47 protein-coding genes and 2 pseudogenes (1 of these 49 running past the window's edge) are annotated in these 57671 nt (G+C 54.1%); 25 read left to right on the top strand and 24 right to left on the bottom strand.

Features of this window, described 5'->3' with window-relative positions; genetic code table 11:
• The first annotated feature begins 126 nt into the window (after positions 1–126).
• Genes N909_RS26065 through N909_RS26075 form a run of 3 tightly spaced genes read left to right on the top strand, consistent with a single transcriptional unit; the run spans position 127 to position 1115 of the window.
• A complete protein-coding gene (locus tag N909_RS26065) occupies positions 127–315 on the top strand; it encodes a LacI family DNA-binding transcriptional regulator (RefSeq protein WP_211253990.1) in 189 nt (62 codons plus the stop codon).
• A gap of 11 nt (positions 316–326) precedes the next feature.
• Positions 327–758: a type 1 periplasmic-binding domain-containing protein gene (locus N909_RS26070; protein ID WP_245613648.1), complete on the top strand. Its 432-nt coding sequence runs from the start codon at positions 327–329 to the stop codon at positions 756–758.
• 3 nt (positions 759–761) lie between these two features.
• Positions 762–1115 carry a substrate-binding domain-containing protein gene (locus N909_RS26075; protein ID WP_211253991.1) on the top strand — a complete coding sequence of 118 codons (354 nt, stop codon included), beginning with the start codon at positions 762–764 and terminating at the stop codon, positions 1113–1115.
• Here the strand turns inward: N909_RS26075 and N909_RS25785 are convergent.
• The 3 genes from N909_RS25785 to N909_RS24835 all read right to left on the bottom strand — a co-directional run bounded on the left by N909_RS25785 (position 1112) and on the right by N909_RS24835 (position 6353).
• Positions 1112–1261: a hypothetical protein gene (locus N909_RS25785; protein ID WP_155005994.1), complete on the bottom strand. Its 150-nt coding sequence runs from the start codon at positions 1259–1261 to the stop codon at positions 1112–1114. The two genes, N909_RS26075 and N909_RS25785, sit on opposite strands and share 4 nt — an antisense overlap.
• A gap of 19 nt (positions 1262–1280) precedes the next feature.
• Positions 1281–3794: a hybrid sensor histidine kinase/response regulator gene (locus N909_RS0116965; protein WP_029917329.1), complete on the bottom strand. Its 2514-nt coding sequence runs from the start codon at positions 3792–3794 to the stop codon at positions 1281–1283.
• Positions 3795–4133: 339 nt separating this feature from the next.
• Complete coding sequence (locus N909_RS24835) at positions 4134–6353, bottom strand: methyl-accepting chemotaxis protein (protein WP_051689907.1); 2220 nt, start codon at positions 6351–6353, stop codon at positions 4134–4136.
• Between the two features lie 623 nt (positions 6354–6976).
• Here N909_RS24835 and N909_RS0116980 point away from each other — a divergent pair.
• From N909_RS0116980 to N909_RS0117020, 9 genes and pseudogenes are all read left to right on the top strand, one after another.
• Positions 6977–8914 (top strand): coiled-coil domain-containing protein, encoded by a 1938-nt coding sequence (locus N909_RS0116980; RefSeq protein ID WP_029917331.1) that lies wholly within the window; start codon positions 6977–6979, stop codon positions 8912–8914.
• Positions 8915–8942: 28 nt separating this feature from the next.
• Positions 8943–9305 carry a response regulator gene (locus N909_RS0116985; protein WP_029917332.1) on the top strand — a complete coding sequence of 121 codons (363 nt, stop codon included), beginning with the start codon at positions 8943–8945 and terminating at the stop codon, positions 9303–9305.
• A 37-nt stretch (positions 9306–9342) separates the two neighbouring features.
• Positions 9343–9687 carry an STAS domain-containing protein gene (locus N909_RS24010; RefSeq protein ID WP_029917333.1) on the top strand — a complete coding sequence of 115 codons (345 nt, stop codon included), beginning with the start codon at positions 9343–9345 and terminating at the stop codon, positions 9685–9687.
• Positions 9688–9724: 37 nt separating this feature from the next.
• A complete protein-coding gene (locus N909_RS0116995; RefSeq protein ID WP_281174867.1) occupies positions 9725–11845 on the top strand; it encodes a chemotaxis protein CheA in 2121 nt (706 codons plus the stop codon).
• 60 nt (positions 11846–11905) lie between these two features.
• Positions 11906–12385: a chemotaxis protein CheW gene (locus tag N909_RS0117000; protein WP_029917335.1), complete on the top strand. Its 480-nt coding sequence runs from the start codon at positions 11906–11908 to the stop codon at positions 12383–12385.
• A gap of 1205 nt (positions 12386–13590) precedes the next feature.
• Positions 13591–14172 (top strand): annotated as a pseudogene (locus tag N909_RS26585) (methyl-accepting chemotaxis protein); the annotation flags it as partial.
• A gap of 366 nt (positions 14173–14538) precedes the next feature.
• Positions 14539–15381: a CheR family methyltransferase gene (locus N909_RS0117010; protein WP_036684090.1), complete on the top strand. Its 843-nt coding sequence runs from the start codon at positions 14539–14541 to the stop codon at positions 15379–15381.
• Positions 15378–15827 (top strand): chemotaxis protein CheD, encoded by a 450-nt coding sequence (locus N909_RS0117015; protein WP_036684093.1) that lies wholly within the window; start codon positions 15378–15380, stop codon positions 15825–15827. Before N909_RS0117010 ends, N909_RS0117015 begins: the two co-directional genes overlap by 4 nt.
• Complete coding sequence (locus tag N909_RS0117020; RefSeq protein ID WP_281174868.1) at positions 15824–16894, top strand: protein-glutamate methylesterase/protein-glutamine glutaminase; 1071 nt, start codon at positions 15824–15826, stop codon at positions 16892–16894. The genes N909_RS0117015 and N909_RS0117020 overlap by 4 nt, the downstream gene beginning before the upstream one ends.
• Positions 16895–17293: 399 nt before the next feature.
• Here the strand turns inward: N909_RS0117020 and N909_RS0117025 are convergent, their stop codons facing one another.
• The 3 genes from N909_RS0117025 to N909_RS0117035 form a co-directional block, all read right to left on the bottom strand.
• The gene (locus N909_RS0117025; protein ID WP_029917340.1) at positions 17294–18376 is read right to left on the bottom strand and encodes an SO_0444 family Cu/Zn efflux transporter; all 1083 of its coding nucleotides are present in this window, start codon (positions 18374–18376) and stop codon (positions 17294–17296) included.
• Between the two features lie 99 nt (positions 18377–18475).
• Positions 18476–18832: an ArsR/SmtB family transcription factor gene (locus N909_RS0117030; RefSeq protein WP_029917341.1), complete on the bottom strand. Its 357-nt coding sequence runs from the start codon at positions 18830–18832 to the stop codon at positions 18476–18478.
• Positions 18833–18908: 76 nt separating this feature from the next.
• Positions 18909–21071: a diguanylate cyclase gene (locus N909_RS0117035; RefSeq protein ID WP_051689908.1), complete on the bottom strand. Its 2163-nt coding sequence runs from the start codon at positions 21069–21071 to the stop codon at positions 18909–18911.
• 341 nt (positions 21072–21412) lie between these two features.
• Between N909_RS0117035 and N909_RS24845 the strand changes: the two genes are divergently transcribed.
• Positions 21413–21658: a thioredoxin domain-containing protein gene (locus N909_RS24845; RefSeq protein WP_051689909.1), complete on the top strand. Its 246-nt coding sequence runs from the start codon at positions 21413–21415 to the stop codon at positions 21656–21658.
• Positions 21659–21670: 12 nt separating this feature from the next.
• Positions 21671–22057: pseudogene (locus N909_RS24850) on the top strand (redoxin domain-containing protein); the annotation flags it as partial.
• A 68-nt stretch (positions 22058–22125) separates the two neighbouring features.
• Here the strand turns inward: N909_RS24850 and N909_RS0117045 are convergent.
• The 4 genes from N909_RS0117045 to N909_RS0117060 all read right to left on the bottom strand — a co-directional run bounded on the left by N909_RS0117045 (position 22126) and on the right by N909_RS0117060 (position 26924).
• The gene (locus N909_RS0117045; protein ID WP_051689911.1) at positions 22126–23997 is read right to left on the bottom strand and encodes a substrate-binding domain-containing protein; all 1872 of its coding nucleotides are present in this window, start codon (positions 23995–23997) and stop codon (positions 22126–22128) included.
• A gap of 9 nt (positions 23998–24006) precedes the next feature.
• Positions 24007–24690 (bottom strand): DUF4388 domain-containing protein, encoded by a 684-nt coding sequence (locus N909_RS0117050; protein WP_084167797.1) that lies wholly within the window; start codon positions 24688–24690, stop codon positions 24007–24009.
• A 555-nt stretch (positions 24691–25245) separates the two neighbouring features.
• Positions 25246–26175, bottom strand: coding sequence for a homocysteine S-methyltransferase (mmuM, locus tag N909_RS0117055; protein WP_029917345.1), 930 nt, complete (start codon positions 26173–26175; stop codon positions 25246–25248).
• Between the two features lie 56 nt (positions 26176–26231).
• Complete coding sequence (locus N909_RS0117060; RefSeq protein ID WP_029917346.1) at positions 26232–26924, bottom strand: class I SAM-dependent methyltransferase; 693 nt, start codon at positions 26922–26924, stop codon at positions 26232–26234.
• A gap of 432 nt (positions 26925–27356) precedes the next feature.
• Between N909_RS0117060 and N909_RS0117065 the strand changes: the two genes are divergently transcribed.
• Positions 27357–28376 (top strand): DctP family TRAP transporter solute-binding subunit, encoded by a 1020-nt coding sequence (locus N909_RS0117065; protein WP_029917347.1) that lies wholly within the window; start codon positions 27357–27359, stop codon positions 28374–28376.
• 187 nt (positions 28377–28563) lie between these two features.
• On the opposite strand, the gene N909_RS0117070 is transcribed toward N909_RS0117065, so the two are convergent.
• Positions 28564–29208 carry a DUF2284 domain-containing protein gene (locus N909_RS0117070; RefSeq protein ID WP_029917348.1) on the bottom strand — a complete coding sequence of 215 codons (645 nt, stop codon included), beginning with the start codon at positions 29206–29208 and terminating at the stop codon, positions 28564–28566.
• 242 nt (positions 29209–29450) lie between these two features.
• Between N909_RS0117070 and N909_RS0117075 the strand changes: the two genes are divergently transcribed.
• Positions 29451–30053, top strand: coding sequence for a DUF1326 domain-containing protein (locus N909_RS0117075; protein ID WP_029917349.1), 603 nt, complete (start codon positions 29451–29453; stop codon positions 30051–30053).
• A complete protein-coding gene (locus N909_RS0117080) occupies positions 30050–30817 on the top strand; it encodes a DUF2182 domain-containing protein (protein WP_029917350.1) in 768 nt (255 codons plus the stop codon). The genes N909_RS0117075 and N909_RS0117080 overlap by 4 nt, the downstream gene beginning before the upstream one ends.
• 55 nt (positions 30818–30872) lie before the next feature.
• On the opposite strand, the gene N909_RS0117085 is transcribed toward N909_RS0117080, so the two are convergent.
• The 7 genes from N909_RS0117085 to N909_RS0117125 all read right to left on the bottom strand — a co-directional run bounded on the left by N909_RS0117085 (position 30873) and on the right by N909_RS0117125 (position 39290).
• Positions 30873–31553: a M15 family metallopeptidase gene (locus N909_RS0117085; protein ID WP_155005996.1), complete on the bottom strand. Its 681-nt coding sequence runs from the start codon at positions 31551–31553 to the stop codon at positions 30873–30875.
• A 130-nt stretch (positions 31554–31683) separates the two neighbouring features.
• Entirely contained in the window at positions 31684–33762 is a 2079-nt protein-coding gene (locus tag N909_RS0117095) for a sensor domain-containing protein (RefSeq protein WP_281174869.1), read from the bottom strand.
• A 202-nt stretch (positions 33763–33964) separates the two neighbouring features.
• Entirely contained in the window at positions 33965–34246 is a 282-nt protein-coding gene (locus tag N909_RS0117100) for a YciI family protein (protein ID WP_029917353.1), read from the bottom strand.
• 480 nt (positions 34247–34726) lie between these two features.
• Positions 34727–36625 carry a rhomboid family intramembrane serine protease gene (locus N909_RS24855; protein WP_051689913.1) on the bottom strand — a complete coding sequence of 633 codons (1899 nt, stop codon included), beginning with the start codon at positions 36623–36625 and terminating at the stop codon, positions 34727–34729.
• Between the two features lie 791 nt (positions 36626–37416).
• Positions 37417–38055 (bottom strand): SDR family oxidoreductase, encoded by a 639-nt coding sequence (locus N909_RS0117115; protein ID WP_029917355.1) that lies wholly within the window; start codon positions 38053–38055, stop codon positions 37417–37419.
• Between the two features lie 331 nt (positions 38056–38386).
• Complete coding sequence (locus tag N909_RS0117120) at positions 38387–38779, bottom strand: Hsp20/alpha crystallin family protein (protein WP_029917356.1); 393 nt, start codon at positions 38777–38779, stop codon at positions 38387–38389.
• A 67-nt stretch (positions 38780–38846) separates the two neighbouring features.
• Complete coding sequence (locus N909_RS0117125; RefSeq protein WP_029917357.1) at positions 38847–39290, bottom strand: Hsp20/alpha crystallin family protein; 444 nt, start codon at positions 39288–39290, stop codon at positions 38847–38849.
• 378 nt (positions 39291–39668) lie between these two features.
• Here N909_RS0117125 and dnaK point away from each other — a divergent pair, with 378 nt between their 5' ends.
• Positions 39669–41594: a molecular chaperone DnaK gene (dnaK, locus tag N909_RS0117130; RefSeq protein WP_029917358.1), complete on the top strand. Its 1926-nt coding sequence runs from the start codon at positions 39669–39671 to the stop codon at positions 41592–41594.
• 128 nt (positions 41595–41722) lie between these two features.
• Positions 41723–42706, top strand: coding sequence for a zinc metalloprotease HtpX (locus N909_RS0117135; protein WP_063336437.1), 984 nt, complete (start codon positions 41723–41725; stop codon positions 42704–42706).
• 31 nt (positions 42707–42737) lie between these two features.
• On the opposite strand, the gene N909_RS24860 is transcribed toward N909_RS0117135, so the two are convergent.
• Positions 42738–44318 carry a sensor domain-containing diguanylate cyclase gene (locus tag N909_RS24860; protein WP_051689914.1) on the bottom strand — a complete coding sequence of 527 codons (1581 nt, stop codon included), beginning with the start codon at positions 44316–44318 and terminating at the stop codon, positions 42738–42740.
• A 356-nt stretch (positions 44319–44674) separates the two neighbouring features.
• Between N909_RS24860 and N909_RS0117150 the strand changes: the two genes are divergently transcribed.
• Complete coding sequence (locus N909_RS0117150; RefSeq protein WP_155005998.1) at positions 44675–45322, top strand: deoxynucleotide monophosphate kinase family protein; 648 nt, start codon at positions 44675–44677, stop codon at positions 45320–45322.
• Here the strand turns inward: N909_RS0117150 and N909_RS0117155 are convergent, their stop codons facing one another.
• Complete coding sequence (locus tag N909_RS0117155) at positions 45323–46078, bottom strand: SagB/ThcOx family dehydrogenase (RefSeq protein ID WP_029917362.1); 756 nt, start codon at positions 46076–46078, stop codon at positions 45323–45325.
• A gap of 291 nt (positions 46079–46369) precedes the next feature.
• Between N909_RS0117155 and N909_RS0117160 the strand changes: the two genes are divergently transcribed.
• Together N909_RS0117160 and rocF are read left to right on the top strand one after the other, a co-directional pair.
• Positions 46370–47467: a putative NPN-dependent ornithine cyclodeaminase gene (locus N909_RS0117160; protein WP_029917363.1), complete on the top strand. Its 1098-nt coding sequence runs from the start codon at positions 46370–46372 to the stop codon at positions 47465–47467.
• 16 nt (positions 47468–47483) lie between these two features.
• Complete coding sequence (gene rocF, locus N909_RS0117165; protein ID WP_029917364.1) at positions 47484–48374, top strand: arginase; 891 nt, start codon at positions 47484–47486, stop codon at positions 48372–48374.
• A gap of 22 nt (positions 48375–48396) precedes the next feature.
• Here rocF and N909_RS0117170 read toward each other — a convergent pair whose 3' ends face one another.
• From N909_RS0117170 to N909_RS0117180, 3 genes are all read right to left on the bottom strand, one after another.
• A complete protein-coding gene (locus tag N909_RS0117170; RefSeq protein ID WP_029917365.1) occupies positions 48397–48798 on the bottom strand; it encodes a response regulator in 402 nt (133 codons plus the stop codon).
• A gap of 239 nt (positions 48799–49037) precedes the next feature.
• Complete coding sequence (locus N909_RS0117175; RefSeq protein ID WP_029917366.1) at positions 49038–52325, bottom strand: AfsR/SARP family transcriptional regulator; 3288 nt, start codon at positions 52323–52325, stop codon at positions 49038–49040.
• A 160-nt stretch (positions 52326–52485) separates the two neighbouring features.
• Positions 52486–52962, bottom strand: coding sequence for an Lrp/AsnC family transcriptional regulator (locus tag N909_RS0117180; protein ID WP_029917367.1), 477 nt, complete (start codon positions 52960–52962; stop codon positions 52486–52488).
• Between the two features lie 144 nt (positions 52963–53106).
• Between N909_RS0117180 and ald the strand changes: the two genes are divergently transcribed.
• Positions 53107–54228: an alanine dehydrogenase gene (gene ald / locus N909_RS0117185; protein ID WP_029917368.1), complete on the top strand. Its 1122-nt coding sequence runs from the start codon at positions 53107–53109 to the stop codon at positions 54226–54228.
• Positions 54229–54381: 153 nt separating this feature from the next.
• On the opposite strand, the gene N909_RS0117190 is transcribed toward ald, so the two are convergent.
• A complete protein-coding gene (locus tag N909_RS0117190; protein WP_029917369.1) occupies positions 54382–56016 on the bottom strand; it encodes a fatty acid--CoA ligase in 1635 nt (544 codons plus the stop codon).
• Between the two features lie 157 nt (positions 56017–56173).
• Here N909_RS0117190 and sfsA point away from each other — a divergent pair, with 157 nt between their 5' ends.
• Together sfsA and N909_RS0117200 are read left to right on the top strand one after the other, a co-directional pair.
• Positions 56174–56866, top strand: a complete 693-nt coding sequence (sfsA, locus tag N909_RS0117195) for a DNA/RNA nuclease SfsA (RefSeq protein ID WP_029917370.1) — start codon at positions 56174–56176, stop codon at positions 56864–56866.
• A 15-nt stretch (positions 56867–56881) separates the two neighbouring features.
• Positions 56882–57671, top strand: the 5' portion of a protein-coding gene (locus tag N909_RS0117200; protein WP_029917371.1) for a tRNA(Met) cytidine acetate ligase. The gene runs 476 nt beyond the window's last position; the window shows 790 of its 1266 coding nt (coding positions 1–790); its start codon is at positions 56882–56884; its stop codon lies off the right edge, out of view.

The raw sequence follows: 57671 nt of genomic DNA on the forward strand, positions 1-57671 counted from the left end.
CACCGAACCTTAGCAGCATGAGAGAATTGGGGTGACAACGCCTTCCGCCACCGGGAGCTGCTGCGATGATGGGTTGAAATTATCAGTTCCTTCGGTTACATAGGGGAAAGCTTATGGGAGAGTGAGATGAGAATCAAAGATATCGCGGCAGCAGCCGGTGTTTCGACGGCAACGGTTTCCAGGGTTTTGAGTGGCAAACAACATGTGCGCCCGGAGGTCCAGGAAAAGGTGCTGGACGTCATTAAGGAAATGAATTATTCCCCGAACCGGGCGGCCGCAGCCTGCGTTCGAAAAAATCCAGTTCGATCGGGCTGATCGTCGCTGATATTCAGAACCCGTTTTTCGCGTCCCTCTGCCGGGCGGTCGAGGATGTCGCTCAGGACAACAATTTCAGCGTCATTTTGTGCAATACGGATGAAAATCCGGAGAAAGAGCGCAATTATCTCGAACTGATGCAGAATGAAAACGCGGCTGGAATCATTCTTGCCCCCACTGGCCAGTTAGCGGATCATTTTCCCCAGCAGCTGGCTGATGTCTGCCCCATGGTGATCATCGACCGGAAAATAACCGGCGCGGCCGTGGACAGCGTCGTGATTGATAATGTGACCGCCGCCCAGCAATTGACCAGTCATATGCTCCAGCATGGGTATCGCCGGATCGCCGGTTTGTTCGGTGTCCACAGTGTCACCGCCGGGATCGCCGGCGCGGCTTCAATCTGGCTTTTGCGGATGCCGGGATCGTCCCGGAGGAGGAGTTGATCATTGATCTGCCGGCCAGGGGAAGCGGACGGGCATGCCGCGGTCAGCCGGCTTCTTGAACGCAGTGATCCGCCCGATGCCATTCTCACCAGTAGCGGTTTGTTGGCCGGGGGAGCGTTTCGGGCCATTCGCGATAAAGAAATCGCCGTTCCCGAGCAACTGGCCTTTGCGACTTTTGACGAGTCGCCATGGACGGCCATGACCCGCCCGGCCATCACGGTGATTGAACAACCGACCTACGCCATCGGCCAGACGGCCGGAGAGATGTTGTTCAAACGCATTCTTGACCCGACCCGGCCGACCCGCCAGGTGGTATTGTCAAGCCGGCTCTTGGTTCGCCACTCCTGCGGCTGTTAGCCCGCCTGATCCCTGGAATCCAGAACCTGTCTGATTACATTCAGCAGCTCCGAAACTTCCAGCGGTTTGGCACAGAACGCGGCAATATTGAGTTCGCGGGCGGCTTCCGGAGGAATTCCGGAGCTGTAGCCGCTGCAGATGACCACCGGCAGCTGCGGGTTTATTTTATGGGCTTCCCCGGGTCAATTCGAGCCCGGTTAGTCCCGGCATACTCTGATCGCTCAAGATCAGGTCAAACTGCCGGGGGTTCTGTCTGATCCTTTCCAGGGCCTGGAGACTGTCGATCTCCACCGTGACTGCATAGCCTTTATCCTCAAAAATTGTGCGATTGAGTTCGGCCAGCATCTGATCATCTTCAACGATGAGGATGGCTTCCTGGCCGCGCATCACCGGCATGGCTTCTTGGTCCGGTTGGGTTTCGCAGGAATCATTGGTGGCGGGAAAGAAGAGCGAAAAAGTCGAGCCCTTTCCGGGCTCACTCTCGACCCGGATCAACCCGTCGTGCTGTTCAACAATCCCTTTGACCGTGGACAACCCCATGCCGGTCCCTTCATCGACCCCCTTGGTCGTAAAAAACGGGTCGAATATCCGTTCAATGGTCTCGGCCGTCATTCCGCAGCCATTATCAGAGACCGCCACGCAGGCATATCTGCCCGGAGTCAGGTTTGACTTGAGCGGCAGGTCCTGGAGCTTCAGTTCCGCGCTGCGCAGGGACAGTTGCAGGTCGCCGTGTTCATTCATGGCATGGACCGCATTGGTGCAGAGATTGATCAGGGCTTCCTGAATCCGGGTCGGATCGGCGAGAATCGTCAGGGGGGGATTCTGCTCGGTCAGGGAGAAGTTGAAATTAACGGTAGACGGCATGGTTGATTGCAGCAGACTGAGTGTTTCCTGGATGATCGCCGCCGGTTGTACGGGTCTTTTTTGTTGGGGATCCTGGCGGCTGTAGGTGGCAATCTGGCGGACCAGTTCCCGGGCGCGATGAACTCCGGTGCGGGCGTTTTCCAGGTATTGCAGCACGTTGGGATGATTGCCGAGCTTGGCTGTGGCCAGTTGCAGGTTGCCGAGAATAATGGCCAGATTGTTGTTGAAGTTATGGGCCATGCCTCCGGCCAGCAGGCCGATGGCTTCCATCTTATATTTCTGCTGCAGCTGACTTTCCAACTGTCGGTTGGTCTGTTCGGCCTGCTTACGTTCTGAAATATCGCGGGCCGTCGCCAGCAGGAATTTTTCGCCATTCAAATCGACCACCGAGGTATTGATTTCAACCGGGAAGGACTCACCCGATTTTTTGACGTGAATCGTTTCAAAGATCATCTGCTTGTGTTCAAGCAGGTGGCGTCTGATTTGCGCGGCTCCGTATTTGCGGGCCTCTTCGGCCGCTGAAATATCCTGCGGGGAAAGCTTGAGCAGTTCTTCCCTGGTATAGCCGTAGCGTTTCAGGGCCATGTCGTTGACTTCGACAAAATGGTTGAATCCTTCGTTCCGGTAGCGGTGCAGGAAGACCGCATCGTTCTGATTGTTGAGGAGGGCGCGGTATTTAGCCTCTTTTTCGCGCAGAATGTCTTCGTTTTGCTTCTGCTGCGAGATATCCTGAATGGCCCCAAAGATGATCTCGCGTCCTTCCAGGGCAAATCTGTGGGCTTTCAGCCAGACCGGGAAGGTCTTTCCGTGACGGGTGACAAAAGTATCCTCACGCAGGGTCGCGGAGCGATCGCTCTGTTCCTTGAGTCGGCTGTTGGCCTGCGGTGATGAATCCGGTCGGGCATGATGAAGTATACTTTGCGGCCGGCCTCTGAGCTCCTCCGGGGTCCATCCGGTCATCTCGGCCAGCGCCTGGTTGCATTCAAGGATCTCTTTGCTGGCGGCATCGACCAGGGCGAAACCGATAGTGGCCTGGTCGAACAGCATGCGGTATTTATGCTCGGATGTTTCGGCCCGCTGGCGGGCCATCAGTTCGAGGTCAAAGCGCTTTTTCAGAAACAGGTAGGAGAATAACAGCAGTAAGGATCCCGCCAGCCAGATAATGATGCGGCCGGTCAGATGGGTTCCGCTCATCTTGGCATAAGCCTGCTGGTAGGGCTGCATGGGAATGCTGACACTGATCCCGCCGCGAATATCTCCAGGCTGATAACCCTGTCGAGCATGGCATTTCAGACAGCTGTCCTCGGTGATCATCGGATACATCAGGCGCAGGTATTGCTGGTTGCGGATGGTCGTGACCGTGCTGACTTCGTGTTCCCCCTGATGAAAGCGGTGCAGGGCCTGCTCCTCCCACGGATCCGGAGCGTTCCCCGGGCGCAGTGGTTTGAGGCTGGTGATATGGCCTTTGGCGCCGAACTGCACCTCGGCTAAATCATAGACTTGGCGGGTCATATAGGCAGGGTTGACCAGGGTCAGAACCGTCCCGTCGGCCAGGGCCAGATCTCGGTCGGGAAGATGGGAAAGATAGGGGTTGGCTGGGGTGTAGTCGGATGTTTTGACATAAACGCCACCCTGTTTGGCGACCCAACGTCGGTAAACGAGGTCCTTGTTGTAACTGCCTTTGGCTTCGGCTTTGGCCAGGTTGTTGACCGTCAACAGCTCCGATTGACGATCCTGCCAGCCCAAAAGGACGATCAACAGACTCCACAGGAAAAATCCCGCAATCCAGAGCAGTCTCAGTCGTCGAGAAGTCATGTCCCATCCTTCCTACCGATATTGGTAATAATCTGGAGGAGTGAATAAGTCTTTGGCATTTGGGGCTTCCTGAAAGACATCCCAGGCAGCAGTCGCTTTTTTGATTCTTCTAATTTTTACAGTATATTGTTGCAATTAGGATGAGAAATCAATAAAAATTTAAAATAAACTAATGGTTGAGAGAGAGGGCCGCTTTCAAGGCGGCTCGCGAGAAGGTTCTTTGTTCGCTACAAATGGCGTGCTTGCCGGCTTGCCCAGTCCTGGGCGGGGACTACAAACGCCCGCAACGAAATGCTGAGCTGCGGGCGTCTGCAATTGGGCAATTTTAAAACGGTACGATTAGCCGGGCTGATAATCGAGGGTTGGGCCGGTGTTCCGAAGGGAGAAGCGTTGCAACATCTCCCGCAGCTGGGCCGCCTGCCCGGATAGCTGTTCGGCGGCAGCGGCGCTTTCTTCGGCACTGGCCGTATTCTGCTGGGTGACCTGATCGATCTGGGTCAGTCCGGTGGTTACTTCATTGATCCCCTGGGCCTGTTCATTGGCGGCGGCCGCGATCTCCTCGAGCAGAACGGAGACCTCGGTCGTTCCATTCATGATCTCTTTCAGCGCCTCCGCGGTTTGTCTGGCGATCAGGGTGCCCTGGCCGGTCAGCGACACGGAGCCCTTGATGAGTGCGGTTGTTTCCTCGGCCGCTTTGGCGCTACGTGCCGCCAGATTGCGCACTTCTTCGGCGACTACGGCAAACCCCTTGCCATGCTGACCGGCACGGGCTGCCTCGACAGCCGCGTTCAGGGCCAGCAAATTGGTCTGGAAGGCAATTTCTTCGATCACCTTGATGATTTTGCTGATGTCCTGGCCGGACCGTTCGATCTCTTCCATGGCCGCGAGCATCTCCACCATCTGCTGATTGCCTTTTTCGGCAGCCTGCTGTGCAGCACTCGACAGCTGATTGGCCGAACCCGCGTTTTCCGCACTGTTGCGGACCTGACTGGTCATTTCATTCATCGATGCCGTGACCTCTTCCAGGGAAGCAGCTGACTCTGTCGCTCCCTGCGAGAGGGACTGACTGGCATCGGCGACCTGGCTCGACCCGGAGGCGATCTGTTCGCCGGCCACCTGGATGCCGCTGACCATTTCGCGCAGTCCGTTAACCATCAGTTTCAAGGCGTTGCCAAGCTGGTCCCTGGCCGAAGCAACCTTCACATCCTGAGTCAGGTCGCCTTCGGCAATGACTTCAGCCAAGCGGGCTTTCTCTTCCAGGTTGGCGGCCATGCGGTCGAGGGCGTTCCCCAGCCGACCGATTTCATCCTTACGGGCAAGGTTGAGGCGTTGCGAAAAATCGCCCAGGGCGATGTCGTCGGCCAGGGCAACGCCCTGTCTGATCGGTCGGCTCAGACTCCGGGTGATGACGAAACCGAGTAGAGCACCAATGACCATGGAACCGGCTACGACAATAATCTGCCAGAAGATGGCGCTGCTACTTGACTGTCGGCCGGTGATTTTGGCCAGGGTCATCTCGCCACCGGCAAGCTCTTCAATTTTGCTGAGAATTCCGGCGGCTTCTTCTCCTGCCAGGTCAAGGCGGCTCATAGTGGCTGCGGTCTCGGCGGTTTGCGTGATCAACTGGCGGCGGGCCTGCATCAGGTTGGTTGCGGCCGCTTCAAGTTTGCGATGATTGTTCTGCAACTCGACAACCATGGCTTTAACTTCGGGGCTGTCGGTGGCAATGACTTTCACCCCGTCGATTGTGCCACCGGTGGTGACGGCCGTTGCCATGGTATCGAATTCTGTCAGCAACGTTTGGTAGAATTGTTCCAATTGATCCAGTTCCGCGAGATTATTGGTCTGGGCGTATTCTTCGAGCAGAATCCTGGTTTTGGCAATGACGTATTTCATTTCCATGGCCATATCGGCAACGGGAATCTCTTCCCGCAGGATCGCTTGTCCGGCAAGGTCGAGATTTTCCTCCTTGATGCGGCGATTGACTTTTTCCGTGATCTTGGATTCGACCTCTTCCGCCGCTGAGCCGATCAGCTTGACCATGTCTTCGACGTTGCCCATGGCCTCTGTTTCGCTTGTTTTGATGGCCAGCAGGCGACGACCGTCTTCCATCAGTTCCTTGGCCGTTGTCTCATATTTTGCATCATGGATTTCAGCGGCTTTGCGGACCTGCTCCGCAAGCAATGGGTTATCGGTTTTTATAACCGCGACATCACCCATATGGCCGCCGTTGAGGATCGCCTCGACACCCTGATCAAAGGTCCGGGCGGCTTGCAGGTAGGCCTTTTCGAGGGTAGCCAGCTTGCTTTCATCCATGGTGGCCATAACCGCAGTGGCGGCATGGAATTCATCCATTGACGCCATTGCCTCCATCAGAGAGATTTTCATCTCCATTGATGCATCAACCACCGGGGCCTCTTCGTCGCTGATGACCGTCATGGAATGGCCGACGCTCTTTAACCCCGAATAGCCAACGATGCCTCCTGCCAGAATAAGGATCAGCATAATACCGAAACCGATGGTGAGCTTAAGGCCGATATTTAAGTCCTGCCATTTCATAAGCTTTCCCTCTCATTTTAATTAACGTTGATAGCCCTGATCTTGAGCACTCTAATTGAATCGGCATTGCTATATTAAATAGGAGGCTGGTTGGGTATTTTAATTATCTATAATATAAAAATCATTAATATTCAACGTTAAAGTTAGTTTTTGTTAATTTTTGGATGCTTTTCCCTTTCCCCCCAGTTTGATCTCCCTCGATTCTTGGCTTGATAATTATTTGCTCAATCATGGCTGAATCACCATCAGATCTGGGCTGAACGCAGGCGCTTACCCGGATGTGCAGAAGCTCGTCAGGCACTATGTGGTTTTTTCGGGAAGGAGAGATATGTATTTTTTTCTTGCATTTGATATTACTAATGTGTAGTTTTTGGTGAGTGCTCGCCAATGGAATTTTCTTCTTTCCCTGCTTCTGGAATTTCGGCAACTAACTATAATTATTATGAAATAATTATAGGACAGCATGACCCTGCTATATGAAAATGAAAACATGGAGATTTTTTAATGGAGTTTGCGCCTGAGATCAGCAGGTTTGCAAGCTGATATTAAAAATTTTAGCTTGCGGTTTTGAAGCTGTTTTTATTTCACGCCAAATGGATCGCTTTAGGGGGGAATAACCTGGCATGCTGAATATTCATTCAGAAGGAAATGGCGGATCGGCTGATCCTCTTTCTTCCATAATTCACTCTTTAACCGAACTCGTCCATCGCGCCGAAGATGATTTCCTGGCGCTGGGTGGACATCTGCAACAGGTCCAACTCCAGTCCGCCCGTCAGCGGCAACAGATTGCCGAATCCCTGACCCTATTTGAGAACCAGGAAAATAGTGGCGCATTGCAACGAGTGTCCACTTTTGTTGCCGACTGCCGCCGAAGTACCCGTTCTGCTCAGGAGAGCGCGGTTGCTCAACGCGATAATTTTGCCAAGATGATGAGCCTGGTCGAGCGTATTGCAGGGCAGGGTGATTCCCTTGACCGAGTCGGCTTGTTTCTGCATGTCATTGGTGTCAATGCCGGTATCGAGTGCGCGAGAAGTCAGCGCATGGAAGCGATGTTCAGGGTGGTATCAAAAGACACCATGGCTCTGGCAGCACAGATTCGTCAGTCGACAGCGACCTTAGTTGATAATGCCACGAGCGCTGGGGTGGAACAGAAACAGACCTTGGCCAAAGTGCAGAATAATATCGAGTCTCTTAACGAACTGGGGCAGCGTTCTGAAGAAACCACTCTGACCGCGTTTGCGAAGGCCCGTGAAATCATTGACCAAGCTCTGCTCATGGCAAATCAAGCGGAGCAAGCAGCAGCAAATATTACTGCCCAGGTTAACAATGTGATTATCGGCGTACAGTTTCATGACAACCTCAGACAGCGGGTTGAACATATCGCAAAGGCGTTACTGGAACGGCAGCCCGATTCAGGCGAATCCGCAGAAGAACGGCGGGGAAAAGAGTACCTGTTAATCGAGTTGCAAAAAGCACAACTGGATCAACTGATCGACGATCTCGGCCAACTGTATACAACCCAAACACAAGCTCTGGAAACAATCATTGCGGAAATCGCCGAATTGGAGCATGGGCTGGAACGGATGACCGAACAGCAATTGGCTGAAGCAACCCGGAATGACCCGTTAAGCGCCTTGCAGCACGGGTTAGCGGTTATGGCTCAGTTGAATGAGGATAGTCATCTGCTGGGAGAATCGATCGCACAGAGCGCACAGCGCGTCGGCGGTATAGCAGAAACAATTCAAGGTGCTATCGAAAACACCATTGCGTTGGCGACCCACGTCAAAATTAATGCCTTGAATGCCATCATCAAGGCCGCCAAGTTCGGTCGAAACGGGCTCGCTCTGCAAGTTTTGGCTGAAGGGATGGTTGGCGCGGCAAAGGATGCCCACGCCGCGAGCAATGCCTTTTACGACATTCTCGGGCAATTGGGCACGTTGACGCAGACCACCCGGGAGGGTGGAACTGCGGCCGCTGGTCCAGCGACTGGACAACCACAGCAATGTTTATTGGAACAGGCTGTTCATGATTTTAACGGGCGCATGTTTTCGGTCCGGAGCGAATGCAGGCAGTTGACGGAAAAACTGCAACGCGAGTTGCAGGCGCTGACTTTTATTCAGCGTTTGAAAGAAATGTTTGCGGAACATGGCAATTTGATTGCCGCCCATGCCGAAGCTCTGCACCCCGGAGATGAAGAGCTGGTGGCGCGCCTGCGGCAACAGTTTGGGCGCCAGTTGGAAGAGCGTTATACGATGGAGCAGGAGCGCAGCGTGCACCACGGAGTGATTCATCATGCACGGCTGAGTCAGGCCGTGGCTCCTTTCAGTACGCTGCCGCCGCAGCCAACTGAAAGCCCTGTCGAGATTGATTTGTGGGGGCTTGATGATTCGAGCGCACTCGATTCAGGGGGGCAGGAGAACGACAGTGAAACCGCAACAGAGCCTGGGCTCACCGGTTCCGTTGCCGTAGAACTGTTTTGCGACAACGACGAAAAGATCTCGGAATTGGATGAAAATAATAATGATAGCGAAGAGTTCGGGGCCAACGTCGAACTTTTTTGAACTTAGGAAATAAGGAGAAAAAACAATCATGGCAGCAACGATTTTAACCGTAGATGATTCAAAAAGTATCCGCCAAATGGTGTCTTTTACCCTTCAGCAAGCTGGATATCAGGTCCTTGAAGCCGGCGATGGTAAGGAAGCCATGGCGTTGTTGAATTCGCAGGTCAAGCTGGTTTTGTCAGATTTGAATATGCCGAATATGGACGGAATCGCCCTGATAAAAGAAATCCGCAGTACGCCGGGGTTTAAATTTTTACCGGTAATCATGCTGACGACGGAAAGCCAGGATTCCAGAAAGCAGGAAGGCCGTGCTGCCGGCGCAACCGGATGGATTGTCAAACCTTTTAATCCCGAGCAATTGCTCGCCGTGGTGAAAAAGGTTCTTGGCTAGGGGTCGGCTCAGCAGGTGATGCAAAACGGAGGGTACTATGCTTGCACTCAATGAGGAAGTCGCTTCCGACGGTGCTTTGGTCGTGAGCCTGGAGGGAGAAGCAACGGTGGAAAATCTCGACCAGGTAAAAGAGGCACTGTTGGCGGCACTCCTCAACCATGATCAGGTCCTGGTGAATTGCGACCGGCTTGAATCAATCGACATATTTTTCATCCAGCTGCTTTGCTCCGCTCATCGCACCGCAGTTGCCCAGGAAAAAAAATTCGCTCTTCTTGATTCTCTTCCGTCTTCCTTGCGTGACACCGTCAAAGTGGCTGGGTTTATTCGTCAACACGGCTGTCGTTCTGGTAGCGGCGGCGATCGGTATTGCTTGTGGATTTGATAAGCAGAACCGGCTTATTGGGTAAGGATATTTCATCATGATGGACCAGTACAGCCAAGCGTTTAAAGAGGAAGCTGAAGAACTCCTTGGAGAACTGGAAAGTTCCCTGCTCGAACTTGAGGAGACCCCGGACGACATGGACCTGGTGGCCAAGGTCTTCCGGGCTATGCATACCATTAAAGGCTCCGGGGCCATGTTCGGATTTGATGAAATTTCTCGTTTTACCCATGAAGTCGAAACCGTTTATGACCTGGTTCGCAACGGGAAGCTCCAGGTTTCCAAAGAGTTGATCAATCTTTCGCTCACCGCTCGCGATCATATTTGCAGCCTGCTGACCGATGGCGAAGGGAGGTCTGGCTCTGCAGGGAACGGAGAGGCGCTGATCGCATCTTTCCAAAACCTCATCCCCGGCAAGCCTGCAGCCCGACAGGAAGCCGTTGCTGCGCCGCCGGAACCGGAGGAGGCCGAAGGGGTGACCTATCGCATTCGTCTGACCCTTCCGGAAAATATTATCCTCAGCGGGACGCGTCCGGACAGTTTACTGCGTGAACTCAACGACCTGGGTTCCTGTCGGGTGATCGCTCAGGGAGATCGGATTCCATTGCTGGATGAACTCGCTCCGGAGAGCTGTCATGTGCACTGGGATCTCATTTTGACAACGGAGCGGGGCGTCAATGCGATCAAAGACGTCTTTATCTTTGTTGAAGAGGATATCGACCTGAAGATTGATGAGATTGACGATAGCTTGCTGCTGGATGAGGACCCTGACTATAAGCGTTTGGGTGAGATCCTGGTCGATCGTGGTGACCTGTCCCAGGACGATCTGAACGCCCTGCTGGCAGAAGCAAAACCCTTTGGCCAAAAACTCATTGATACCAGCAAGGTCCCGGCGGACAAGATCGAAGCTGCTTTGCAGGAACAGCAACTGGTTCGGACCGCCCGTAACCGAAGGCAATCCAGGGAGGCTGAAAGCAGTGTCCGGGTGCCTGCCGAACGCCTTGATGACCTGGTCAATATGGTTGGTGAACTGGTGACGGTTAAAGCCCGATTGGCTCGGGCTGCTGCGCTTCTGGGGAATTCTGAGCTCACGGAAATTGCCGAAGAAGTGGAGCGTTTGACCGACGAACTGCGCGACAACTCCTTGACCATGCGAATGTTACCGATTGGCGCAACTTTCAGTAAGTTCAAACGCTTGGTGCGCGACCTGGCCGCTGGTTTGGGCAAGAACGTGGAATTGAAAACCGAAGGGGCGGAGACCGAGATTGATAAAACAGTCATTGAAAAACTGAATGACCCGTTGGTGCACCTGATCAGGAACAGCCTCGATCATGGCATTGAGTCGCCTGAAGAAAGGACTGCCGCCGGTAAGCCGAAGGTCGGGACCGTTGTCATGACGGCCGGACACGTCGGCGATTATGTCGAAATTACCATTAAAGACGACGGTAGGGGGTTGGATCGAGAGACCCTCTTGGCCAAGGGGATCGAGCGGGGCCTGGTTGCAGCGGATGCCGAGTTGAGCGACCAACAGATCTTTGAGCTGATCTTTGCTGCCGGTTTTTCCACCGCCCGGAAAATTACCGATGTCTCTGGACGCGGGGTGGGGATGGATGTGGTCAAACAAGCCATTGATGGGTTACGCGGGGCCATCACCATTGCGAGCCAGCCACAGCAGGGAACGACGATTAACATCCGGCTTCCTCTGACTCTGGCAATTGTCGAAAGTCTGCTGGTGCGAATTGGTGACGAGGTTTACGCCATCCCGTTGTCCATCGTTGAAGAGTGTGTCGAGCTGGCCGAAGAAAAGATCGAAAACCAGGGTCGTCACCTGATCAATGTGCGGGGGAAGCTCGTCCCTTATATTCCTTTGCGAGAACAGTTTGCCATCAGCGGCCGGCCAGCGCGCTTTCAACAAATCATTATTACCCGGCTGCAGGGAAACCGGGTCGGTTTCGTGGTCGATCAGGTTATCGGTCAGCATCAGAGTGTCATCAAGACCCTCGGGCGCATGTATAAGGATTTGAAAGCGTTTTCCGGCGCGACCATTCTGGGAGACGGCCGCGTCGCTTTGATTCTCGATGTCAACCATCTGTTTCGGCAACTCGAGCAAGGCCAGGGGCAGTTTGGCACTGAGGCCAAAAGCGCCGCAATGGGACATTAACGGCCGAGCCCGTTGTGACCGGTCCATAGTTTTGTACGCGAACCAACAAGGAGTACCGCCATGGAAAAAGCCAACCTTATTGATGCCAATCAGTATCTCACCTTCAAGCTTGGAGATGAGGAATTCGGCCTGACTATCGCAAAAGTGCGCGAGGTGCTGGATTTTACCAGCCTGACCAAGGTTCCTCAAACCCCGGATTATATGTGTGGCGTGCTTAATCTGCGTGGCAGTGTCGTCCCGGTGGTCGATCTGAAATTGAAATTTGGCCTGCAGCAAACAGCGAGAACGGTGAACACCTGTATCATCATTGTCGAGATCGAAATTGATGGTGAAGTTACCGTACTGGGAATTCTGGCCGACGCTGTCCATGAGGTTGTGGAAATCGATGCCGAGCAGGTTGAGCCGGCGCCGAAAATTGGGACTCGGCTTGATACCGCTTTTATCCAGGGGATGGGGAAACTGGAGGACGATTTTGTGGTCATTCTTGATATCGACAAAGTTTTTTCTCTTGATGAGATTGCCGGAGTCAGGGCGGCTTGATCGACCAGGTAGACGCCTTTGCCTGTGACCGGAATTCCAACGTGATAAATGCAGGCAGAGCACGAATATTTAAACAGAGCAGGGTAAATTAAACGTACGCTTTGCATAGGGGAATGCATATGTTCGCAAAAATGAAGCTGGGTAAAAAAATCGGTGGTGGTTTTTTCGTTGTTCTGGTGTTGACTGGTGTCATCGCACTGACCGGATGGTTCGGGCTGGACAATGTTGTGCAACAGCAAGAGCAAATGTCCGAGATCGATGCCATTGTTAAACAGTTTCTCAATATTCGTGAAGATAACAAATCCTACATCATCACGGCAGATAAGCAGAATTATGAAAAGGCGGTGACCGAGGCCACAGAGCTCACGAGCCATATCCAGGGACTGCTTGGCCGTTATGAAGATCAGGGGATGCGGCAGGCACTGGAAAAAATTCAAGATGGGTTGAATCGTTATGGGAAGGGCATGAGCGAGTATGTTGCCCTGGATGACGAAAAAGCAGCTCTGTTTAAACGTTGGGGAGAGCTTGGCTGGTCATTCACTGATATCCTGGCCACCGTGACCCGGCAGGAAATCTCACCCAAGCTGCAACAGGCTATGGCCAATAACGATCTTAAGGAATATGCGAAGCTGTCGGACATCAAAGAGTTGTTGAAAGAGAATGTCCGGCAGGAATTTTTGTTGCTGCGGGTGAGTGCCGTTTATTTTGGCTGGCGGGCCGACGAAGACGCCTGGAACAAGTTTCAAAGTCAAGTGGATAAAGTTCGTTCCGGGCTTGTCAACTGGCAAAAGAGCGTGGCCGATTACCCGCAGATGGTGACGGCGGGGGCGAAAATAGCGTCCCTGGTCGACGAATATCTGCAGATTGGCAACACCTATCATCAGGCTTTCCTCGATCAGAACAAAAAGAATGATGAAATGTTGGCTGCCGCTGTCGGGGTCGGGACGCTTTCAGCTCAAGCCAGCAAGACCCAGCATGAGCATATGCAAGCCCAGGTCAACAGGTCTCAGCTGTTTATGGCCATATGTACGGGTGCATCGATTGCCGGCGGCATTTTTATCGCTTTCCTGATTACCCTCGGCGTTCTTAAGCAGATCGGTTGCGATCCGCTGGTGATTGCCGAAGTCAGTCGAAAGATCAGCAACGGAGACCTCACCGTGGCGATGGACTTGCCAGTGAAAAACGAAAATAGCGTTTATGCCATATTGAAAAAAATGGTCGAGAAACTGCAGGCGGTGGTCACCGATGTGACGATGGCTGCGCACAACGTTGCTGCAGGCAGTCAGCAGTTATCGGCCAGTTCGGAAGAGATGAGTCAGGGGGCTACGGAACAGGCGGCAGCTGCGGAAGAGGCATCCAGTTCCATGGAGGAGATGGCTGCTAATATTCGCCAGAATGCGGACAATGCCATGCAGACCGAACGAATTGCCGTCAAAAGTGCCGATGATGCCCGGACCGGAGGTGAATCCGTGGCCAAAACCGTTTCGGCAATGCGCGATATTGCAGGAAAAATATCCATTATTGAAGAGATTGCCCGGCAAACCAACTTGCTGGCTTTGAATGCGGCAATCGAAGCGGCCCGGGCCGGCGAGCATGGCAAAGGGTTTGCCGTTGTTGCTGCAGAAGTTCGGAAGCTGGCAGAGCGCAGCCAGAATGCCGCCGCTGAAATCAGCGAATTGTCGGCAAGCAGTGTCGAAGTTGCCGAGCAAGCCGGTGCCATGTTGGAACGGATGGTGCCGGATATTCAGCGGACTGCTGAACTGGTTCAGGAAATCACTGCCGCCAGCAAGGAACAGGATACCGGTGCCGAGCAGGTCAACCGGGCAATTATTCAGCTGGATCAGGTTATCCAGCAGAACGCCTCCGCTTCTGAAGAAATGGCTTCAACCGCCGAGGAATTGTCCAGTCAGGCTGAACAACTCCAGGAAACCATCGCCTTTTTCCAGATCAAATCGGAAAGTTCCGTTTTGAAATCACGGTCCCATGTGCCGCAGATTGGAAAACCCTCGGTCAAAATTGTTGAACAGCCGGCCAAGTTGAAAAAGGTGACGGCCGCAACTCAGGGATTAAATCTAGACATGGGCGGCGATGATCGGCTGGATGACGAATTTGAACGGTTTTAATCTGCAGCGGCAGTCGTAGGGGGGATGGTTATGTCCGAGGTTCTGAGTCGAAATCATTTTGAACTGCTCAGCCATTTTATTTACAACGAGCTGGGAATTAAACTGCCGGACAGTAAAAGGACAATGCTGAGCGGACGTTTGAAAAAGCGTTTGCGCGATCTTCACCTGAATCATTTTAAGGACTATTGCGACTATCTCTTCAGCCCACAGGGGCGGAAAGAGGAAATGCCTCATTTCGTCAATGTGGTCACCACCAACAAAACCGATTTTTTCAGGGAACCAGCCCATTTCGATTATCTGCTGCAAAGTGTGCTGCCGGCGCTGCCGAAAGGCTCGGCAGCGCCACTGCAAATCTGGAGTGCCGGCTGCTCTACCGGTGAAGAACCCTATACCCTGGCAATGGTTTTGGCTCAGGCCTTGGGCGAAGGCTCTGGTCGACAGTTTCGAATTCTAGCTACGGATATCTCCACCCGCGTTCTTGATACGGCCAAAAAAGCGATTTATCCGATTGAAGATATCCAGCCGGTGCCGGCTGAGTATAAGAAAAAATACCTGCTGAAGAGTCGTGACAAAAGCAAGGGTCTGGTACGGATCGTGCCTGAACTACGAAAGATTGTTTGTTTTGCCCAACTGAATCTCATGGCTGAAGACTATGGCCTGGGAGTCCTGCTCGATATTATTTTTTGCAGGAATGTCATTATTTACTTCGATAAAGCGACCCAGCAAAAGCTTATGGTTAAATTCTGTCGCTGCCTGAAGCCCGGCGGATATCTGTTCTTGGGCCATTCCGAGTCATTGCATGGTTACGATCTGCCGTTGGTGCCGGTTGCCCCAACGGTCTATCGAAAGATCAGCGTGGACTCTTTTCAGTGAGCAGCCGAATCAACCTCAATCCTGAGGAGATCGTGATCGCGGAAGTCCCCATCGCTGTATCCACAGTGCTAGGGTCCTGTCTGGCGGTGGTTTTTTTCTGTTGCCGCCTGCGGATCGGCGCTATTTGCCATGCCACTTTACCGCAAGGCAGTTGTCGTTTCGATGGCAAGTACGTCAATCAGGCGATCGCCTACATGTTCCATTATTTCGAGGGGTTGAAGGTTCGCCCAGCGGAATTAACGGTTAAAGTTTTCGGCGGCGCAGAGATGTTTGGCGTTACGGATGGGGTCGGAATGAGAAACCAGCAAGCCGCCTTAGAGGCACTGAAACAGCTTGGCCTGAACCCGTCAGTGCTGGATGTCGGCGGCAACAGAGGGCGGCGATTGGTTTTTTTCTCAGAAACCGGCGAAGTTTATCGTAAATGGGTGAAGAGGACAACGCGTTGAAAGAGAAAATTAAGGTTCTGATTGTCGATGATTCGGCCAGTGTCCGCCAGGCCATGGCTGAGATTCTGGCTGGCGATCCTGATATTGAAGTCGTCGGCACTGCGAACGATCCTTTTGCCGCAGCCAACCGCTTGAAGACAGTAATTCCTGATGTCATCACTCTCGATGTCGAGATGCCGCGCATGGATGGGCTGACTTTTTTGCAAAAGATTATGAGCCAGCATCCGATCCCGGTGGTCATGTGCTCCAGTCTGGCAGAAAACGGCTCGGACATCGCCCTGCGGGCCCTGGAGTACGGTGCCGTTGATATTATCACCAAACCTAAACTCGGGACCCGGCAATTTTTGGAAGAATCCCGTATGCGGATCTGTGATGCGGTCAAGGCGGCCTCTCAAGCCCGTCTGCAACCGCTGAGCAAATCCACTTTGAAGGTCGCCCCCAAGCTGACAGCAGATGTGGTCCTGGCCAAACAAAGCAGTGTGCAGCAACGGTTGATCGAAACAACAGAAAAAGTCGTTGTTGTTGGTGCGTCCACCGGCGGGACCGAAGCGCTTCGGATTTTTCTCGAAGCCTTTCCCGCCGATTCTCCCGGAATCGTGATCGTCCAACATATGCCGGAGCATTTTACCTCGACCTTCGCCGAACGGTTGAACGGCTTGTGCCGTCTGGTTGTCAAAGAGGCCGAACATAACGATACCGTCGTGCGCGGGAGGGCTCTTATCGCACCAGGAAATCGGCACCTGTTGTTGAAAAGAAGCGGGACCCGTTACTATGTTGAAATCAAAGACGGCCCTCTGGTTGCACGCCATCGTCCTTCTGTTGATGTTTTATTTCGCAGTGCGGCCCGGTACGGAGGCAAAAATTGCATTGGAATCATTATGACCGGCATGGGTGATGACGGGGCGCAGGGGTTGCTTGAGATGAAAGAATCCGGGGCTTTCACCCTGGCCCAGGATGAAGCGACATCGGTGGTGTACGGGATGCCGAAAGAAGCTGTCGCACGCGGGGCAGTGACCAAAATCGTCCCTTTGCCCTACCTCGCCATGGAAGTCCTGAAATTAGATTAGTTTCTCTCCGGAAACGGAATTTTCCCCTGTCGCAGCGTCAATCTGCAGGCTTACTTGTGCGGCTTAGCGGTGTACGCCTCCGCGCAAGCCCTTGATTTCCTTGCTACAACGGAAAACTGCTCGTTTCCAATCTGAAAACTTAATTATTGCCATCCAGAGTTTCCGGATGAGTCTAGTTTAGCAACTTTGTAGTAAACTCGGGGCTGTCCCCAGGGTCATCGGGGGCTGTCCCAAGAGTTTGCGAACCATGAAACTGTCGCGGTTAGCATCGCAAAGACCTGGGACAGCCCCCATGCGGGGACAGCCTCGGTTTTGCTGCCATCACCCCTTAAATCAGCGCCATTCGGGCTGTATCCCTCTGCATCTGATAGATCCTTCCCGCCCCGGACCAATCCCCTCTCAACCGCATTCGCAAGTGCTATCCGAGCAGCAGCTGTCCTTGCTTTTCCGAAACAGGACCAGCCCGAACAGCACCAGAGCACTGAGCATTCCGAGCAGACTTGGACCGTCTTCTGCTCCGCCAGTCTGCCAGTTTATCGTCAGCCCGCTGAGGGCATAGATTTCATCGACGGCAAAACCGAGCACCAGGGACGAGATCATGATGCCGAGCACATAGAGCAGAGTTGATTTGCGGCCAAGGATGGTGGAAATGACCGATATGGCCGCCGCATTGGTGGCCGGCCCGGCCAGCAGAAACACCAGGGCCGCTCCAGGATGAAGGCCCTTCAGAACCAGCGCTGCGGCGATGGGGGTGGACGCCGTAGCGCAAACATACAGGGGCATTCCTACGATGAGCATCACCAGCATGGCGACAAATTGGTTGCCCAGCCAATGTTCGACCAGAGCGGGTGAGACGAAGACGGTGATGAGTCCGGCGATACCGACTCCGACGAAAAACCAGGCTGAAATGTCGCCGAACAGGTCGCCGAAGGCGAACCCCATCCCTTTGCGGAGCCGTTCAATGATGCTTGGTTTGGGAGGCGTAGAACTGCAGCTACCGCTGCAGCAGCAACTTGAAGAACTCGCCGGCTTGGCCGCAGCGACTGGTTGCGGAGCAGGGGCGGGCTGCTGAGGATCGAAAACCCGCACCAACTGACCGGTAAAGATTGCGGTCAGAAAAGCGGCCAGGGGGCGCAGGACGGCCATCAGCGGGTCAAGGAGCGCCCAGGTGACGGAGATGGAATCGACCCCGGTTTCCGGTGTCGAGATTAGGAAAGCTGTGGTGGCTCCCTTGCTGGCTCCTTGCCTGCGAATACCGGCGGCAGCAGGCAGGACCCCGCAGCTGCACAGCGGGATCGGCACACCAAACAGGGCCGCTTTGAACAGGTTGGTGCGGTTGTCCTTGCCCAGGTGGCGGGCGATAAAATCGTCAGGAATAAAGGCCTTCAGCAGCCCTGCGATAAAAAATCCGAAGAGCATATAGGGCGCTGAGAGACAGAGAATATTCCAACTTTGCAGAAGGATCTGGTTGAGCAGGTTCATGAGGATTCCTTTTAATGTTAAACATGTGACGATATGTTCATCTGTTTAACGGTAAAAAAAGCGGGGATGGATCCCGCTTGAACACTGTGGTCCATAATATTATTCGTTGACGTGTTCCAGGCCGTGTTGCAACAAGATGGAGACATGGTCGTCATCCAGGCTGTAAATGACATTTTTACCGTCTTTACGATACTTGACAATTTTTTGGGAACGCAGCACCCGGAGCTGGTGACTGACGGCTGAAGAACTCATTTTCAGCAGGCAGGCCAGGTCACAGACACACAGCTCCGAAAAGGACAGGGCGTGCAGAATGCGTACCCGGGTTGAATCCCCCAAGGCTTTGAACAACTCAGCCAACTGAAAGAGAGCTTCATCCCGATCCATGCTGGCGGCAACCCCGGCAACGGTGTCAGAGTGAATGCATTCGACCTGGCAAACGTCTTCAACTTGTCCCATAACCATTCCCTTGTGTGAACATGTGTTTAAGTGTGATTCTGTTTCCAAAGAATGTCAACCTTTTTGTAGTGGCTTTTTAACTGCTCTGCCTTGTGCTTGCTTCGTCCCGGAGGACAGGAATCGTGACGACCCGGTTGCGGCCGTTCTCTTTTGCTTGATACAGGGCGATATCCGCTGCTTTGATCAGTTCGTCTAAAGAACCCAGCTCCGGGCTGAGTTCGGCAACTCCCAGGCTGATGGTGACCCTGGCGCTGCGGCCGTCCGGCAAGTTAACCAAGCTTTCGGCAATTTTCTGGCGCAAGCGCTCGGCCAGTTGCAGGCCCCCCTGGAGCCCTGTCTGCGGCAGCACGATGGTAAATTCTTCACCACCTATCCGGCCGATGATATCGACTTCCCGCAGGACAGCGGTCGCCTCTCGCGCCAAAGCCTTGAGAATCTCGTCGCCGCCGTCATGACCGAAGGTGTCATTGATGGTTTTGAATCTGTCCGCATCGAACATGATCAGAGTCATTGGGTTGCGATAGCGGCTGGCACGCTGAAATTCCTGCTCTGCCAATTCCATGAAACGGCGTCGGTTGAGCAGGCCGGTGAGTTCGTCCGTTGTCGCCAGCCATTGCAGATTTTCCTCCGTGGCCTTGCGTTCGGTCGCGTCCCGCAGACTGCCGTGAGCATAATATCTATTGTCCAAGGAAAACGCGGCCACCGAAAGATCGACGGGAAAACAGCTGCCGTCTTTCCGTAAGGCTGTCACTTCCCGGACATGGTTGATGACCGGACCGCGACCGGAGTTGATGAATTTGGACAGGCCCTCCTGAGCTTCCTTCCGGTATTGCTCGGGTACGATTAGATCGTGCAGCTTTTGCTGCAGAGCCTCCTGCTTACTCCAGCCGAACATTTTTTCTGCAGCCGGACTCCAGAATATAATCCGGTCTTCAGAATCGATGGTGATCAGCGCATCCAGCGAAGCTTCAGCCATGGCCCGGTTCATTTCTTCGCTGGCGCGCAGGGCGAGTTCGGCCAATTTTTGTTCGGTGATATCCAGGATGGTTCCGGTTATATGGAGCGGCTTGCCAGTATCGTCAAATTCTACCTGACCCCGTGCCTGGACATAACGCCGCGAACCGTCCGGTTGAATAATCCGATGATCCAGCTCATAGCTTTCGCCGGTTGTCCTGGCTTGTTCCAAAAAGGCTTCAAACTTGGGCATGTCATCCGGATGGATCTGCTCGTGGATTTTGTTAAGATTAGGCTGAAAAGAGCTGGGCGATACTCCGAAAATCCGATAACTTTCCTCCGACCACCAAGTGGAATTGTCTTTGAGATCAATCTTCCAACTGCCCAGGTGGGCGATCGCTTGAGCCTCGGCCAGGCTTTTCTGGATCGTTTCAATCTGGTGGTTATTCTGGGTCGATCTAAACATGCCGACCGCCAGGGCTCCGCCTAGCAGCAACAGCAAGCCATGAACGGTGAATGCAAAGGGCGGGGCCGTCGACGTTAACCAGCCATGTTTCGGTAATCCGGCTAGCTGCCAGGATCCTCCGGGGAAGGTGACATCCATCAGGACCGCTTCTCGTTCTGGAGAGAAGAGGTCGCTGCTGCCCAGGAAAACAGCACCGTCGGCGCCAAAACCATCTACCCCGCGCAAGGCGATGGCCAGATGGGAGTCGTTCAGGCCGGATTCGGCAAACAGTTTATCCATGTCGATCACCGCGGAGATGATTCCCAAGACCCTTTCTGCACCCTGCTGCTCGACCGTCACTGGAGCTCTGCCGATGAGCCCGGTTCCTCCCTGAACCAGCTTAAGCGGACCGGTAGCAAGCAATTGTCCGGTTTCCGCCACCCGGCGGACCTGGTCCCATTGCCCTGGCAGCAAACGATAATCCAGACCGAGAATGGGTTGGTTGGCGGTCAGGGGAGAGACGAACTTGATTTTAAAATCCTCTGCAAATGCCAGGTTTTTGAGTAAAGGATTGTGGTGCAAAAGACTGTGGGCGTAGCGATCAAAGCCGGCCTGGGTCAGCCCGGGGGTCAGGGCGATATAGTTGGCCGTCCCCTTCAACAACAGCAGGCTGCCGGTCATGCGGGTTTCCAATCGTGCCCTGACCTCGGCAAGGTGCAAGGATACGGCAACAATCCGGTTGTTTTTGTACTGTAGGAAGAGCTGATACTGCAGAAAGATGTCCAGCAGCAGTAGACCGGCCGTTAACAGGACAAGTTTTTTCAGAAATTGTTTTTTCATGGTCCTGCTTGTGGAAAAGGCCTCTTGCAAGGTCCGGATTATGCTTGAGCAACACAGCTTGCTGAGTCTATTGCTGCGTCTGGCATGTCCCGGGCGGGACATTTGTAACAAGATGTTGACGGTTGGCAGTCTAACTCAAGAACAGAGCGGCTGTCCATTAAGAAGGATGATGATCAGAGCCAACATCTGCCGGGCGGGAAATGTCGGTTGCCGACTTGTCCGTAGCCAACGGATAGCTCTATCCTGAAGGTAAGCGAGGCGTCTGGCGAAGACTTATCCTGCCGGTCAGCATTGATACCGGACCGGTTGAACTATCGCCTCAGCTGACAATGGAGGATTTTATGCTCAAGGACAAACTGACGGAACTGAAGGTGGCCGCAGCGGCAAAGATCCCTCCTGCCGTCATGCAGGTCATGCAGCAGTCAAGATCCACGCTAAAAGAATCGGACATATTGAGCAAAACCATCAAGCCGGGTGACCGTATTCCCGATTTCAGCTTGGCCGATGGGCAGGGTGTTCGGGTCGATATGGCAACATTGCGTGCCCAGGGTCCGCTGGTGATCAGTTTGTATCGAGGGATCTGGTGACCGTACTGCAATGCAGAGCTGGAGGCCCTGCAGGAGATTTTCCCGGAGCTTAAAAAGCGCGGCGCAAGCTTGATCGCCATTTCACCGATGCAAGCGAAATACTCCACCCAACTGGCCCATAAATTAGGCCTCGAATTCCCTGTGCTCAGTGACCCGGGCAGCAGCTATCTGACCAAGCTGGGAGTCATGTTTCCTGTGCCCGCGGCGCTGGTGGAAATCTATCAAGGGTTCGGCATTGATCTGGAGCGCTTTAACGGCGATCCGCGCTGGCAATTGCCGCTGCCCGGACGGATTATCGTGGATCACCTGGGCGTGGTTCGCAATGCTGATTTTTTCACCGATCATACCGAACGGCCTGAGCCTCAGGAAACCCTGGTTTTGCTTGAGCAGCTAAGTTGAGGCGAGCGGCCGTTCGGCGACTTCAACAGCGGCTGCGCAGCCAGGCTCACCGAACTCTGCCGCCAGCCCTATCTGGTCAGCCAGACTTCAACCCGGCGATTTTTTTCCCGGCCCGCTGCCGTGTCATTGGCTGCCACTGGCATGTCGTCACAGAACCCCTGGATTGTCTCGGCACTGACGCCATGTGCTTTGAGAACCGTTGCGACTTTCTCAGCGCGGATCTGGGATAATTGACAGTTGGCTGTGCGGGAACCGATATTATCGGCGAAGCCGAACAGCTTAACCGCGCGTTGCCGGTTCTGCTGTCGACCGAGGAAGCTGACCAGACGGTCGATATCGCGCAGTCCGCGGTTGTCGATTTCCGTGCTGCCGCTGCGGAAGCGGAAGTTCAGAGACAAGCGCGCGGCGGACGCGGCGTTCTGACGGTAATTCTGTGACGCGTTTGCTGCAATTTCCGGGGTCATTTCATCAATGGTCAACTCGACAAAACCGATCTCCCGGGCAATCTTTTGCCCGGAATCGCTCAGGGCAAATTCAACGAAAGGCCTGCTCTGGGGATTGGTCGGGTTGGCGGGGATATAAAGAAACAGCCGCCGCGCCAGAGGATAGTCCTCGGTTGCCACGGTAAAGGTGGTCGGAAACACCGCTTCGGTTCCCTGCTCGGACACCGCCACCGCTTTGGAGGGCTTGATATAGGGCAGGCCGATAAAGCCGATGGCGTTGGTGTCGGCCGCAACCTGAGCCGTCAGTTCGCGGCTGTCCTCCAGCCGTTCGGCGCTGCTCAGCAGCGACTGGTCGCGTAGCACCAGATGTTTGAAGGTATCCCAGGTTCCCGATTTTTCGTCGCGGGCAATGACCTTGATCGCTCCGGACAGACCGCTTTGGGGGATCTCCTGCCAATCCTTGATCCGCCCGGAAAAAATATCCGCGATCTGCTGTTGTGCCATGTTCTGGACGCCGTTGGCCGGGTGGACGATGACCGCAATGCCGTCCAGGGCCAGGACGTTTTCGCTGGCCGGTCCGGTCATATTGCCGAACCGTTGGAGTTGTTCAACCTCCTTCGGCTTGATGGACCGGGACGCCATCCCCACGTCGCACAGGTCCTGGTTCAGGTCCTTGAACGAGGTACTGGAACCATGGGCCTGAATTTCTATGGCCACCCGACGGCCATCCCTGAGGGTCCCTTCGATGTTCTGCTCATCCGGCTGACCCGGAACTCTGACAATATCCTTGGCCTGCATGACCTGTTTCAGGAACTCAGTCGCCAGTGCCGGCGCCAGCTTTGCGCCAATGGTGTTGGAACCGTGCAAGCGGAGGATGGTCGTAGCCGGAGTCGACGGAATCGCTGCCGGACTCGCCGGAGGCGGGCTGGCCTGAGCCTGATTGGCGGCAACCAGATTGGTTTTGTCGCTCTGCGTTTCGCCGAGCAGAAAGAAGAAGCCGGCTCCGAGCAGCGCGATCAGGACAAAGGCAAGCACGATGAACAGGGGCATGATATTGCGTTTTTTTTGTGGCGGTTCCGGCCCGGCGAGCGGGACAACGCTGTCTTGCGCAGCGGTGCCCATCGCGGGTGTGGTCGGTTGACCGGAATCCGCTGTGGTTTTCAGAAGGTTGTCCAGATCGGCCCGGAGAACTTCCACTTCCAGGTCAATCCGTTCCGGGTTGGCCTGGGGCCGACAGAGGACAAACAACTGCCCGAGGGGCAGGTAGTAGACGAAAAATTTCTGTTCGAGATAACGGAACTCACAACGTCTGATTTCGCCGACCGCTGCACTGGCCGCATTACGGTTCTGGTTGAGCAGGCGGGTGGCCTTCTGCAACTGCTCCAGGCTCAGAAATTGCGGCATGTTGGCGCCGATGATGCGGCCGTCCCGGTGGCTGATAAAGGCGCCCTCGACCTCTGGCAGTTTAATGAATGAATCCAGGCAGTTCTTATTCATGGCAGGACGTTACTTTCTGGCCAGAGTTGCGCGAATGGCGCTTTCCACGGGGGGATAATCACAGTTGCCGGGAACCGCAACCACCATGGAACGTTTGGGAGAGTGAAACACCAGACAGTGCCCGGCTAGCCCACTGACTGCGGTGTAGTGGCAATGGCGGGCACCGAACAGGTTCCCCAGCTGGGTGGCGATATCACCGAAATAATGCCCCTGTGCACTCAGTCGGGCGGCGCTGTCACTGTCATCATCAAACGGATGGCCTTGATCGTCGATTAAGACTGCAAAATTGACACCGGGGATCGGCAGAACCTTGCGGATGGTTTTGTTCATGCTGAGTGTCTTTGGGATCTCCGGACTCCGGTAGGCACCGTCTTCATCCAGGCGGCGATGGCATTCGAGCAGTAGCTGACTCATGGACATGCGGATGCTGGTCTGCAGGGTTTTCAGGTTGGGGTGGCAGGAAAAATGCCCGCCTTGCCAACTCAACATGCGGTAGATGGCGTCAATGCCGGCAATACTGTCCTGCTCGGCGTGAATGACCTCACCTTCGCGGAAGAAAATAACCCCTTTTTCCTGCTGTTGCTGGACGGACAGCCCGCCGGAAAAGCGATTCTGGCTGTGCAGCTGTAACACATCGGCCAAATGAACCTGTGGCAATTCCCCCGAAAAACCGGTCTGCAATTGTTCCATCATCAATCTCCTTTGAAAAAACACGTCCGTGTTTAACCAGGGGATTATTAGAAAGTGATGAGGAATGAAAAAATAAATTTAAAAAAATTATTAATTTCAGGTTGATGAGCTGCTAGGAACACGCCATTGGATGTGGGTAACAGGTTGAAGTATATGAGGAAAATACAGAATTAGCTGGTTTTCATCAGAAAACGGACTTTTTCGCCGTGGCGGTGTCACTCTGCGGGCTTATTTGTGTGGCGTAAAGAACTACGCCTCCGCATAAGCCATTGATGTCCTTGCCACAACGAAAAAGTGCTCGTTTCCAATCTGAAAACTTATGCGTTGGCATCCGGAGTTTCCGGATGCCAACTCGCAGGGACAAGCAGACAAAGTGACTCTGTGATCGATCCCTGCCGATGGGTTTTGGTAGGCTATTGCACGGCCGCCTGCTAAACCCCACGGATAAGCGATCAAAATCAATGATGCTTTTTAGAGTTCGTTGATTTTTTGAAATGAGACATGTGCATCTATTCTCCACCGTGTTTGGAATAAGTCTCCGGATGGACCAACCAGCTGTTAGCGCACCAGTTGACAGATAGCACGGATGTCTTGGGGAGAGGTCCGGCAACAACCGCCAACAATTCTGGCTCCATCGGCCAGCCATTGTTTTGTCAGGGCCGCAAAATCGCCGTTATCGCCGGGACGCCATCGTTTTGAAAGCGGGTCGTAGTGTTCCCCGGAATTCGGATAAACGATAATCGGTTTATCCGTCACCGAGCTGATTTCCTTGATCAGCGTCGTTACATGGCGCGGTGCGGTGCAGTTGATGCCGATGGCGGCGACTTGGTCAAAATCATTGAGCCAGGCGGCGCAATCGCTGATTTTGTCGCCATTGCAGGTTTGTTGGCCGTCTTTAGCCGTGAAGCTGATCCAGGCCGAAATACCGGGGTTTTCCGCCAACAGCCGGACCAGTGCCCGGGCCTCACTGAAGCAGGGCAGGGTTTCGCAGGCCAGCAGATCCGGTTCCGCTGCGACCAGGGTCTGCAGTCTGCGGCGGTGAAAATCCATCAGTTGCTCTTCTGAAAGCGAATAATTGCCACGGTATTCCGAACCGTCGGCCAGAAATGCGCCGTAGGGGCCGACCGAAGCCGCGACCAGCGGGCGCGGACGGTTACTGCCCGCACTGTGTTGCATCCAGAACCGGTCCCGCACCTGACGAGCGATGGTGATGGAACGGGTCATCAGGGCTGCCGCTTCGGCCTCGCTCAGCCCCCGGGCGGCAAACCCCTCAAAAGTCGCCTGGTAACTGGCGGTAATGACACAGTCGGCCCCTGCAACCAGGTAGTCCTCATGAACAGCTGCAATCAGCTCCGGATTCTCCAGCAAAACTTTGGCGGACCAAAGCGGATCGTTCAGGTTACAACCACGTTTTTCCAGTTCCGTGGCAAAGGCTCCATCCAGAATCATGGTCGGAAATCGGCTCAATATCGATGCAATCGGGTTCATTTTTTACTCCTGTTGTGGTGGCCAGGGGGGATCAACGGCTTGGTTATAGCCGATTTTCAGCGTGGCGGGGGAACTTTTTCAGCATCTGGTTTCAGGGCCGAATAAAGTGTCACGGTTCCAAACAGGGTGCTGAAGGTCTCTGTTATGGTGATTTTGTCAAAGCCGGCCAGGCTGAATATGTCCGGTAGGCGGCCGGCAATATTGTCTTTGGTGGAAGCAAAGCCATCGACCAACTGGACGGGGAGAAACAGGGCTCGCATGAGCAGGTTGGCGGCTTTGCCCCAGTCGAGCACGAGCAGGCGCCCGCCTGGTTGCAGAACCCGGAAAATTTCTTTGCTGGTGGCTTCCTTTTGGGGGCGGTCCAGGTGGTGAAAGAAAAGACTGGAAAAAACCTGCTCAAAACTGCCGGTTCGATAGGGCAGTTGGTCGGACGTGCCCTGTTGATAGGCGATTTCGGCCCGAGCTCCCAGGGCTTTGGCCTTGGCCTTGGCCTTGGCCAGCATCTTCTGATCGGCATCAAGACCGTATACCGCCAGATCCGGGCAGGCCTGTTGGCTCCAGAGTGCCAGGGTCCCGGTACCGCACCCGATGTCCAGAACTTTTTGCCCTCCTTGAAAATCCGCCTGGCGGATCAAGGCTCGTTTGATGGTCTGCTCCCGCACCGTGAACTGGGCAATCAGATCGTAAAATGGAGTCAGCCAATGGTAACCGAGTGCCGGAATAAATTGAGGGTTCTGCTTGCCGGTCATCGCATCCTCCCGTTTGGATGGTTGTTTTCAGGGCCTGGGCGCAAGATCTTGGGCCAGAACAATACCGAATGACCGGCTCCTGTTCCGTTGGTATGGAGGGCAGGGCCACCGCGGATAAGTTTGATACTGCTAAAGGCCTGAAAGATCCATGAGTAAGAATATGTTTATTAATAGAAACTCTTTTCTTCTTGAATTATGAGGTTATTCTATCTATTTTATTTTTTGCTTCAACCGCATGAAAAACCTGTTACATCGGAATGGATTGAAATCTAACAGTCGATCAGAACCTGTCGTCCCATGCCTTGGAACTGTCCGCCTGAAAAAGCCTAAAACTCAAAAGGAGAACCTCAACTGAACAAAAGTATAACCAGAGGCATTTATTAAATAAACCATAGCCCTGATATCCCGGAGCTTAACGCAAAGGAAAGTTCAATGACGAATTATCGCACGCCGCTTTTGTTTTTGACCGCTTTTTTGCTTGGTGCCTTTTTTCCAATCGTTTGTTTTGCTGCCGAAGGCCAGGATCGCGTCCTGACTTTTGCCTTTCAGAACAGCCTTGAGCATACCCAGGGGCAAGGAGTTCTCCGTTTTGCGGAACTGGTCAAGGAGAAAAGCAGTGGACGGATGGTTGTTGAAACCTTCCCGGACGGCAGGCTCGGGGGAGATTTGAAGACGGTGGCCGCTTTACAGCGGGGGAAGATCGATATGACGGTGACCAACTCCGGGTTGTTGTCCGGTTTGGTCAAGGGCTTTGGCATTTTTGATTTTCCTTTTATTTTCAGCAGTGTGGATGAGGCAGATGCGATTGTCGATGGCTCCTTCGGACAAGACCTCCTGAAACAGCTCCCGGATCTCGGCCTGATCGGTCTTGGCTACTGGGAACTCGGATTTCGCAATGTGACCAACAATATTCGCCCGATCAACTCCCTGGAAGATTTTCGGGGGATCAAGTTACGGATACTCAAATCTCCCGTGATTTTAGATACATTCAATGCCCTGGGGTGCAAGACCGTGCCACTCGCCTGGCCCCAGGTCTATCAGGCGCTGGAATCCGGTTACGTCGACGGGCAGGAGAATCCGGTCACCAATATCCAGTTTGCCAACCTCTACAAGGTCCAGAAATATTTGTCTTTTTCCCGCCACGTTTACTCGCCGCAAACGGTTCTGATCAGCAAACTCACCTGGCAGAAATTATCCAACCGGGAAAAGGAGATCATCATTGACGCAGAAAATGAGGCCAGAGCTTATCAGCGAAAAGTCAATCGCGCGCAGATGGATGAATCTCTTCGTTTCCTGAAGGGACAGATGTCCATCAACCAGATCTCGACCAAGGAAATGCAGAAAATCAGAAAACAGATCAAACCGGTGATTGATAAGTATTCCCAAGAAGTCGGCGTGGAGACCGTGAAGGCCTTCAATAAGGAAATAGATAGAATTCGCCATGGGCACTGAAGCATCAAGCGGAAAAGCATTCCGCTGTCTTGGCAGCCTTTAGTGGGCGGTTGCCAGCCCGAGACTATGGACTGGCGATCAAAATCAGTGATGGCGCCGTAAGTCATGGCTTTTGTAAGGTGGAGAAAATCGTACTTTTCTCCACCGGGTTGGAAAACGGCCAGGGCCGGACTTCTTCAACAACTCGTTAGCGAAGCCTTTCTCCGTTGCCTGCGCCAAGAGCCGATTCCAGACAAGACAATTTTTTCGGTTGGCGACGGCCCAGCAGGATCAGGGCGGCAACCCAACTTTGGCGAGTTGCCGAAGCTTCTTTTTTAAGGTCGATAAACTGAGCCGGCCAGCCGCAAACGTCCATCAGAGCCAGCAGGTCGATACCGAATCCGGACATGGACGGGCGAGCCTGGTGCGGATAACGACAAGGACCGGTTCCGGCGACCACCGGGCATTCGTCCTCTTCATGGCAAAAGATTCTTTTGCATGAGCCCCCGGCATAGGCCTGGGCATGCTGATATCCCAGCCGCAATGCCTCCTCTTCCAGATCGGCTGCAAGGCTCTGCAAGCGCTTCATGACAGCGTTGCTGCGGCTCGTCATCAGGTCGGATTCGGGCACCCGGATCCGCAATACCAGGGCTTCGTGACTGGACTGGCGAAGCAGGCGAAATCCGGCCGGACCCGAACAATACGGCGGACACCCTGGCGCCTGGCCGTAATCGGCGCAACGGGGTTCGCGGCAAAGTTTGGCCAGGTCAGGGTTGATCGGCACCTGGTGGGCCGGGATCAGGCAGGCCTCATCTGCGCCAGCGGCGTAGGCCCGGATGATCAGTTCATCCATAATGATATTCTTCCTGATTGGGGAAAAAAGCAGCTGATGGCCTGGCGGATTTTTACCAGAGCGCAATTATGCTGTGGAACTGCCTGATCAGTCAAATATTCTGAGTGTTTTTTCAGTAGATTTGCTCGTGAACCCTGTTTTCAGAGGGTGGGCTGCCGGCTTAAAGAAGTATGACCAATTTAGTCTCCTTTTGCAGGGTCGATTGTGCTAAGCTTGATTCGACACTGGAAAGGAGAATCGCTATGGGCTCACAATGGAAAATCGACGGAACCTATTTTGAGACCTGCAACTGTGATGCCGCCTGCCCCTGCGTTTTCTTGAGTGCCCCCACCACAGGCGACTGTACGGCGCTCGTCGGCTGGCATATTGCCAGCGGTCATTTCGGCGACCTCGATCTGCACGATCTCAACGCCGTGATGGCCGTTCATTCCCCCGGCCACATGGCCGAAGTCCCCTGGCAGGCTGCGCTCTATGTGGACAGCAAGGGGGACTCCGCGCAGCAGGATGCCCTGACCCGGATTTTTTCCGGACAGGCTGGAGGCCATCCGGCCATGTTGGCCTCCCATGTCGGGGATTTTCTCGGGGTTAAAAGCGTTGCCATTGAATACCAGGGGAGCGGTAAAAAACGCAGCCTCAACATCAGCGGAATTGCTGCCGCTGAAATTGAAGCCATCAGCGGCCAGGGCGGCGGGGAAACGACCGTTGCCGGACACCCTCTTTGTATTGCTCCCGGGTTTCCGCTGGTGGTTGCCCGGTCCAGCCAGGTCCATTACGATGATCACCAGCTGCACTGGGAAATGTCCCGGAAAAATGGCTTCTATTCGCCCTTTGCCTATCACGGATGAGCACGGCCGAACAGGTCTATAGCCGCGACCGGGCGCTGGTTCTTGGCGGATTGGCTGGGCTTTGTCTGCTCGCCTGGCTGTATCTGTTCTATCTGGGCTGGATGATGGGGCGGATGCCGACCACCATGGCCGAACCTCAGCTGCAGGGCTGGACCCTTGCCGAGGCCATGTTATGTTTTGTCATGTGGGCGGTGATGATGGTCGGCATGATGGTCCCTTCCGCAGCACCGATGGTCATGGTTTTCGCCCGGACCTGCCGCCAACGCAGCTGCCAGGGTGAGCCTTACGTGCCGACCGGCCTGTTTGTTTTTGGATACCTGCTCATCTGGGCTCTTTTCAGCCTTCTTGCGACCACAGCCCAATGGGGCCTGCATGTTACGGCCCAGTTTTCCCCCACCATGCTCAAAAGTACAAGCCCGTTGCTTGGCAGCGCTATCCTGGTCGCCGCCGGGGTTTTCCAGTGGACCGACCTCAAACAGCGCTGTCTGAGACACTGCCGTTCGCCCTTGAATTTCTTGCTCAACGAATGGCGTGACGGTCGCCAGGGAGCTGTCATTATGGGACTGCGGCATGGGATCTTCTGCCTCGGCTGCTGCTGGGCGTTGATGGGGTTACTGTTCGTCACCGGAGTCATGAACCTGCTGTGGGTGGCGCTGATCAGTATCTTTGTTCTGGCGGAGAAAGTTTTGCCGTTTGCACGCTGGATCAGCGGGATTGCGGGAGGTCTGCTGGTCGGTTGGGGGATCTGGCTGTTAACGATCTGATGCCGGGTTGTGCCTCTTTCAGCGGGGACACCAGGTTCAAATCAGGCTCCTGCCGCTATTTTTCGAGGGGGGAGGGTTGTCTGTATCTGGTGACCCAGCTTTTCAGCTCTGCCGGGAGTTTTTGAAAGTGCATGTAATCTATGCTTCCCTGCGTCCAGTTTCCGCCCCATTCCCAGCCTGCCTGTTTAAACGCCTGAACCACCGCGGATTCAGCTGTCAGCGTTCCCGGCGCAGAAGGGACATAGGCCGCGCCAGGCGGAATAATGAGTGCCCCTTTGCTATAAGGATTCTGGCGGGGATTGATATCGATCGCCAACCCCAGGGCGTGCATGGACAGACGTGCACCAACAACGACCGGTCGCCAGACATACCCAGAACTGTTGTCGGTGTCCGCGGATAGGCCGTAAGGGCCTTTTTCCTGGATCAGGGGATGGGCAATAGGCAGCGCCGATGCAATGGGAAAACGACTGATTCTGATCGTCTCGAAAATGTTGCGGATGTCATTTGCCAGGGTCTGGTGAATGACCACTTGCCCCTGGTGCAGGTTGCCGTCGAATCCGTAATAGCGGACCGCAACCACCACCAGTTGCTGTTGAATATCCGCGTTGACATCAGGCGGTTGATGGCTATAGATGGCCTGTTCTCTGCTGAGTTGGCTGTCAATCCGGAGCGGACTGCAGCCGATGAGCAGCAGTAGTAAAAGCAGGAGCCAGTAACGGTAGGGAATTTTCATCATGGCGCTGTGAAATGGTCAGGCAAATAGTTTCCGTTCCGTCGGGAACAGCAGGCATTCTAACAGAAACAGCGCCTTCTGCAGCAGCTTTCTCCGCTGAAAAAAACGTGACTGCCAGCGCGATTTTTCCCCCTTAACGGACTGGGGCATATGTTGCGCCCTGAGCAAGGACGGAAAACTGCGGGCTCGGATCTTTCACAATATGGGCGGCCGGGAGCGGCCGGGAAATGAGATAGCCTTGGGCCTGATCACAACCGAGCAGTCTGAGGGCATGTAAGGTTTCCTGGTTTTCGACTCCTTCGGCGATGACGTTCAGGCCGAGGCCATGGGCCAGTTCCACCGTCGATTTGATAATGATCCGATCCTGTTCGCTGCAGAGCATGTTCTGCACAAACGACATGTCTATTTTCAGGGCTTCGATGGGCAACTTGTTCAGCAGGGTCAGGGATGAATAACCGGTCCCGTAATCGTCGATGGAGATGCTGATGCCCAGATCGACGATGCGGCGAAGAACTTTTCCAGCGCTGTTCGGGTCGGCGATAATCGCAGTTTCGGTCAGTTCAATTTCCAGGGCTCCCGGCGGAATGGCATATTCGGCAAACAGTTCCTGAAGCAGGTCCGGCAGCCCCTGATCCAGCAGCATGCGGGGGCTTAGGTTGACCGCAATGGGGACTGGCCGGCCCGCATCGGCCAGCTTGCGCCACTGGCGTATGCACATGGTGAAAATGACCTGGGTCAGCGGTGCGACGATATCGCTGTTTTCCGCATAAGGGATGAACCGGTTCGGCGGGATCATCCCTTTATCCGGATGATCCCAGCGGACCAGTGCCTCATAGCCGACCAGGCGGAAGTTGTCGAGAGCTATTTTCGGCTGATATACCATCATCAATTGTGCGTTGTTGATGGCATAGTGCAACTCTGACATCAACTGCAACTGCTCCTGGGAATGAAGGTCCTGGGATTTTTCGTAAAAGCGGATATCGTGGATGTCTCCTTTCGCCAGATACATGGCCATATCTGCTTTGCGCAGTAGCTCAGACTCTGAATCACCGTGTTCCGGATAGCAGGAGATTCCCAAGCTGGTACTGATGGTAATTTCGAGCCCCATCACATAAAAGGGATCGCCAAAAAGATCAATAATGCGCTGGGCCAGCTGGGCGATCTCATGGCCATCGTCATAGGCCGGCAGCAGAAAAACAAACTCATCGCCACCCAGTCGGGCAACTTCAATATTGGCAAGTTTCTTTTTAAAGCGGGCGGCAAGATCTTTCAGCAATTGGTCCCCGGCCTGATGCCCCAGGGTGTCATTGATCTCTTTGAATTTATTCAGATCCATCAGCGCGATGGCAAATTTTTCGCCCTTGGTTCTCGCCTCTGCCAAGCGCTGATCAAGCAGCGCTTTGAACCAGTGTCGGTTCGGCAGGTCGGTCAGTGAATCGTGGGTGGCCTGGTAAGTGAGCAGGTCTGCGTTGCGGACTGCACGGGTCACGTCCTGAACCACGGATAACACCCCGCGCACCTGGCCGGTCTCGTCCCGCAAGGGGGTGTTGGTCCAGTCGCAGATGATCTCTTGTCCAGTTTTGGTGCGGTTTTTCCCGCGGCGGTGGGCGGTCTCGTCACCCGCCATCAATTTGGCCTTGACCTCGTCGGTTTTGGGTATCATTTCTGGCGGAACGATAATGTCGTAAGGGTGTTTCCCGAAAGCTTCTGCCTCGGAGTAGCCGAATATTTTTTCTGCCGCTTTGTTCCAGTGGGCGACCTTGAAATTCTTATCCCAGGTGATGCAGCCCAAGGGCATGCGATTGACCAGTAATTTCATCTCCTGGCCGTAGGTGTCGGTTATTTTTTCGTGTAGCTTTTGGCTGGTAATATCCTTAAACAGGACCAGCAACTCGTTGAGTTCGCCGGTATCGTCCAGAGCGGGGCTGACACTCATGCTGAGCCATTTGCCATGCTCGGTGTGAAAAAAGTCTTTGCGTAACGGCTGTTTGCTCTGAAAAACTTCTTCGCAGGGGCAATTGAGGCAGGGAGCCTGAAGATCGAACAGGGAATAGCATTTTTTGCCGATAATGTCCCGGCTGCGGCTGCCGAAATACCGATAACCGGCTTCATTCATGTGAATGATGTGGTGTTCGCGGTCCTGCAGATACATGACTTCGGACATCGTGTTCAAGACTGCTTGCAATAACTGGTACTGGCTTCTTTTATTCACGGAACCCCCTCGTTGGTGGGTGAAAGAACAGAGAAGTCGAGCCCTGAAGTGTATTAATACAGTCTAAGAGTTGACTTTACGTGAAAGTCGGTTATTTATCAAGGGATTAGTGATCTGACCTCGAACAGAATGAGTTGGTATGCTTTTTTGCTGGAAAAAATCGCCGGCAGATTTTTCCCAACCTGCCGGAGGATTGCTCAAATTAACTGGCTGAACCGACCACAACGGTCCATTCCCGAATCCGCCAGGTCGGGACCAACCTGTTGACCACATAGGGATCATTGCTGACAAAGTCTTCGATGATTGATTTATCCTTAACCTTGAAGGCGATTGCGGCCCCATCTGCAGGATTGGCAAAAGCTCCTCCCAAAAGCAGTTCGCCACGTTTAGCATAGTTTTGCACATGGGCCAAGTGAGCTTCCCGAAAAGGGGTACGCAACTCCAGGATGTTGTCGACATAGTCGTAGAAGAGTAAAAAATACATGGAAATCTCCTTTTGGGATCGGTATTTAAGAACGCTGGATTATTTGTAGCCATTTTACACGAGGTAAAGCAGATTTGCTGGAGATGGCTTGATAAAGTTTGAAACGTTCCCGGGACGCGATGGATGGACGCGCCGAGGGTCTCGAAAAACAGATCCAAGGGTCTGTTCAGGCTTCGCTTGAAATGAACATAAACTTGAAATCGTGCTTCGAACCCTGAAATCGCAACCAAGGTTGGGGCTCAAAGAGGAAGAGGCGGCCAAAATCGCCAGTTTCCTGGAACGATTGTCTGGAGAACAGCCTGAAATCAGACATCAGGTTGAACCGGATCCTGATTTTTTTCGAACCTGATCTCCTCAACCCTTCTTTGCTCATATGAGCGAAGGACGGTCGGAACTCTGAATTATTTTGCGGCGGTGCATCAACAGCAGTGATTGTTCTTCCGAGCGTTGAAAAAAGGGCCCTTCTTCGATAATCACAACTCAAGCCATTTGCAAGCCTGCAAACTTGGGATGTTCAAGGCGTGACGTTGCCTTCGTGCTAAGGGGAGAGTCAGGAAATTTTTCGATGCAGTCCCGATAATACATGCTGGCGGCATTGATATGATCCATGCTCTCTAGAATTCGGGCGCACTGAAAAAGAGCTCTCTCCAGCATTGCCGGTGGTGTCAGTTTATTTTGACAGACAGATTCCAGGCACTGGGTCGCTGCCTCTAAATCGTCATTGCGATGATAAATATTTGCCAGGCGGAACATGGTGTCCGAATCAAGCCCTTTGTAATAGACCTTGTAATATTCATGGAAGACCATCATTGCTTCTTCCTGATTCTCCAGGATTAATTTTGGAATCACTTTGCGATAGAGATCATTCCCCTCTTCCGTTGCGGTAAACTTTGAGCGCAATCGCGCCAGCAGCAGGAGAGCCTCCGTATTTTCGGGATCTTTTGTCAGCAGCAAGCGCAGGGATTCTTCACCTTTTTCAAGGTCACCGGCACCGATTTGAGCATTGACTGCCTGACTGCCGAGTTCAATATGACGTTCCAGAATGGCCTCCTTGTTAATGCGGAACATCATCGCCAGCAGGGTTCCGCACAGGATGCCCCCGATATGAGCCCAATGCCCGACGTTTGAACTGCTCGATCCTTGAACCTGCTCGATTCCGCCACTAAGGTCGGCTAGGAAAAAGAGGCCGATGATGACCAGGGAGTTCAGCCGTATTTTCAGACTGACCGGAAGAATCAGGGAAAAGATTCCCAGAATCGGTAACGGGAAGACCATGCTTTTAAAATAACAACGTACCGCAAAAATCCCCATGACCCCGGCAATGGCGCCAGAGGCGCCCAGGATGTGAGCAGGCGAGCCTGTCAATTGGCAGCTCAGCAGGTACAGTAGATTGCCGCAGATACCGCTGATCAGGTAAAAGGCAAATAAGCGCCACGGACCGATACGTCTTTCGACCATGGTCCCGACTGCCCAGAGGAAGAGCATGTTGCCCCACAGATGGCCTTGCCCGGAATGGAGAAAGAGAGATGTGAAGAGGCTGAGCGGAACATTGACCGGAGTCGGGGCATAGGGGAGAAAGATCAGGTTGTTACTGATCAACTCGGGGGAGACAGATAGCTCGAACAGATAGAAAATCAGTATGTTGGCAAGGATCAAGCCGTAGGTCACCAGCGGAATGTACTGTTGCTGCCGTTCCTCTTTGGCATACATGACCGGCATGAAAGTTATGTGCTCGCTCAGCAGTTGCGTGGCTGATTGGCCTGTGACTGTGGCCTGCAGCCGGATGTAAAGCAAAAACACGACCGGGAATAACAGCATGAAGAGCGGTAGAAAATTGCTGAGCAGTTCTTGCACGAGGATAATCAGGCTGATGACGGCAAACGCTTTAAGAATGAACAGTTGCTCGGGATGGACTTCAAAATAGGTTTTGGTGGTTTCCTCCGGCCTGGCTTGATCAGGATCATCCATGGCTGCGCGACGCGCCTTAACTGCTTCGTAACGGGCAAAAATCACCCCGCATTGCTGACAGGTATCTTCGGTCTGGTTGGCGCTGAAACATTTCGGGCAAGTTCGGCCTGCGGGAGGGGCCACGTGGGTGGGTTCGGCCTGGGGAATGGTCTGAGTTTGTTGCCTTGCAGCAGGAGAGGTTTCCGCTATAACGTCACATAACAGGCCGAACTGATCAAAATAATTTTTATAGCGATTGGCTTTGACCTCATCCAGCCCTTTCTTCAGGATGACTTTTCTTCCGGAGAGGATTTTTTCAATCGCCGCGGGCTGGTATCGACATTTTTGCTCCAGGTTTATTCGTGCTTCCTTTTCGTCGGTGTCTAAGGCCAAGTTGCCGCTGAAGACAACCTTGTAGGTTTTGTCGCTCATTTATTTACTCGTTGTGTTAGGGGTAACGACGTGCCTTATTCATGGTTCCCTGATCGTTTGGGGCAGGCTAGTGAAAGGAACCATCCACCGATTCAGGATCAAGAAAAATCCTGTTTTGTCGGCGACGAGTGTTTTTCAGATAGGGGGGGAAAGAAAATAAGATTTACTCGTGGTAAAACATAAAAAAAGCCGCAGGCAAATCCAATTTGCTCACGGCTTTTAATTTATTTTGATCGATCTTTGCAAGTCCCCACCTCCAAGAAACATCAACCTTGAAGCTAAACTAATAAAAATAATCGTACAATTCAAGAATTAAATTGGTCTATCCATACGTTCCCCTTTTGCCGGCAGAAGCGGAAGAGTGATGACAATCTGACAGCGTCGTCCAGATTTTTAGCTCTCAATCATATTGAGTCAGGGCTATTTCCTGATGACTTCGAACGCAGAATGCATGTTTTCGTCAGATTGCTCATGGCTGTCGGGGGGGGGGGGGGGACAGGTTGGTTTTACCAGGAACACGCCGACTGACAGCGCTGGCGCTGGCGCAGAAGATGACAACCCTGCAGCAACAACTCTGTCGTTCTCTCATGGTATTTTTGTCGAAGGAAATCAGCTGATTGTGGCGGATTCAGGAAATTCTCTTAACCCTGTTTACGAAAGACAATCGTTCTAATTTTGCATGATGTTCCGGACAAGCCGCAAGTTCTTGTCCGGAACATCTGCTTTGATCTGCTCCCTCCTGAATGTATTGACGCTTCAGATCTCTTGGATGCTGGCCCGGCCCACTACGCTTAGCGTTCCAGAGCTTCTTCTATATTCATATTCCCCTGCCTCAGATTCACGATCAATCCTTTGGTGGAATTATTCGCCAGGCAATACAGTGCCGCAGCAGCGACATCGGCACGAGGAATGATTCTTTCATCGGGAGTGGCCGGAAGATTGATACTCACCTTCCCGGTGCCCGGTTCATCCGTCAACCTGGCCGGGCGCAGGATGCTGTAGGGCAAAGCGCTGTTTTTGAGATACTCATCGGCGGCAAATTTGGCGACCAGGTAATGTTTGATGGCCGCAGGTCCTTTGTCGGGGTCGGCAGCGTTCATGCTGCTGATCATGACCACATGGTCAAGCCCTTTTTCTTTGGCGTAGTTGACGGTTTTGATCGCACCCCACAGGTCGACAAGCAGGGTCTTGTCGGCGCCGGTCGCTCCCCCTGAACCGGCGCTGAAGACCACCTTGTCGCAATCCTCAAAGGCAGTTGAAAAGTCACTTTCCAGATCGCCAAGAACAGCTTCGACACCAAGTTCATTAAATGCCCGGATCTGTTCCGGGGTCCTGACCATGACCCGAAAAGGCAGGTCTTCTTTGACCAACAGTCGGGTCAGAAGCTGGCCGATTTTGCCGTTGGCGCCGAGGAGAAGGATTTTTTTCATGAATTGGCTCCTTGTTTAATCGATTGTCTTTAGGGGGTAAAAAATAGGTTTGCCGGGCTTTGGGAAAGGATAGCATGGGAGAGTGTTTTGTGGAGCTGTCGATGGCCCAATCCCCCTTAATCCCCCTTTGCTAAAGGGGGAAATGAAACAGGCAGAAATTTCTTTATGATTGATGGGATGGGGGTGACGTGGCCTGTCAACCACCAAGCCAAACTCCCCCACGAAGAGACATAACGTCGTTGACTGCTCAAAACAGCAAAGCCCCTGCGAAAAGGGGCTTTGGAAAAATGGTCCTTCTCATTGCAGAGAAGGCTCTATGTTAATCCGTCCTTCAATGTCTGATCTCAATCTTCTTCGGTTTGGCGGCCTCAGCTTTGGGGATGATCAGCTTAAGGACACCGCTGTTCAGCTCAGCCGTGGTTTTGTCGGCATCGATACGGTCAGACAGTTTGAATTGACGGTAGTAGTTGGCGGAAGAAAACTCCCGCAACAGGGCTTTGCCCTTGGTCTCGCCATGCACTTCTCCTTTGATGGTCAAAACTCCATTCTCCAGGTTGATGTCGAGCCCGTTCTTGTCGACCCCGGGCATGTCAGCCAAAAGGGTCAGGTTTTCTTCGGTTTCAAATATGTCGACGGCGGGCACCAGCGTCCGTCCGGTCGAACGGGTTGCCTCACGCGGTTCAAGATTGTTGTTATGATATTTTGCCATTTCTTGCGCAGTCATGGTTGTCCTCCTTACTCCTGGTTATTTATGACTCTGTCCGTTGGCCATTGCGGTGTTCGGGATATGGTTAATTGGCGCGGACAGAGATTTTTTTAGGTTTTGCCTGTTCCTGCTTGGGCAGCGTGATCAGCAGCAAGCCGTTGCGATATTCGGCATCAACCTTGCCGGAGTCGATATTGTCCGGCAGTTCGATACTGCGCATGAACTTGCCTGCGCCCCGTTCATGGCGATGCCAGGTGCCGTTCTCGATCTTATGCTCCTTGCGCTCACCGGACAGGGACAACGTGCCCTGCATGACATTGAGGTCAAGATCCTGCGGATCGATTCCCGGAACCAGGGCTTCAACATAATAGTTGTTTTCGTCCTCACTCAGGTTGAAGCGCGGATAATCGCCTGTGCCGATTCCCGGCAGGAAGGACGGCTGAGTGAAGCCCATGCCGACGCCGCGAAACGCGTTATCAAGTTCCCTGCGAAGTTTATCCATTTCCTGAAACAGATCCCATTGTGCCATAGCGTCCTCCATCTTTATCGTTCTCTTCGAATGTTCAATTTTCCGCCGGCTATTGTGCCGTGCTGCCATTCTCAATATCAAATCCTGTGCCAAGCCGCAGAGATTTTTGTACTGCAAAAAAAATCATTTAATTCAGATGGTTATCTGCAGCAGTGCGGAACTGAAAATATTGGCTGACGGGTGGGTGTCGCAATGGACTGTCGCAGCACTGTCGCCTGCGACAATCGTTGGAACGTCGCACCCCGGTCTCACCAGCTGGCAACCTGCCGGATTTGTTGACATCTCTTTTTGGCACGGCTTTTGAGAAGAATAAGCGTCAGAACGTCATTCAGTGTGACCGGCGTTTAACATATAGGAATAAGAATCGGAGGTTAACCAATGGGAAAAATAATCGGAATTGATTTAGGAACAACGAATTCATGTGTTGCCGTCCTTGAAGGCGGCAAACCGAAAGTCATAGAAAACAGTGAAGGGGCGCGCACTACGCCGTCTATTGTGGCTTATGCCCACGGGCATGAAGTCCTGGTCGGCCAATCGGCCAAACGGCAGGCGATCACCAACCCCCGCAACACCCTGTTTGCCATCAAACGGCTGATTGGGAGGCGCTTTGACGATAAGATGGTCGTCAAGGATAAAGACATGGTTCCCTATCTGATTGTGCGGGCGGATAATGGTGACGCCTGGGTGGAGGCTGGCAATAAGCGGGTCTCCCCGCAGGAGATCTCCGCCAAAATTCTGCAGAAAATGAAGAAAACAGCTGAGGATTATCTGGGTGAGCCGGTCAGCGAAGCGGTGATTACCGTGCCGGCCTATTTTGATGACTCGCAGCGGCAGGCAACCAAGGACGCCGGTAAGATCGCCGGGCTTGAGGTGAAGCGGATTATTAACGAGCCGACCGCCGCGGCGCTGGCTTACGGGCTTGATAAGAAAGGCGATCAGAATGTGGTGGTCTATGACCTCGGCGGTGGGACTTTCGATGTCTCGGTGATCGAAATTGCCGATGTTGACGGCGACCAGCAGTTCGAAGTGCTGGCGACCAATGGCGATACCTTTTTGGGCGGAGAAGATTTTGACAACCGGCTGATCGAGTTCATTATTGAGGAGTTCCGGAAAGAGCAGGGGATCGATCTGCATGGTGACCAGATGGCCTTGCAGCGTTTGAAAGAAGCGGCGGAAAAAGCCAAGATCGAACTGTCGTCCACGGAACAGACCGATATCAATCTGCCGTTCATTACCGCGGATGCCAGCGGGCCTAAACATTTAAGCCTCAAGATGACCCGGGCGCGATTTGAGTCGCTGGTCGCGGACCTGGTTGAGCGGACCATCGAGCCCTGTCAGCAGGCCCTCCGGGACGCCGGTCTGAGCGCTGCCAAGATCGATAGCGTGATCCTGGTTGGCGGCCAGACCCGGATGCCGCTGGTGCAGCAGAAGGTCAAGGAATTCTTCGGCAAAGAACCGCGCAAGGATGTCAATCCGGACGAGGCGGTCGCCATCGGCGCCGCGGTTCAGGGCGGTGTGCTCAGCGGCAGCGTCAATGATGTGCTGCTCCTTGATGTCACCCCGCTGTCCCTCGGCATCGAAACCCTGGGCGGGGTCATGACCAAATTGATTGAGAAGAATACGACGATTCCGGCCAAGGCGAGCGAGGTTTTTTCCACCGCTGAAGATAATCAGTCTGCCGTGACCGTGCATGTCCTGCAGGGCGAGCGGGAACAGGCGGTACACAATAAACTGCTTGGGAAGTTCAACCTGGAAGGCATTCGGCCGGCTGCCCGCGGACTGCCGCAGATCGAGGTGACCTTTGACATCGATGCCAACGGTATCCTCAATGTTTCAGCCCGGGACAAAGATACCGGTAAACAACAGTCGGTGGTGATTAAAGCTTCCAGTGGGCTGAGTGAGGCAGAGGTTGAGCGTATGGTTCGCGAAGCCGAAGAGCACGCCGCCGAGGACCGGCGTTTCCATGAGCTGGTGGCGGCCCGGAATCAAGCGGAAAGCCTGGTTTACACGGCCAGAAAGAGTGTTGAAGACGCTGGCCCGCAACTTGACTCGAACCTCAAGGGTGAGGTTGAAGCTGCGATCGACGGGGTTGAAGCTGTCCTTACTGGTAACGACAAGGGGCGGATCGAGGCCGCAACCCAGACCCTTCATGCGGCGATGAGTCGATTGTCCGCCCAGGCCGCTCCTCAGGGGCAGCCCGCCGGTTCGGGTGTCGACCCTGCGGTTCACCAGGCCGGAGATGTGGTCGACGCGGAATTCGAAGAGGTCGATGACGCTCATGGCCAGAATAACAACGCAGCCTGAATGGCTGCCAAGTCAAGGGTGGGGCTCGGGTTACTCTACGGGCGGTGAAAGACAACTGCTGCTGACCGGAGCCGGGCTCTGCCCGAGTTCACGGCGGGAAACATACCGTCGCAAGAAAAGGAGTTATCATGTTGGCTAAGAATTCCAGCGGGAGTCGGACCTCCGGATTGTCGAGACACCAGGTCAACCGGATCCAGACCGCCTTGCTGTTACTGTTTTTGGCCGCCTATCCGGCATTGCTCGGTTGGATGGTTTGGGGTGGCAATGTCGTGGTTTGGCTGGCCCTGTTCGGGATCGGCTTTGCCCTGTTTTCACCGGTCAACTCGCCGCAGTTGGTGATGCGATTGGTCCGGGCAAAGCCGTTGGCCGTGGCGCAGGCGCCCCGCTTGCATGAGATGGTTGCCCTGTTGGCCCGGCGGGCCGGGCTGGCAGCTGTGCCCGCCCTTTATTATATCCCGTCAAACCAGGTCAATGCCTTTGCTGTCGGTCGTAATGGGGAGGCGGCGATTGCCGTCTCTTCCGGCTTGACCCGGTTACTGGACCACGACGAGGTGGCCGGGGTCATGGCGCATGAGATCAGCCACTTGCGCAATGATGATATTCGGGTTATGAGCCTCGCAGCGCTGTCCGGACGGGTCACCGGAGCCTTTTCCCTGTTCGGGATGTTTTTGCTGCTGTTTAGTCTGCCCCTGATGCTGGTCTCTCAGGTTCATGTCAATTGGCTGGCGCTGGCGTTGTTGATTTTTGCTCCGCAGCTGAGTGCGTTGGCTCAATTGGGATTGTCACGGGTCCGCGAATACCGGGCCGATTTGTCAGCGGTAGAATTGACCGAAGATCCGCAGGCTCTCGCCTCGGCATTGTGGAAAATCGACCGTTCCGCTCGCCCGCTGTGGCGGAGGTTGTTGCCGAAGGGGACCATCCCTGATTGGTTGAGTACCCATCCGCCGATTGCCGAGCGGATTCGCCGTCTCCAGGAACTGGCTCCCGGGTCCCGTTTCCACCGACCGGCTGCGGAACCTACGCTACAACAGTGGCCGCAGTGGTGGTCATTTTTCACCGCGCCCGGTTGTCGCAGGGGCGGGCAACGGCGTTCAGGCTTTTGGCGGTGTTGATGCCCTGCGTCCCCGGTTGCGAAAAAATTGGTCAGGTACCGAGCGAATCGGATAGCACAGCCCGGTTGCGGCCGTTTTCCTTGGCCTGGTAGAGCAGGGCATCGGCTCTAAGGATCAAGGTTCGTTCGGTCGTTTCAGGGGTTGGGATCAAGCTGACGCCGCCAATACTGCAGGTGACATAGTTCGCAGCCTGGGAAAAATCATGGGGCAGGGCTGCCTGTTTGATGCGGTTGCCCAGATTGTTGACCAGTTGTTCCATCTGGACCAAATTGGTATTGCTGAGCAACAGGATGAATTCTTCCCCGCCGAAGCGGGCGACAATGTCGTTGGAACGCTGCAGGGTTTTCCGCAGGATTGTGGCGACTCTTTTGAGACATTTATCACCGGCAACATGGCCGTAATGATCGTTGTATTGTTTGAAGTGATCGATATCGAGCATCAGCAGGGCAAGCGGGGCCTTCTCCCGGGCCGCCCGGCCCAGTTCACGTTGCAGCAATTCGCCGAAATAACGCCGATTGAAGAGTTTGGTCAGTTCATCGGTGCGTGACTGGACAATCAGCTGCTCGTTCAGATTCTCAATTTCATTCAGCATGAGGTTGGCGGCGCGCGTCATTTCCCTGATTTCATAAGCGCCTTTGACTTTAAGCCGCTCATGAACGGTTCTTTGCTGCGCAAAGGTTGAAAATCGTTCCGCCAGATATGATGTCGGCCGCACCACCACGCGATGAACCATGAGAACATTAAGCAGAATAACCAGAAGTCCGATCGCTAAGACAATTAACAGGGTGTGTCGAAAAACCTGCCGGATCTTTTGATCCAGTGAGCGTTTGATTTCAGTGTGAAAAAATATCCGGTTTTTTCGGTCACTGTCGAGGATTGATATGTCAAGCAGTGCTTTTGAGTCGTTGACGAAGTAGACCTTTTCACAAAACTCACCGAAGCTTTCTTCTGGAAGACATTCGAATCCTGATATGTTTTCCGAAGCTTTTAGCTTAAGCGGTTTGCCGATAATCCGGCTGATTTTTTGTACGAACGCCCTGTCAATCAATTTGATCAAGAGTAGGTAGCCATCGACGTATTCAGGCTGGCCGGCCAGGCTGATTGGATGAATCACCGCCCAGAAATTCAGTTTTGCTTCCGGGTTGAAGAGCAGAATTCGGTGAACTTCTTGGCGGAGGGAGTCTGTAAACAGATCTTTTTTGGCCTGTACCTGTGAGACAATCTCCTGAAATTCTGTTTGGGTTTCTTTCTTGATATTGGGGTAGGAAAAATGGCTGCTGAAGTTTGTATCGAGAAAAAGGATTCCATCGATCTCGACATTGTTTAGATAGTTCTGACTGAGATTTTCCCTGATAAAGTCAAGATTGCCATTCTGCATAAAGATGTAGGTTTTGTCCCGCTCACCCCAGTCTTTTGCCAGCGTGACAAGTCGGTCGATTTCATTTTGAATGGTACGGATGATCAGCCTGTTTTCGGTTTTGAGGGTTTCCTTTTCGGTCTGATCCAGAACGGAAAAAGCCTGGTATTTCAGGCCGCTGTAAATGGCTAAGCCGGCAATGGAAAAGATTAATAGCAGATGCAGGAAGAAGAGGTTTTTGATCCGCATTTTCATTTTTCTTTGCTCCTAAACAATCCCCCCCATCTTTGGAATTTATCTTTTGTTTGGAATTGTCGGAGATTTACTTATTCTGCTAAAAAAGGCCACATCTCCATTGATGCAGCCTCTATTCCAGAGAGTAAAAATCAAACATAATGATTAAGATAATATTGTTTTAATAATTTTTTGTCAATGCTTGCTGCTGATGGTTTTACCCTGCGCTGTATTTTTCATTTCGTTCAGGGCAAAACTGGCAAGATTTTTGGTGAAGAACGATTTCTTTTTGCAACTGATTTCAGTACACTCACAGTCCATTCAGGCGGCGGTTTTGACTGCCGACTGAAAATTTTTACGGAATGGGGTTTGTCACCATGATTATCGGTTTTGCCGGAAAAGCGGCCTCGGGAAAGACCACCGCAGCGAAATTTCTATTGCAACAGCAGGGGCTCGTTATTGAGGTTCTGCCCATGGCCCGGGCTTTGCGGGATGAGGTGGAGGATTTTATCCGTCAGGTCGGAGCGGCGGATAAAGTGCCGCTGGTTTATGGTGATCAGGCCGACAAGGTGCGGATTTTTTATATCGACCAAGCCCGGGCAGGCAAATGCTGTCCGCAGTGGGATGATTTTATTCAGGTCAATGCGGATATTCAGGATCGGCCCGGCTGCTCCGCCGTGACGGTCAGACGCCTTCTGCAATGGTGGGGCACGGAGTATCGTCGCGCCCAGGACCCGGATTACTGGACCAAGGCCTGGGAGCGGAATCTGGCAAAATACGATCTAACCACAACGCATATCCTGGTGGATGATGTGCGGTTCGGCAATGAGTTGGCGGTCATCAGCAAGCACGGCGGGGTTTTTGTGCGGATCGAGCGCCCCGGATTCCATGGCGCCAATGATCACAGCAGCGAAAATTCCCTGGATCACGTACAGGACTGGGATCTGGTGATTCACAATGATGGCAGCCTGGCCGAATTCAAAGAACAGATCACCGCACAGGTCTTGCCCCTGTTTCAATTTTAATCAGCGTTTACCGACCGGGGCCAGGTAGACGGTAAATTCGTCCTTGCCGTCGATGCCCAGCAGTTGGTCCATCAACTCCTGATGATACGCCGCCACCGCACAGGTTCCGCAGCCGATCGCTTCGCAAGCCAGGTAGAGGTTCTGGCAGACATGGCCGGCATCAAGCAGAATAACTTTGTGGGCCGAGGTATGATAACGCCATTCCGTGCGATAGGGGAGCACGGTCCAGGCAAACACCACCGGGGCTGCGGCGATAAAGGTTTGCCCCAGTGTTGCCGGGGTGATTTTTCCCATCAGATCTGGATCGGTCGTTTCCTGAACCAGTGCATGTTCCAGCGGCAGATAGCGATAAACCCCGGCTGTCAACCCTGCGACCCGGGTCACCAGCAGATAGGTTTCAAAAGGGTGCCGACAGCCGGCCGATGGCACGGTGCGCTGGGCGCTTCCCGGGCTCAGCTCCTTTTTGATGCCCTGGCTCATCCAGAGCAGGAAGGCCAATTCCGCCAAGGTCAATTCCTGCGCCGCGAACCGTCGCAGGCTCTGGCGGTTGATAATGGCATCGAGCAAGTCGGTGCCGCGGAATTTTTCCCAGGCTTCCGCGCCGGGCAGCTCAATCAACTGTTGATCTTTTTCAATAGGTTTCTGCAGGGATGGAACCGACACCCCGCGGTTTTGATCCGTGCGCCGGAAATCGATGGTGCGGCGTAACGAGTCCTTGAGAAAATCCCGATGCTTTTTGATCTGTCTTTTATCCATGTACCAGTCCTTCCAGATATTTTGGCCACATACTAACCGATCTTTGCAGCAGTTCCAGCAATAAATTTCTGAAAAACGTCATGAACCAGATGCTGCCCAGATTTCGCTCCTGGCGGCGGATTGGCGAGGTTTGCCGACGTTGTCCGGCAGTGGCGGAAATTCTACCGCGGCGCGTTGTGGAAAATGTTTTTTCAGGCTACCCTTTCAGGATAAGAACAGTTCCTCCGTTTGCCATGACGGCATCGGTAACTGACTGTGGCGCAGCGAATTTCTTCCTACAAGGAGGTCCCTATGGAATCGTTTATTCCCTCTTATACTCCTCCCGATTTTACCCAGCCTGGCCTCAGCGATGCTCCCTCGGCCCGGTTTGAGCCGGCTCCGCAGGACGGGGTTGTCCCCGCGCAGTATCATGGCACCTCCAACCATCCGGAATATGTTCATCTGGGCGAGGGGCGTTGGCTGCTGGCGCCGGAAAGCCGCATGGACGCGGTTCTGGTCCTGAAGGGGGATGCCCTGGAGGTGGTCGAAGCGCGCCGGGTCAGGCAGGGCGATCTGGTTGCGGTCGGGCGCACTGAAAATGGCGAAGAAGGAATCTTTGTCCATACCACAGGTTTTGTTTCCCCGGCTGAGACGGCGGTCGACAAATTTTCCTTTCGCACCCGTGGAACCCGGGAAACGCCTTTTTCCCGGTCCTATGACGAACTCTACAAGGTGCTTCGCCATGATCGTGAGCATGGCAACATCGCCTGGGTGCTGGGTCCGGCGGTGGCCTTTGACAAGGACAGCCGAGACGCCATGCAGGGGCTGATCGAAAACGGTTACTGCCATGTGCTGCTGGCCGGTAACGCCCTGGCCACCCATGATCTCGAGGCGGCCCGTTTCCAAACCGGCCTCGGGCAGAACATCTACTCGCAGACCCTGCAGCCGCTGGGTCATTACAACCATCTGGATATCCTCAACGAGGTTCGCAAACGCGGCTCCATTTCACGGACGATTGTCGAACTGGGGCTGGATAACGGTATCATCTACGCCTGTGAGAAATGTCATGTCCCGTATGTCCTGGCCGGTTCCATCCGCGACGACGGGCCCTTGCCCGAAGTTATCGGCAATGTCTACCAAGCCCAGGATGCCATGCGCCTGCACGCTCGCAAAGCGACCACGGTCATCGCCCTGGCCACCCAGCTGCATTCCATCGCCTTCGGCAACATGGTGCCGAGTTATCGGGTGATGCCGGACGGGGCGGTGCGGCCGGTCTATTTTTTCATTGTTGATATGACTGAATTCAGTGCCGATAAACTGGCTAATCGGGGCTCGGCCCAGGCCGTGGCGATACTGACCAATGTCCAGGATTTCATGATGAACCTGTGGAACAATCTCAGGCGGGGCTGACCGGGACGAGGGACTTATGAGCAGAACCATCCGCATTATCGGCATTCCCATCGATCTTGGCCAGAGCCAGCGCGGGGTCGATATGGGGCCGAGCGCTATCCGCTACGCCGGATTGTCGACCCGTCTGCGCGCGCTGGGGTACGAATTACATGACTCGGGCAACCTCTATGTGCCGGTACGGGACACCCTGTCGACAACCGATCAGGAGTCCCTGCTCAGCGCCATTCGGCAGGTTTGTGAGGCGGCCTACGAGGCCGCAGCTCTCGCCGTGCGGGAGGGCGACATCCCGTTGTTTCTGGGCGGGGACCATTCCCTGGCCATCGGGACCATCGGCGGAGTGACCGCCGGAAAGCCGGTAGGCATTATCTGGATCGACGCCCATGGCGATGCCAACAGTCCGGATAGCTCCCCGTCCGGGAATGTCCACGGCATGCCCCTGGCAACCTTGCTTGGGACCGGCTATCCGGAGCTGCTCAATATCGGCCGGCCGGGCGCTAAAATCGCCGGAACGGATGTGGTCATGATCGGGCTGCGGGACCTGGATCGGGAAGAGCGGCGTTGGCTGAAACAGAGCGGGGTGACGGTTTATACCATGCGTGATGTCGATGAACAGGGCATGGGGGCGATTGCCCGGGCAGCCCTGAGCCAACTGGCCAACCACCATTTCCTGCATGTCAGTCTTGATATGGATAGCTTGGAGCCGCACGAGGCCCCGGGGGTCGGTACTCCGTCCCCAGGAGGTCTGAGCTACCGGGAAGCCCAGCTGCTGATGGAAACCATTGCCGATACCGGCAAACTGGCCGCGGTGGATATCGTCGAGATCAATCCCATCCTCGACCTTGAAAACCGGACTGCAAAAATTGCCGTGGAACTTGCCGAATCCCTGTTCGGGAAAAGTATCTTCTAAGGGCGGCCAGGGGGAGAGGAACCTAACAGGTAAACAGGGCCGTCGTGATCCAGGCGGAGAGCTTTTCCTTTGCCTGGAATTTCTCAAAAACCTGTCCGGCATACAGTTCGGCTTCTGTCCGGTCTTCAGCCTTCCAATCCGATGAAATGATAGCCCTGCGGTGGCGGGGAATCTTGCACCCGAGCCGGTGAGTTCTTTTCAAAAAGTCTATGCCGTCCATCCCTTGTGGATTTTTGTGGTCGGTTAAAAGAAAATCGGTGCAGGGCGATGCTACCGGGCATGCGGTGATTCCGGGTTGGGAACAGATATAGCAGCCCGGATCGGAAAAAGCCGTCACTTTGACATCGAGAGCCCGGAATAGCTTGACCATGATGCTCAGGAAAAAATCATCATCATCAAAGACAACGGCATGGCGTGTCGACATAACTCCTCCTGTCTCAACCGATACCCGGTCTGGTGGAACGGGGGTGTTTCCATTTTACCAAGGTTTTCGGGCCGATGCGTTTTTAGCCAGCAATGGATCGTGCTGTGGGCCATTGTGACCTGAGCATCTCATATTTTTCTTAAAGCTCAGGGGAGACTGCAAAGGGAGTGGAAAAAAACGAACGGCAGCTTAAAAAAATCTGGAACCGCTGAATCCGCCGTACTGTTCAGCGTTGCAGATCAGGCCTCGGTGTTTCTGGCTCTCTCGGGGAAATAGCCGCTTGTGGTCTGACCTGCCATGTCGGATGCGCCCCAGAATGATTCGAGGATGTGTTCTCGTTCCTGTGCGGTAAAACCATCAGCTTCAAGAGCAAGCGCATAACGTTGGAGAACTTTTTTGGCCGGCACCCGCTGAGCGAAGTGGGTGTGGAGGTTATACAGCTTCCTGACCAGAACATCATGGGTCGGATCAACCAGCAGAGCCCTATTGGCAACGGTGATCGCTTCATCAGGGTGACCGGACTCAACCAATAGATCAAACCAGAATTGCGAGCCTTCCAGGTTCAGTAACAGCAGATCCTGCGCCTTCAGGTGCCCCTGGTCATTTAAAGGGATGCCCTGGAGAAAGCCCCCCTGCCAGAGAGTCAGTGCCGCGGCAAAGGCCAGATCCGCCTGCCAGAATTCCTTTTTGCGGACGTGGCGGATGCCCTGCCGGATCTTGCTGGTAAAATCGATAAAGTCAAAATAACAATTTTCCAGGCAGAGGACACCATTTTGCAAGGTGAGATAGTCTTTGGCCGAAGGGCTGAGCAGAATATTATCCAGGAGTTTACGCAAGCGTGAAATGAGATTGTCGAAGCTTGAGCGGGATTTCAGGGGCGGGCTGTCCGGCCAAAGTTTGACCTGGATGTCTTCCAGAAGCAGCTGATGCTTTGGCGCTACAATCAGCAACGCGAGCAGCTGGCGCATGCTGGGAGACAGATCCATATGCGAGATCTGCCGCCCATGACAAGAAATTTCAAGTGTCCCCAGGCAGTTGATCGTCAATTGATGCAGCGGGCGACCGTCTTCCAGAAAAGACATCCGCAGCCGTGAGGCAGACAGCTTGGCTAACGGTTCCAAAGCCAGTTTTTGTCGCGCGGCTTCTGCCAGGAGGTCGGTCATCACCTCCGGGTCCCAGCCGTAGAAGGATTGAAATGCACTTTTGGAAAGACAGTCGGCCATTTTGGTTATTTCTCTGGTGGCCAGCTGCTGTTTCTCTTGTTGCAGATAGGTCCAGGCCCGGTAGGCATGAAGACCGGGGCGGATAAAAATTTCGCCGCTATTGATGGATATGTCCAGTGCTTTGTGGAGCAACTCCAGCGCTTCCGGGTATTGTCCCAGCCGCGTCAAGGTCGCTGCGAGCAGCAAATTGTTCATCGCAATAAAATCCAAGCCCCCGGCCTGTTGTCTTAAGCGGAGAGACTCCCGGAGGGCTTGAACCGCTTTGTCGGCGTGGTTAAGCCGGGCCATTGAATAGGCCTGGTACTGCAGGTAAAGGCTGCGCATATGTGGCAGGGTGCTGCCAAAGTCACTGGCCAGGGCGACTTGCAGAATGTCCTGCATGCTGGGATCATCACCGCGAGCCAGGGCCAGGTCGAGTTGCCACATGCGGATAAGAGCGCCAAAAGAACTGTGTTCAATCAGCTCTTCACCATAACACTTCAGGTAACGACGCCGATGAAATTCAAAGTCAGCGCGCCTTCCTTCATTGATGAGAAGATTCAGGTGAGCCAGTTGCAGGGCCGCTTTATTGACCAGGCTTACCTGCGGGCTTTGCAACAGCGGCAGGGACTGTTCCACTTCCCGGCGGCAGGACGTCAAGTCTCCGGCAAACAAATCCCGATAACAGCGGGCCATGCGCGCTTCAGCTTCCAGGCCTTTGCTGTTCAGCCGTTTTGCTTCGGCCAGGCCGAAATCTGCGAAAGGGTGGGTTCGTTCCAGATCGACACTGAACAGGGTCAGACCGATGACAAAGACATTGGCCGCATGTGCCTGCTGCATGGCATCCAGGGCATGACGCCGTTTTTCATACAGGGCAATGCCACGCTCCAGTCTTTGCCGGCCGGTCTCGAACTGACAGTCGACCGCGGAATGGAAATAGACTAACTGCACCAAGGCCAGGAGTTCTCCGGTTTCATTCCCCTCGCGGATGAATCCTTCCAGGGCCAGTTCAAAAAAGCTTCGCGCAGTTGGCGGGGCGCTGTCCAGGAGGATCACGCCATTATAAAACGCGAGCCAGGGATAATGGGGGTAGACCTGTTCAGCGATCGGGGCGAGTAGACTTTGCAGCGTGACCAAGCGGTTGCTGGCCAGCAGGTCCATGCCTATTTTGCTGAGAACGTCCTGGGCCGCGTTGAAATCAGCTGCGCGTAAAAAATAGCCCAGAGCAATCTCTGCTCTTGCCGGGGCATACCATTGGCCGGCTTGCCCCCAGATTTTTTTGATCTCCTGGTCCGACAAGCTGTTTTTGGCAAGGGTGGTGAGGCAGTCACGAAACAGATGATGGTAAGAAAAAACGGTTCGCTGCGGATCCAGGGAGCGAATGAAAAAATTTTGGTTTTCAAGTAACGCCAGTTTTTCCTGAATCGCTGGATCTTCGCCGATAATGGTGGCCAGTCCTGCAGGGATCTCATCCAGCAATGACAGGCGGATCAGCGCGGTTTGCAGCTGGCGTGGCAGATTGCCTAAAATCTCCTCTGCAAAATAGTTGAGAAACGTATCCGGGCCCAAGGCTTTTTGACTGATGCTCCCAGGCCGGGGGCCTGCTTTTTGCCGGGAAGCAAGGAGTAAGCCCATGATCCAGCCTCCGTTAGCCTGGAACAGGTCATTCACCGTGGCGGATGAAACCGCAATGTTCAAACAGTCATTGAAGAGCGCGGCAATTTCCTGCCGGTTCAGGGATATATCGTCGTTGCGAAGAATCACCGCCGGGGGTGGAGGGTGCTTTCCCAGCAGGACAGGAAAGACCGGCTGGCGGGATATCAGGAGCAACTGCACCTTTTGGCGTGGTGCGATCAGCAGCGCAGTCAATACGCTCTGACTTTGGAGCCGCCCGTTTAGCAGATGCAGGTCATCCAGCACCAGGAAAAACTCGTTGACCAAGTGATTTTCAAGATCCTCGAGTAAAAGCTCGGCCAGCTGAGAAACCTGTAGTGGCAGGGGACCTTTCTGCGCTAACCAGTCCTCCACTTGCGGCGCGCGGAATTCAGGCAAGGCGTGCCGCAAGGTGTCCAACAGTTCAAGGAGCAGCAGGACCGGGTCGCCGTCGTCCGGGGCAAGTTGCAGCCAGGCGAATTTTTTCCCGGTGCTGCTGAGAAACTGAACCGCCAGCTGCGATTTGCCCTGGCCGGGTTGTCCTTCGATGACGATGGTGTGCCGGTCTGCCTGCAATTGGGATTGCAGCCCGTGAATGACCTTTTTGCGCAGCAGATGCCGGGCGGGGTCAAAAAGAGGAGGGCTGAATTTTCCATGCTGGATCGGATTCATATGAATTCACGATTCGGTGAAGGCAACAGGCCTGTTCCTATGCCAGGGAACCCGCGAACAGCTGCGGGATTCAGGTGATTTAACAGTTGTAAAACGAATATTAAGTCAATTTGACTGAAATATATAATTGTTTTTGCGGGAAAGGCGTGAAAAAGCCTTCTTAAAGAGGCAGTTCCGTTTTTTTAAGGACTGTTTTCAGGGCAAAGGAGGACTGCACCCGTAGAACGCCGGGCAGGCTGGTCAGCCGATTGTGGATCCGCATGTAGTCTTCGTTGTCGCGGATGATGACCCGCAGTAAAAAGTCGCTGTCGCCGGACATCAGGTAGCACTCCATGACTTCTTTAACCCGACCGATTTCCTTTTCGAAATCCTGCAGTTTGTCCTGCTGCTGTCCTTCCAGAGTGACCTGGACAAAGACCGTCCCGGGTTTACCGACCGCGGCCTGATTGATAAGCATGACATAGCGATCGATAATGCCTTGCTGTTCGAGTAGACGGACCCGCCGCAGGCAGGCGGATTCAGATAGCCCGACCTTTTCGGCCAGTTGCACGAAACTGAGCCGGCCATCCTTTTGTAGCGCCGTCAAAATTCGTTGATCAATTGCATCAAGTTGATTTTTTGAAGGATAATTCGACATAGGGCGATTCTAGCAACGGAATTCGCTATTTTACAATGAAAAATCCTCTTTTTTTGCAAGGATACTCCGCAAATTTGCTGATAAACTGACAAAATAGAAATTCGTCCGGTTATTCCTGCCGCTTATGTCCGAAAGGAGCCCGCTATGGTTGTTGGAGTGCTGAAAGAGATTAAGGTTGAGGAAAATCGTGTCTGTATGACTCCTGCGGGGGTCGAAGTCATGCTGGCCCATGGGCACCAGGTGCTGGTCGAAACAATGGCCGGCCTGGGCAGCGGGTTCAGTGACGAGGACTACCGGACGGCAGGTGCGGAGATTGCGCCTTCGGCGGCGGATGTTTATGCCCGCTGTGAAATGGTCATGCATGTCAAAGAGCCGCAGCCGCAGGAATATGCCCTGATTCGTCCCGGGCAGATCGTTTTCACCTATTTCCACTTTGCCGCCGATGAGGAGCTCACCCGCGCAATGCTGGCCAGCGGGGCGGTTTGCGTCGCCTATGAAACCATTACTTCCGCCAGCGACCAGCTGCCGCTGCTCACGCCCATGAGCGAAGTGGCCGGACGGATGGCTGCCCAGGAAGGGGCCAAGTACCTGGAGCGTTCGCAGGGGGGGCGCGGCATCCTGATGGGTGGTGTGCCCGGTGTTGCACCGGCAACGGTGCTGGTGATCGGCGGCGGGACGGTTGGTGTTCACGCGGCGCAGATGGCGGCCGGCCTCGGCGCCAAGGTCTATCTGCTCGACAGCAACCTTGAGCGGTTGCGTTATCTTGATGAAATCATGCCCAAGAACTGTTTTGCGCTGATGTCCACCCCGGCCACAATTCGGCAGCTGGTGACCGAGGCCGACCTGGTGGTCGGTGCGGTTCTGGTGCATGGGGCCAAGGCTCCCAAGTTGGTGACCCGTGATATGCTGACCACCATGAAGCCCGGTTCTGTGCTGGTGGATGTGGCCATCGATCAGGGTGGCTGTTTCGAAACCTCGCGGCCGACGACCCACAGCGAACCGATTTACGTGATTGATGGGGTGGTCCACTATTGTGTTGCCAATATGCCGGGGGCGGTGCCCTTGACATCGACCATGGCATTGACCAACGCAACCTTGCCTTACGCCCTTAAACTGGCCGATCTCGGCTGGCGGGAAGCGGCGCAGGCAGATCCCGGGATCCTGGAAGGATTGAATATCGTGGCTGGACAGGTCTGTTATCCCGGGGTTGCCGAAGCTTTCGGCCTGGAATTAACCATGGCTGTCGACATTCTCCAGGCTTGCTGACCAAGCCATAGGCCTCGGCAGCAAAAGACCGGATAATCGGGGCATGAAAAAACCGCAGCCAAACATTACTTGCTGCGGTTTTTTCGTTGCTGAGCGGGGCGACCCCGTTAATTGAGTCTTCTTTTGCAACCGGGCTGATGCCAGCCTGTCGGTTCAGGCATGCTTTTCCCGCAGTACTTTCTTGTTGATTTTACCGACGCTAGTTTTGTCGATGGCCTCGACAAATTTGAACTTCAGCAGCACGATCTGTTTGGAGATCATCCCTTTTTCGATGAACCCGCGAATATGGGCGAGCAGTTCTTTCTCGCTGACCGCCATGTCTTCTTTGGTGACGATCAGGGCGAGGGGCTTTTCACCCCATTTGCTGTCAGGCAGGCCGATGACCGCAGCTTCGGCCACTGCCGGGTGTGAACAGAGCAGGTCTTCAACTTCCAGGGAAGAGATCCATTCGCCGCCGATTTTGATGACGTCTTTGATGCGGTCGGTAATTTTGACGTAATTGTTTTTATCTCTGTTCGCCACATCGCCGGTATGCAGATACCCACCCCGCCAAAGCGCTTCGGAGTTGCGCTGGTCCTTCAGATAGCCCTGGGTCAGCCAGGGCGCGCGCACCACAATTTCACCGACGCTGGTGCCGTCGGCCGGGATATCCTCCAGCTTTTCATCGACAATCCGCAGATCGACCAGGGGGAGAGGGCGGCCAGTCTTACAGCGGATCTCGGTCTCCTCATCCGGACTCAGGTCCGCTTCGGTGACATGGGCGATGGTCAGAATCGGGCAGGTCTCCGACATGCCGTACCCGGAATAGATGTCGATCCCGCGGGCCAGGGCGGTTTTACACATCTGCTTGGGCAGGGCTGCGCCACCGATCAGGACTTTCCAGCGGGACAAGTCGGTTTGGGCAAACAGGGGATGGTTTATCAGCAGGTGCAGAATAGTCGGCACACAGTGGGAAAAGGTGACCTCTTCTTTGGCAACCAGTTTCAACAGCATATCCGGAGTGTAGCGTCCCGGGTAGACCTGTTTGATTCCGAGGGTTGTGGCCATGTAAGGAAAACCCCAGGCATGAACATGGAACATCGGCGTAATGGGCATGTAGACATCGCGCTGATGGACCCGCCCCTGATCCAGCACACTGCCCAACGCGGCTATCGCACCGAGGCTGTGCAGAACCAGCTGGCGGTGGCTGAAATAGACGCCTTTGGGCATGCCGGTGGTGCCGGTGCTGTAGAAGGTCGTCGCCCGGGTGTTCTCATCGAAGTCGGGAAACTCGAAATGGTCGTCAGCCGCACTGAGCAGTTCCTCGTATTCACCGACAAAGGAGAGGGTGGTCTCGGGTTGTTGCTGCCCATCCTGCAACAAGACATAGCTCTTCACCGTATCAATCCGCCCCTTGATCTGCTCGAGCAGAGGCAGAAATTCTTCGTTGACGAGCAGATAATCGTCTTCGGCATGGTCGATGGTATACAGCACCTGTTCGGGAGACAGGCGGATGTTTACGGTATGCATCACCGCCCCGATCATGGGGATGGCGAAAAAACATTCCAGGTAGCGATGACTGTCCCAGTCCATGACCGCAACCGTATCCCCGGGCTGCACGCCCATTTCGGTGAGGGCATTGGCCAGTCTGCAGATCCGTTGGCGGAACTCGGCATAGGTCATGCGGAACTGGTCGCGGTAGACAATTTCCTGTAGCGGGTCGTCGACAATCGGGGACTGCAGAAGATTTTTGATCAACAGGGGATAGGCATAGGCCGAAGCTGTGCGCTGAATCAATTTTTCGGTCATGGGCTCACCTCTTTGTGAAAGAATGTCGTAGGGGCAAAGTATGAATTTGGCGAAAGCGAACTATACGATTATCGTCGAGCATGCGCAAGGATTGTTGCTTGTCGCGTCCTTATTATCCCGTTAAGATGGCCCTTCACCTGAACCGGAGGCACTACCGATGAAACTTCCTTCCCCCCTTATTGAGGGGACCTTGCTGCGTCGCTACAAGCGTTTTCTCACGGATGTCGAACTGGCTGACGGCAGTGTGGTGACCGCTCATACCCCGAATACCGGCAGCATGAAGCAGTGTGCCGTGCCGGGCTATCGGGTATTATTGTCCAAAGCGCAAAACCCGAAACGTAAGCTTCCCTATACCCTGGAGCTGATTCAAGTCGGGGAACATTGGGTGGATACCCATACCCAGCGGACCAATCGGGTGGTTGAAGAGGCTTTGCGGCAGGGCTGGATTGCCGGTCTCAGCGGCTATCGGGTGACGCCGGAATACAGCATCGGCGCGAGCCGGATCGATTTTCTGCTGGAAAACGATACGGAAAGGGTCCTGGTGGAGGTGAAGAATGTCACTCTTTGCTGCCGGAACAGCGTCGCCTGTTTTCCGGACGCCGTGACTCTGCGCGGGCAGAAGCATTTGCGCGAGCTGTTGGCGGCCCGGGGCAATGGTTTTCGGGCGGTGATCTTTTTCCTGGTGCAGCGCCAGGAAGCCGAGGCTTTTGCTCCTGCTGATGAGATCGATCCTGAGTATGGGCGGATCTTGCGCGAAGTAGTGGCCGGCGGGGTGGAAGTTCTGGCCTATAGAACCGAGGTGTCGCCCACGGCCAACCGGACCGGCTCAGCCTTGCCGGTCCTGCTGTGAAGCCGAGGGGTGCGCATGCGTAGCGTCGGCTTGATTACCGAATATAACCCCTTTCACAATGGCCATCTCTATCATTTGCGGCAAAGCCTTCATGTGGCAGATGCCGAGGTTGCGGTCGCGGTCATGAGTGGCCACTTTCTGCAGCGCGGCGCCGCCGCGCTGGCGGACAAATGGGTGCGCACCCGCATGGCGCTGGTCGCCGGAGTCGACCTGGTCATCGAATTGCCTTTGCCCTGGGCCTGCAGCAGCGCGCCGGATTTTGCGCGGGGGGCTGTTCAGTCCTTGACCCTGCTGGGCGGCATTGACAGTCTCTGTTTCGGCAGTGAGTCCGGGGAATTGGCGCCGCTGCGCCAATGTGCGGATTTGCTCCAGCAGCAGGATGCCCTGGTGACGGAGCGGACCGCCAGACTGTTGCGCGGCGGACAGAACTATCCGCAGGCACGGGCCATGGTGCTGGCCGAATTGACCGGGACGGAGGACGGTGCGGCTCTTCTGGCCGGTCCGAATAACATTCTCGGGATCGAATACCTGCGGGCCTTGAACCAGACGGGCAGCGCCATGAAACCCTTGACCATTGCCCGGCGTGGCGTGGGGTACCATGCCACGGATGTCTGCGGTGATATCGCCAGTGCCACCGGAATCCGTGCCCGACTGGCTGCTGCGGAGCCGGTCAGTCAGCTGGTGCCGGCTGCCGTTGCCGCCATTCTGGACGAGACCCTGGCTCGTGGGCAAACCTTTTCAGCGCAAGCCTGTTTCAGACTGTTGTTGGGGAAAATTTACAGTGCCGGAGAGCAGCTGAGTCGCT

The sequence above is a fragment of the Pelobacter seleniigenes DSM 18267 genome (assembly GCF_000711225.1).
Taxonomy (GTDB): Bacteria; Desulfobacterota; Desulfuromonadia; order Desulfuromonadales; family Geopsychrobacteraceae; genus Seleniibacterium; species Seleniibacterium seleniigenes.

Bases quoted from the DNA above. Each gene is read 5' to 3' on its own strand.
- N909_RS0117075 (WP_029917349.1), top strand. From the start codon at position 29,451: ATGGGCTCACAATGGAAAATCGACGGAACCTATTTTGAGACCTGCAAC.
- N909_RS0117160 (WP_029917363.1), top strand. From the start codon at position 46,370: ATGGAATCGTTTATTCCCTCTTATACTCCTCCCGATTTTACCCAGCCT.
- N909_RS0117035 (WP_051689908.1), bottom strand. From the start codon at position 21,071: ATGAAAAAACAATTTCTGAAAAAACTTGTCCTGTTAACGGCCGGTCTA.
- N909_RS0117175 (WP_029917366.1), bottom strand. From the start codon at position 52,325: ATGAATCCGATCCAGCATGGAAAATTCAGCCCTCCTCTTTTTGACCCC.
- N909_RS24855 (WP_051689913.1), bottom strand. From the start codon at position 36,625: ATGAGCGACAAAACCTACAAGGTTGTCTTCAGCGGCAACTTGGCCTTA.
- N909_RS0117115 (WP_029917355.1), bottom strand. From the start codon at position 38,055: ATGAAAAAAATCCTTCTCCTCGGCGCCAACGGCAAAATCGGCCAGCTT.
- N909_RS0117085 (WP_155005996.1), bottom strand. From the start codon at position 31,553: ATGATGAAAATTCCCTACCGTTACTGGCTCCTGCTTTTACTACTGCTG.
- N909_RS0116980 (WP_029917331.1), top strand. From the start codon at position 6,977: ATGCTGAATATTCATTCAGAAGGAAATGGCGGATCGGCTGATCCTCTT.
- N909_RS0116985 (WP_029917332.1), top strand. From the start codon at position 8,943: ATGGCAGCAACGATTTTAACCGTAGATGATTCAAAAAGTATCCGCCAA.
- N909_RS26065 (WP_211253990.1), top strand. From the start codon at position 127: ATGAGAATCAAAGATATCGCGGCAGCAGCCGGTGTTTCGACGGCAACG.
- dnaK (WP_029917358.1), top strand. From the start codon at position 39,669: ATGGGAAAAATAATCGGAATTGATTTAGGAACAACGAATTCATGTGTT.
- N909_RS0117025 (WP_029917340.1), bottom strand. From the start codon at position 18,376: ATGAACCTGCTCAACCAGATCCTTCTGCAAAGTTGGAATATTCTCTGT.
- N909_RS0117010 (WP_036684090.1), top strand. From the start codon at position 14,539: ATGTCCGAGGTTCTGAGTCGAAATCATTTTGAACTGCTCAGCCATTTT.
- N909_RS0117125 (WP_029917357.1), bottom strand. From the start codon at position 39,290: ATGGCACAATGGGATCTGTTTCAGGAAATGGATAAACTTCGCAGGGAA.
- N909_RS0117180 (WP_029917367.1), bottom strand. From the start codon at position 52,962: ATGTCGAATTATCCTTCAAAAAATCAACTTGATGCAATTGATCAACGA.
- rocF (WP_029917364.1), top strand. From the start codon at position 47,484: ATGAGCAGAACCATCCGCATTATCGGCATTCCCATCGATCTTGGCCAG.
- ald (WP_029917368.1), top strand. From the start codon at position 53,107: ATGGTTGTTGGAGTGCTGAAAGAGATTAAGGTTGAGGAAAATCGTGTC.
- N909_RS0117000 (WP_029917335.1), top strand. From the start codon at position 11,906: ATGGAAAAAGCCAACCTTATTGATGCCAATCAGTATCTCACCTTCAAG.
- N909_RS0117150 (WP_155005998.1), top strand. From the start codon at position 44,675: ATGATTATCGGTTTTGCCGGAAAAGCGGCCTCGGGAAAGACCACCGCA.
- N909_RS0117190 (WP_029917369.1), bottom strand. From the start codon at position 56,016: ATGACCGAAAAATTGATTCAGCGCACAGCTTCGGCCTATGCCTATCCC.
- N909_RS24860 (WP_051689914.1), bottom strand. From the start codon at position 44,318: ATGAAAATGCGGATCAAAAACCTCTTCTTCCTGCATCTGCTATTAATC.
- N909_RS0117050 (WP_084167797.1), bottom strand. From the start codon at position 24,690: ATGATGGAACAATTGCAGACCGGTTTTTCGGGGGAATTGCCACAGGTT.
- N909_RS0117120 (WP_029917356.1), bottom strand. From the start codon at position 38,779: ATGACTGCGCAAGAAATGGCAAAATATCATAACAACAATCTTGAACCG.
- N909_RS0117155 (WP_029917362.1), bottom strand. From the start codon at position 46,078: ATGGATAAAAGACAGATCAAAAAGCATCGGGATTTTCTCAAGGACTCG.
- N909_RS0117135 (WP_063336437.1), top strand. From the start codon at position 41,723: ATGTTGGCTAAGAATTCCAGCGGGAGTCGGACCTCCGGATTGTCGAGA.
- sfsA (WP_029917370.1), top strand. From the start codon at position 56,174: ATGAAACTTCCTTCCCCCCTTATTGAGGGGACCTTGCTGCGTCGCTAC.
- N909_RS0117100 (WP_029917353.1), bottom strand. From the start codon at position 34,246: ATGTATTTTTTACTCTTCTACGACTATGTCGACAACATCCTGGAGTTG.
- N909_RS0117070 (WP_029917348.1), bottom strand. From the start codon at position 29,208: ATGGATGAACTGATCATCCGGGCCTACGCCGCTGGCGCAGATGAGGCC.
- N909_RS0117030 (WP_029917341.1), bottom strand. From the start codon at position 18,832: ATGGGACAAGTTGAAGACGTTTGCCAGGTCGAATGCATTCACTCTGAC.
- N909_RS0117045 (WP_051689911.1), bottom strand. From the start codon at position 23,997: ATGAATAAGAACTGCCTGGATTCATTCATTAAACTGCCAGAGGTCGAG.
- N909_RS24845 (WP_051689909.1), top strand. From the start codon at position 21,413: ATGCTCAAGGACAAACTGACGGAACTGAAGGTGGCCGCAGCGGCAAAG.
- N909_RS0117170 (WP_029917365.1), bottom strand. From the start codon at position 48,798: ATGTCGACACGCCATGCCGTTGTCTTTGATGATGATGATTTTTTCCTG.
- N909_RS24010 (WP_029917333.1), top strand. From the start codon at position 9,343: ATGCTTGCACTCAATGAGGAAGTCGCTTCCGACGGTGCTTTGGTCGTG.
- N909_RS0117065 (WP_029917347.1), top strand. From the start codon at position 27,357: ATGACGAATTATCGCACGCCGCTTTTGTTTTTGACCGCTTTTTTGCTT.
- N909_RS0116995 (WP_281174867.1), top strand. From the start codon at position 9,725: ATGATGGACCAGTACAGCCAAGCGTTTAAAGAGGAAGCTGAAGAACTC.
- N909_RS0117080 (WP_029917350.1), top strand. From the start codon at position 30,050: ATGAGCACGGCCGAACAGGTCTATAGCCGCGACCGGGCGCTGGTTCTT.
- N909_RS0116965 (WP_029917329.1), bottom strand. From the start codon at position 3,794: ATGACTTCTCGACGACTGAGACTGCTCTGGATTGCGGGATTTTTCCTG.
- N909_RS24835 (WP_051689907.1), bottom strand. From the start codon at position 6,353: ATGAAATGGCAGGACTTAAATATCGGCCTTAAGCTCACCATCGGTTTC.
- mmuM (WP_029917345.1), bottom strand. From the start codon at position 26,175: ATGAACCCGATTGCATCGATATTGAGCCGATTTCCGACCATGATTCTG.
- N909_RS0117060 (WP_029917346.1), bottom strand. From the start codon at position 26,924: ATGACCGGCAAGCAGAACCCTCAATTTATTCCGGCACTCGGTTACCAT.